At 63.7% G+C, this 54,379-nt stretch carries 65 protein-coding genes (1 of these 65 cut by a window edge); 13 read left to right on the top strand and 52 right to left on the bottom strand.

The genetic code is table 11. The features are described from left to right. The 11 genes from IE116_RS25515 to IE116_RS25465 all read right to left on the bottom strand — a co-directional run. A protein-coding gene (locus IE116_RS25515) for a TonB-dependent receptor (protein WP_189616733.1) crosses the window boundary here: on the bottom strand, positions 1–635 show its beginning. The gene continues 1,591 nt to the left of window position 1, outside the view; the window shows 635 of its 2,226 coding nt (coding positions 1–635); the start codon lies at positions 633–635; the stop codon falls past the left edge of the window. A 90-nt stretch (positions 636–725) separates the two neighbouring features. Beyond that, positions 726–2,501, bottom strand: a complete 1,776-nt coding sequence (locus IE116_RS25510; RefSeq protein ID WP_229828940.1) for an amidohydrolase family protein — start codon at positions 2,499–2,501, stop codon at positions 726–728. Positions 2,502–2,519: 18 nt separating this feature from the next. Beyond that, positions 2,520–3,566, bottom strand: a complete 1,047-nt coding sequence (locus tag IE116_RS25505) for an ABC transporter substrate-binding protein (RefSeq protein WP_229828937.1) — start codon at positions 3,564–3,566, stop codon at positions 2,520–2,522. A gap of 120 nt (positions 3,567–3,686) precedes the next feature. Then, a complete protein-coding gene (locus IE116_RS25500; protein ID WP_189616795.1) occupies positions 3,687–4,097 on the bottom strand; it encodes a DUF3830 family protein in 411 nt (136 codons plus the stop codon). A gap of 50 nt (positions 4,098–4,147) precedes the next feature. Continuing rightward, complete coding sequence (locus IE116_RS25495; protein ID WP_189616731.1) at positions 4,148–4,774, bottom strand: LOG family protein; 627 nt, start codon at positions 4,772–4,774, stop codon at positions 4,148–4,150. A 23-nt stretch (positions 4,775–4,797) separates the two neighbouring features. Beyond that, the gene (locus IE116_RS25490; RefSeq protein WP_229828935.1) at positions 4,798–5,631 is read right to left on the bottom strand and encodes an ABC transporter permease; all 834 of its coding nucleotides are present in this window, start codon (positions 5,629–5,631) and stop codon (positions 4,798–4,800) included. Further along, a complete protein-coding gene (locus IE116_RS25485) occupies positions 5,628–6,566 on the bottom strand; it encodes an ABC transporter ATP-binding protein (protein WP_189616729.1) in 939 nt (312 codons plus the stop codon). Before IE116_RS25485 ends, IE116_RS25490 begins: the two co-directional genes overlap by 4 nt. After that, positions 6,563–8,035, bottom strand: coding sequence for an allantoinase AllB (gene allB / locus IE116_RS25480; RefSeq protein ID WP_189616728.1), 1,473 nt, complete (start codon positions 8,033–8,035; stop codon positions 6,563–6,565). Before allB ends, IE116_RS25485 begins: the two co-directional genes overlap by 4 nt. Before the next feature lie 96 nt (positions 8,036–8,131). Next, positions 8,132–8,911 carry an SDR family NAD(P)-dependent oxidoreductase gene (locus IE116_RS25475; protein ID WP_229828933.1) on the bottom strand — a complete coding sequence of 260 codons (780 nt, stop codon included), beginning with the start codon at positions 8,909–8,911 and terminating at the stop codon, positions 8,132–8,134. Between the two features lie 121 nt (positions 8,912–9,032). After that, positions 9,033–10,076: an ABC transporter substrate-binding protein gene (locus IE116_RS25470; RefSeq protein WP_189616726.1), complete on the bottom strand. Its 1,044-nt coding sequence runs from the start codon at positions 10,074–10,076 to the stop codon at positions 9,033–9,035. An 88-nt stretch (positions 10,077–10,164) separates the two neighbouring features. Next, entirely contained in the window at positions 10,165–10,956 is a 792-nt protein-coding gene (locus IE116_RS25465) for a cysteine hydrolase family protein (RefSeq protein WP_189616725.1), read from the bottom strand. A 434-nt stretch (positions 10,957–11,390) separates the two neighbouring features. On the opposite strand from IE116_RS25465, the gene IE116_RS25460 reads away from it, so the two are divergent. Further along, positions 11,391–12,335, top strand: a complete 945-nt coding sequence (locus IE116_RS25460) for a LysR family transcriptional regulator (RefSeq protein WP_189616724.1) — start codon at positions 11,391–11,393, stop codon at positions 12,333–12,335. On the opposite strand, the gene IE116_RS25455 is transcribed toward IE116_RS25460, so the two are convergent. From IE116_RS25455 to IE116_RS25445, 3 genes are all read right to left on the bottom strand, one after another. Beyond that, positions 12,336–13,505, bottom strand: coding sequence for a deoxyguanosinetriphosphate triphosphohydrolase (locus IE116_RS25455; protein ID WP_189616723.1), 1,170 nt, complete (start codon positions 13,503–13,505; stop codon positions 12,336–12,338). Positions 13,506–13,651: 146 nt separating this feature from the next. Next, positions 13,652–14,761, bottom strand: coding sequence for a 3-dehydroquinate synthase (gene aroB, locus IE116_RS25450; RefSeq protein WP_189616722.1), 1,110 nt, complete (start codon positions 14,759–14,761; stop codon positions 13,652–13,654). Then, complete coding sequence (locus IE116_RS25445) at positions 14,758–15,291, bottom strand: shikimate kinase (protein ID WP_189616791.1); 534 nt, start codon at positions 15,289–15,291, stop codon at positions 14,758–14,760. Before IE116_RS25445 ends, aroB begins: the two co-directional genes overlap by 4 nt. A gap of 358 nt (positions 15,292–15,649) precedes the next feature. On the opposite strand from IE116_RS25445, the gene IE116_RS25440 reads away from it, so the two are divergent. Further along, the gene (locus tag IE116_RS25440; protein ID WP_189616721.1) at positions 15,650–18,010 is read left to right on the top strand and encodes a penicillin-binding protein 1A; all 2,361 of its coding nucleotides are present in this window, start codon (positions 15,650–15,652) and stop codon (positions 18,008–18,010) included. A gap of 4 nt (positions 18,011–18,014) precedes the next feature. Here the strand turns inward: IE116_RS25440 and cyaY are convergent, their stop codons facing one another. Continuing rightward, on the bottom strand, positions 18,015–18,350 hold the full coding sequence (gene cyaY, locus IE116_RS25435; RefSeq protein ID WP_179590922.1) for an iron donor protein CyaY: 336 nt from the start codon (positions 18,348–18,350) through the stop codon (positions 18,015–18,017). Between the two features lie 19 nt (positions 18,351–18,369). Here cyaY and lptM point away from each other — a divergent pair, with 19 nt between their 5' ends. Together lptM and lysA are read left to right on the top strand one after the other, a co-directional pair. Beyond that, on the top strand, positions 18,370–18,681 hold the full coding sequence (gene lptM, locus IE116_RS25430; RefSeq protein ID WP_189616719.1) for an LPS translocon maturation chaperone LptM: 312 nt from the start codon (positions 18,370–18,372) through the stop codon (positions 18,679–18,681). Positions 18,682–18,688: 7 nt separating this feature from the next. Next, positions 18,689–19,996 carry a diaminopimelate decarboxylase gene (lysA, locus tag IE116_RS25425; protein ID WP_189616717.1) on the top strand — a complete coding sequence of 436 codons (1,308 nt, stop codon included), beginning with the start codon at positions 18,689–18,691 and terminating at the stop codon, positions 19,994–19,996. Between the two features lie 119 nt (positions 19,997–20,115). On the opposite strand, the gene msrQ is transcribed toward lysA, so the two are convergent. The 3 genes from msrQ to IE116_RS25410 form a co-directional block, all read right to left on the bottom strand. After that, positions 20,116–20,874 (bottom strand): protein-methionine-sulfoxide reductase heme-binding subunit MsrQ, encoded by a 759-nt coding sequence (gene msrQ, locus IE116_RS25420; protein WP_189616715.1) that lies wholly within the window; start codon positions 20,872–20,874, stop codon positions 20,116–20,118. Between the two features lie 8 nt (positions 20,875–20,882). Then, complete coding sequence (msrP, locus tag IE116_RS25415; protein WP_189616713.1) at positions 20,883–21,851, bottom strand: protein-methionine-sulfoxide reductase catalytic subunit MsrP; 969 nt, start codon at positions 21,849–21,851, stop codon at positions 20,883–20,885. Between the two features lie 186 nt (positions 21,852–22,037). Beyond that, the gene (locus IE116_RS25410) at positions 22,038–22,886 is read right to left on the bottom strand and encodes an SDR family oxidoreductase (protein ID WP_189616711.1); all 849 of its coding nucleotides are present in this window, start codon (positions 22,884–22,886) and stop codon (positions 22,038–22,040) included. Between the two features lie 140 nt (positions 22,887–23,026). Between IE116_RS25410 and IE116_RS25405 the strand changes: the two genes are divergently transcribed. Further along, complete coding sequence (locus tag IE116_RS25405) at positions 23,027–23,485, top strand: winged helix-turn-helix transcriptional regulator (RefSeq protein ID WP_189616709.1); 459 nt, start codon at positions 23,027–23,029, stop codon at positions 23,483–23,485. Positions 23,486–23,574: 89 nt separating this feature from the next. Here the strand turns inward: IE116_RS25405 and ccsB are convergent, their stop codons facing one another. The 3 genes from ccsB to IE116_RS25390 all read right to left on the bottom strand — a co-directional run bounded on the left by ccsB (position 23,575) and on the right by IE116_RS25390 (position 27,974). Further along, positions 23,575–24,903, bottom strand: a complete 1,329-nt coding sequence (ccsB, locus tag IE116_RS25400) for a c-type cytochrome biogenesis protein CcsB (protein WP_189616708.1) — start codon at positions 24,901–24,903, stop codon at positions 23,575–23,577. After that, complete coding sequence (locus tag IE116_RS25395) at positions 24,903–27,092, bottom strand: cytochrome c biogenesis protein ResB (protein ID WP_373303113.1); 2,190 nt, start codon at positions 27,090–27,092, stop codon at positions 24,903–24,905. Before IE116_RS25395 ends, ccsB begins: the two co-directional genes overlap by 1 nt. A 189-nt stretch (positions 27,093–27,281) precedes the next feature. Then, positions 27,282–27,974 carry a c-type cytochrome gene (locus tag IE116_RS25390; RefSeq protein WP_189616707.1) on the bottom strand — a complete coding sequence of 231 codons (693 nt, stop codon included), beginning with the start codon at positions 27,972–27,974 and terminating at the stop codon, positions 27,282–27,284. A gap of 604 nt (positions 27,975–28,578) precedes the next feature. On the opposite strand from IE116_RS25390, the gene IE116_RS25385 reads away from it, so the two are divergent. The 4 genes from IE116_RS25385 to IE116_RS25370 all read left to right on the top strand — a co-directional run bounded on the left by IE116_RS25385 (position 28,579) and on the right by IE116_RS25370 (position 32,159). Next, positions 28,579–29,103 carry a gamma carbonic anhydrase family protein gene (locus tag IE116_RS25385; RefSeq protein WP_189616706.1) on the top strand — a complete coding sequence of 175 codons (525 nt, stop codon included), beginning with the start codon at positions 28,579–28,581 and terminating at the stop codon, positions 29,101–29,103. A 122-nt stretch (positions 29,104–29,225) separates the two neighbouring features. Beyond that, positions 29,226–29,849, top strand: coding sequence for a ribosome biogenesis GTP-binding protein YihA/YsxC (gene yihA, locus IE116_RS25380; RefSeq protein WP_179590902.1), 624 nt, complete (start codon positions 29,226–29,228; stop codon positions 29,847–29,849). 31 nt (positions 29,850–29,880) lie between these two features. After that, on the top strand, positions 29,881–30,894 hold the full coding sequence (hemB, locus tag IE116_RS25375) for a porphobilinogen synthase (protein WP_189616705.1): 1,014 nt from the start codon (positions 29,881–29,883) through the stop codon (positions 30,892–30,894). Next, positions 30,891–32,159: a magnesium transporter CorA family protein gene (locus IE116_RS25370; RefSeq protein ID WP_229828931.1), complete on the top strand. Its 1,269-nt coding sequence runs from the start codon at positions 30,891–30,893 to the stop codon at positions 32,157–32,159. The genes hemB and IE116_RS25370 overlap by 4 nt, the downstream gene beginning before the upstream one ends. 6 nt (positions 32,160–32,165) lie before the next feature. On the opposite strand, the gene dsbD is transcribed toward IE116_RS25370, so the two are convergent. After that, positions 32,166–34,346, bottom strand: a complete 2,181-nt coding sequence (gene dsbD / locus IE116_RS25365; RefSeq protein ID WP_229828929.1) for a protein-disulfide reductase DsbD — start codon at positions 34,344–34,346, stop codon at positions 32,166–32,168. Between the two features lie 116 nt (positions 34,347–34,462). Next, the gene (gene cutA / locus IE116_RS25360; protein ID WP_189616704.1) at positions 34,463–34,789 is read right to left on the bottom strand and encodes a divalent-cation tolerance protein CutA; all 327 of its coding nucleotides are present in this window, start codon (positions 34,787–34,789) and stop codon (positions 34,463–34,465) included. Positions 34,790–35,027: 238 nt separating this feature from the next. Between cutA and IE116_RS25355 the strand changes: the two genes are divergently transcribed. The 4 genes from IE116_RS25355 to IE116_RS25340 all read left to right on the top strand — a co-directional run bounded on the left by IE116_RS25355 (position 35,028) and on the right by IE116_RS25340 (position 38,946). Next, a complete protein-coding gene (locus tag IE116_RS25355) occupies positions 35,028–36,038 on the top strand; it encodes a Bug family tripartite tricarboxylate transporter substrate binding protein (protein ID WP_189616702.1) in 1,011 nt (336 codons plus the stop codon). A 19-nt stretch (positions 36,039–36,057) separates the two neighbouring features. Continuing rightward, a complete protein-coding gene (locus IE116_RS25350; protein ID WP_189616700.1) occupies positions 36,058–37,020 on the top strand; it encodes a LysR substrate-binding domain-containing protein in 963 nt (320 codons plus the stop codon). Between the two features lie 65 nt (positions 37,021–37,085). Continuing rightward, positions 37,086–37,901 carry an aspartate dehydrogenase gene (locus IE116_RS25345; protein WP_189616698.1) on the top strand — a complete coding sequence of 272 codons (816 nt, stop codon included), beginning with the start codon at positions 37,086–37,088 and terminating at the stop codon, positions 37,899–37,901. Positions 37,902–38,031: 130 nt separating this feature from the next. After that, entirely contained in the window at positions 38,032–38,946 is a 915-nt protein-coding gene (locus tag IE116_RS25340; protein WP_373303117.1) for a 2-hydroxyacid dehydrogenase, read from the top strand. 238 nt (positions 38,947–39,184) lie between these two features. Here the strand turns inward: IE116_RS25340 and rplQ are convergent, their stop codons facing one another. The 29 genes from rplQ to IE116_RS25195 all read right to left on the bottom strand — a co-directional run. Further along, complete coding sequence (rplQ, locus tag IE116_RS25335) at positions 39,185–39,571, bottom strand: 50S ribosomal protein L17 (protein WP_189616695.1); 387 nt, start codon at positions 39,569–39,571, stop codon at positions 39,185–39,187. A gap of 195 nt (positions 39,572–39,766) precedes the next feature. Beyond that, complete coding sequence (locus IE116_RS25330; RefSeq protein WP_179590885.1) at positions 39,767–40,753, bottom strand: DNA-directed RNA polymerase subunit alpha; 987 nt, start codon at positions 40,751–40,753, stop codon at positions 39,767–39,769. Between the two features lie 217 nt (positions 40,754–40,970). After that, positions 40,971–41,594 carry a 30S ribosomal protein S4 gene (gene rpsD, locus IE116_RS25325; RefSeq protein ID WP_189616693.1) on the bottom strand — a complete coding sequence of 208 codons (624 nt, stop codon included), beginning with the start codon at positions 41,592–41,594 and terminating at the stop codon, positions 40,971–40,973. Positions 41,595–41,769: 175 nt separating this feature from the next. Next, the gene (rpsK, locus tag IE116_RS25320) at positions 41,770–42,174 is read right to left on the bottom strand and encodes a 30S ribosomal protein S11 (protein WP_179590882.1); all 405 of its coding nucleotides are present in this window, start codon (positions 42,172–42,174) and stop codon (positions 41,770–41,772) included. Positions 42,175–42,247: 73 nt separating this feature from the next. Next, positions 42,248–42,613: a 30S ribosomal protein S13 gene (rpsM, locus tag IE116_RS25315; protein ID WP_189616691.1), complete on the bottom strand. Its 366-nt coding sequence runs from the start codon at positions 42,611–42,613 to the stop codon at positions 42,248–42,250. Positions 42,614–42,658: 45 nt separating this feature from the next. Continuing rightward, positions 42,659–42,772 carry a 50S ribosomal protein L36 gene (gene rpmJ / locus IE116_RS25310; protein WP_179590879.1) on the bottom strand — a complete coding sequence of 38 codons (114 nt, stop codon included), beginning with the start codon at positions 42,770–42,772 and terminating at the stop codon, positions 42,659–42,661. Positions 42,773–42,792: 20 nt separating this feature from the next. Next, a complete protein-coding gene (secY, locus tag IE116_RS25305) occupies positions 42,793–44,115 on the bottom strand; it encodes a preprotein translocase subunit SecY (protein ID WP_189616689.1) in 1,323 nt (440 codons plus the stop codon). A gap of 17 nt (positions 44,116–44,132) precedes the next feature. Further along, positions 44,133–44,564, bottom strand: a complete 432-nt coding sequence (gene rplO / locus IE116_RS25300) for a 50S ribosomal protein L15 (RefSeq protein ID WP_189616687.1) — start codon at positions 44,562–44,564, stop codon at positions 44,133–44,135. A 10-nt stretch (positions 44,565–44,574) separates the two neighbouring features. Next, positions 44,575–44,763 (bottom strand): 50S ribosomal protein L30, encoded by a 189-nt coding sequence (gene rpmD / locus IE116_RS25295; RefSeq protein WP_179590873.1) that lies wholly within the window; start codon positions 44,761–44,763, stop codon positions 44,575–44,577. 3 nt (positions 44,764–44,766) lie between these two features. Next, positions 44,767–45,288 carry a 30S ribosomal protein S5 gene (rpsE, locus tag IE116_RS25290; RefSeq protein ID WP_179590871.1) on the bottom strand — a complete coding sequence of 174 codons (522 nt, stop codon included), beginning with the start codon at positions 45,286–45,288 and terminating at the stop codon, positions 44,767–44,769. Between the two features lie 11 nt (positions 45,289–45,299). Further along, a complete protein-coding gene (rplR, locus tag IE116_RS25285; protein WP_189616685.1) occupies positions 45,300–45,665 on the bottom strand; it encodes a 50S ribosomal protein L18 in 366 nt (121 codons plus the stop codon). 20 nt (positions 45,666–45,685) lie between these two features. Next, on the bottom strand, positions 45,686–46,219 hold the full coding sequence (rplF, locus tag IE116_RS25280) for a 50S ribosomal protein L6 (RefSeq protein ID WP_189616683.1): 534 nt from the start codon (positions 46,217–46,219) through the stop codon (positions 45,686–45,688). A 10-nt stretch (positions 46,220–46,229) separates the two neighbouring features. Then, a complete protein-coding gene (gene rpsH, locus IE116_RS25275) occupies positions 46,230–46,625 on the bottom strand; it encodes a 30S ribosomal protein S8 (RefSeq protein WP_189616681.1) in 396 nt (131 codons plus the stop codon). A 10-nt stretch (positions 46,626–46,635) separates the two neighbouring features. Beyond that, on the bottom strand, positions 46,636–46,941 hold the full coding sequence (rpsN, locus tag IE116_RS25270) for a 30S ribosomal protein S14 (protein WP_189616679.1): 306 nt from the start codon (positions 46,939–46,941) through the stop codon (positions 46,636–46,638). Positions 46,942–46,951: 10 nt separating this feature from the next. Beyond that, the gene (gene rplE / locus IE116_RS25265; RefSeq protein WP_189616677.1) at positions 46,952–47,491 is read right to left on the bottom strand and encodes a 50S ribosomal protein L5; all 540 of its coding nucleotides are present in this window, start codon (positions 47,489–47,491) and stop codon (positions 46,952–46,954) included. Positions 47,492–47,506: 15 nt separating this feature from the next. Then, positions 47,507–47,827, bottom strand: coding sequence for a 50S ribosomal protein L24 (gene rplX, locus IE116_RS25260; protein ID WP_189616675.1), 321 nt, complete (start codon positions 47,825–47,827; stop codon positions 47,507–47,509). A 9-nt stretch (positions 47,828–47,836) separates the two neighbouring features. Further along, positions 47,837–48,205 (bottom strand): 50S ribosomal protein L14, encoded by a 369-nt coding sequence (rplN, locus tag IE116_RS25255; protein ID WP_179590857.1) that lies wholly within the window; start codon positions 48,203–48,205, stop codon positions 47,837–47,839. Positions 48,206–48,768: 563 nt separating this feature from the next. After that, positions 48,769–49,032: a 30S ribosomal protein S17 gene (gene rpsQ, locus IE116_RS25250; RefSeq protein WP_179590849.1), complete on the bottom strand. Its 264-nt coding sequence runs from the start codon at positions 49,030–49,032 to the stop codon at positions 48,769–48,771. A gap of 2 nt (positions 49,033–49,034) precedes the next feature. Further along, positions 49,035–49,226 carry a 50S ribosomal protein L29 gene (gene rpmC, locus IE116_RS25245; RefSeq protein WP_179590847.1) on the bottom strand — a complete coding sequence of 64 codons (192 nt, stop codon included), beginning with the start codon at positions 49,224–49,226 and terminating at the stop codon, positions 49,035–49,037. Between the two features lie 11 nt (positions 49,227–49,237). Further along, entirely contained in the window at positions 49,238–49,654 is a 417-nt protein-coding gene (gene rplP, locus IE116_RS25240; protein ID WP_189616674.1) for a 50S ribosomal protein L16, read from the bottom strand. Positions 49,655–49,656: 2 nt separating this feature from the next. Next, positions 49,657–50,541, bottom strand: a complete 885-nt coding sequence (gene rpsC, locus IE116_RS25235; protein WP_189616672.1) for a 30S ribosomal protein S3 — start codon at positions 50,539–50,541, stop codon at positions 49,657–49,659. Between the two features lie 9 nt (positions 50,542–50,550). Continuing rightward, on the bottom strand, positions 50,551–50,880 hold the full coding sequence (gene rplV, locus IE116_RS25230) for a 50S ribosomal protein L22 (protein ID WP_189616670.1): 330 nt from the start codon (positions 50,878–50,880) through the stop codon (positions 50,551–50,553). An 8-nt stretch (positions 50,881–50,888) separates the two neighbouring features. Continuing rightward, the gene (gene rpsS, locus IE116_RS25225; RefSeq protein WP_179590839.1) at positions 50,889–51,164 is read right to left on the bottom strand and encodes a 30S ribosomal protein S19; all 276 of its coding nucleotides are present in this window, start codon (positions 51,162–51,164) and stop codon (positions 50,889–50,891) included. Positions 51,165–51,175: 11 nt separating this feature from the next. Then, positions 51,176–52,003, bottom strand: coding sequence for a 50S ribosomal protein L2 (gene rplB / locus IE116_RS25220; RefSeq protein ID WP_179590837.1), 828 nt, complete (start codon positions 52,001–52,003; stop codon positions 51,176–51,178). Next, on the bottom strand, positions 52,004–52,306 hold the full coding sequence (rplW, locus tag IE116_RS25215) for a 50S ribosomal protein L23 (protein ID WP_179590835.1): 303 nt from the start codon (positions 52,304–52,306) through the stop codon (positions 52,004–52,006). Continuing rightward, on the bottom strand, positions 52,303–52,923 hold the full coding sequence (gene rplD, locus IE116_RS25210; RefSeq protein WP_189616668.1) for a 50S ribosomal protein L4: 621 nt from the start codon (positions 52,921–52,923) through the stop codon (positions 52,303–52,305). The genes rplW and rplD overlap by 4 nt, the downstream gene beginning before the upstream one ends. 2 nt (positions 52,924–52,925) lie before the next feature. Beyond that, positions 52,926–53,606, bottom strand: a complete 681-nt coding sequence (gene rplC / locus IE116_RS25205) for a 50S ribosomal protein L3 (protein ID WP_179590831.1) — start codon at positions 53,604–53,606, stop codon at positions 52,926–52,928. Positions 53,607–53,869: 263 nt separating this feature from the next. Further along, on the bottom strand, positions 53,870–54,181 hold the full coding sequence (gene rpsJ / locus IE116_RS25200; protein ID WP_179590829.1) for a 30S ribosomal protein S10: 312 nt from the start codon (positions 54,179–54,181) through the stop codon (positions 53,870–53,872). A gap of 91 nt (positions 54,182–54,272) precedes the next feature. Continuing rightward, positions 54,273–54,379: EF-Tu C-terminal domain-related protein (locus IE116_RS25195; protein ID WP_505855318.1), on the bottom strand; the 107-nt coding region annotated here is incomplete at its 5' end.

The raw sequence follows: 54,379 nt of genomic DNA, 5'->3' as shown, positions 1-54,379 counted from the left end.
GCGCGCAGCCCCACGCTGCTGACGGCGTCGAAGCTGGCCTGCCGGCTGATCAGGTTGATGATGCCGCCGCCTGCGCCCCGTCCGTACAGCACGGCGGCCGGCCCCTTCAGCACTTCCACGCGCTCGACGTTGGCAGTGCTGCGGCGGACCTGCCCGCTTTCGCGGATACCGTCGCGGTAAAAGTCGCCATAGCTCGCTTCAAAACCGCGGATCATGATGCCTTCGCCGCGCGTGTCGTAGAAACTTTCGACGCCCGGCACGCCTTGCAGCATGATGCTCAGATCGTTGATGCCATAAGCCTTGAATTTGCTGACTTCGAGCGAATCGATGCTTTGCGGCACGTCTTTGACATCAAGGGCAGTGCGCGTGGCCGTGGATACCGATGCGGGCCGGGCATCATCGGGGTCGAGCGCGTCGGCGTTGACGGTGATGGTGGAAAGTGTCTGCGGCCTGCGGTCCGGAGTGCTCTGTGCCGCGCCGGTATGCGGCAACTTGGTCTGCGCCACGTCGGTATGCGAAACGTCGGTCTGCGCCATGGCGGTACTTCCCACGGCGGCACCCGCCACGGCGACCATCCCGGCCACTCCCAGTCCGATCCGCCGCGCCGCCCGGCGCTGGCTGGATAGATTCTGCATGATCCCCTCCCTGCCGCACGCTGCGGCAAAAAGCAGTTATCGGACCATGCAGGACCACGCCAACCAATTGTGAATGATTCGTATTTACTATCAGCAGCAACCGCTGAACGGGCTGTGTTGGTAGAACGGGCCAAGGTCGTCCGCCAGTTGCCCCACGACCTCTTTCCACCGCGCCGCAGCGGCGTTGCCTTTGAGGCTGGCGCGCACTTGCGCGATGAGTTCGGCGCGCATGCCGGCTTCGTCCACCGTGATGACGCGGCCGCCTTCAACGATCTTGTGGCCGCCGATGTAGACGTCCTGCAGATGGCCGGCGTGGGCGCGGGCGAGCAGGATGTCGAGCGGGTCGACGTCGTCGAACAGGGCGTCGTCGTCGACGGCGTCCCAGTTCAGCACAAGCAAGTCGGCGGGGGCGCCGACGACAAGGCGGCCGCCCAGGTTGGCGACAGTGTCGGTGCGAGTGCCCGTGCCGGTATGGGTACCGATACGGGTGACGCCGTTGGCGTTACCTTTAAAGTCAGACCTTGCGCGATCCGCAACACCGGTCAACGCACCAGCCATGCTGCCATGCAGCCTGCCGGCCTCCCGGGCCTCTCCTTGCATCCCGATCACGCTGCGCCGCCCATTGCGCGCTGCAAAGCGCCACAGATCTGCCGGCGTCATGGCCACGTCGTAGCCCCAGCCGCGGTGCAGGGCGTAGGCCAGGCGCATTTCGCGCAGGGCGTCGTCGTCTTCATCGAGCGCGAGGCCGTCCAGGCCCATGGCCACGCAGCAGCCTTGCCGCAGCATTTCGCCGACCGGGGCAATGCCGGAGCGGATGCCGAGGTTGGAGCTGGTGTTGACGGCGATGGTGACGCCGCGTTCGGCCAGCAGGGCGAGTTCGTCGGGCCGGGCCCAGACGCAGTGCGCCAGGGTCAGGCGTGGGCTGAGGAGGCCTATCGAATCCAGATAGCGGACCATGCCGTCGGGGAACGTGCGGTCGGCCCATTCGCGCTGGTAGCGGGTTTCAAGCAGGTGCATGTGCACGGGCCGGCCGGTGTCGGCGCTGGCCTGCGCGATGGCGGACAGCAGGGGTGTGCTGCACCACTGCACGCCGCCGGGTCCGTATTGCAGGGTGACGTGGTCGGCGTAGCCGCCTTCACGCAGCATGTGGCCGACGTCATCGACACGCGCGAGGTAGTCGGCGGGGGACAAGGGAGATGGCTTTAGTCGCGCAGAGACTTCGTCTCGGATGTCGGCGCGGACGGCGTTGAGGACGGTGGTGTCGTCGGCGTAGCCGATGGCGTGACGGTCGCTGATCGCCACCGCGAAGCCGATGTTGACGCCGACGTCGCGGGCGGCCTTAGCGACCGCTTCGGCTTCTTCCACATACGGCAGGCTGCCCTGCACGCGGGTGTAGTGCACCATGAGGTGCGAGACACCGTGGCGCACGGATCGTGCGAAGGAGGTGGCCGCGCCAAGGTAGGGGTCAGCGGCTGGCGTGACGCCCAGGAACGGCAGCCACCCTTCCAGCGGCCGCGCAAAAGCGCCGAGCGTGGCGCTGCGGAAGGTGCGGGCGTGATCGTGTGCGTTGGACAGCGCGGGGAGGATGAGACGGCGGGAGCCGGACGACGCCCCTGCGGCAGGCGACGCGCCTGTCATCGCAGAAGCAGGCGCAGCACCTGGCGAAGTAGCAGATGCCACATCAAACGAAACCGCGTTTGCATGCGGCCCCGAGGCATCATTGATCGCCGCGATTCTGCCTTCATCGATGGAGACCTGCACGCCCTTGCGCGCAGCCTCGACACCCGGGTCAGCCAGCAACCAGTCGGCGTTGATGACGAAGGCGCTGGCAGCACCCGAGTGTTGTGTCCTGCGTGGGTCCGCCATCGCGCGCTCCTCTTCTGCTTACTTCACCGAAAACTGACGTTCCGCCAAGGGCGGCAGGAAGCTGCGGTCGAACACGTCTTTCGCCGCCGGCTTGGCGGTCAGTTCGAAGGCTTTGGCAAGCTGGTCGATCGACCGGCTGAAACGTTCGTCGTTCACGTCGCCCACGCCATTCTTCATGGCTTCGGGCGTCAGCACGACGTTCTTCAGCGCGTACATGAGCCGGCGCTTTTCCAGATCCTTGTTGATGAGCGGTTCGCGTTTTGCCAGGGCTTCGATCGCGGCGTCGGGATTGTCGATCGCATCACGCACACCCTTGTTGATGGCGCGCACCAGGCCGGCCACGACCTGGGGTTTGTCTTTCACGAGCTGACGGGACACCAGCACGCCGTTGCCGTACAGGTCGATGCCGTTCTCTGAATAGTTGATCCAGCGGATGTCTTTGTCCGGATCGACGTTCTGCGCGACCAGGTTCATGTAGCTGGTGACGGTGAACACGGCGGACGCTTGGACCTGGTCGCGCAGCAGCATCTGCTCTTGCAGGTTCGGCGCCATGTTGGTCCACGTGACTTTGGACGGGTCAATGCCGTTCTTTTCGGCCAGCACCGAGAACATCTTGTAGGCCGCGCCGCCGGCGGGCGACCCGATGGTCTTGCCCTGCAGATCCTTGACCGTGCGGATGTTGCTGCTGGCCTTGGTCATGATGGCGTACGGCGCGGTGTTGTACAGCATGTAGACCATGACGGGCGCCTGGTCCGGGCGGGTGGCGGCGGCTTGCACGATGGCGTTCACGTCGCCGAAGGACGCCTGGTAGGTGCCGGCCATGACCTTGGTCACGGCGTTGGCCGACCCGTCGCCCTGGTCGATGGTGAGGTCTATCTTTTCCTGCGCAAAGTAGCCCTTGTCCATAGCGAGGTAGTACCACGCGTGGATCCCCTGGAGCTTCCAGTCGAGCACGAACTTGATCGGCGTCACAGTAGCGGGCGCTTGCGCCTGGACCATCATCGGTGCGAACACGGAGGCGGCAAGTGCGCCAAGAAGCACACGGCGGAGCGGGACGAAACGCATGGTGAAGATCCTGGTGAGTGGAATGGAAAAGGGAGAGCCCATGTCGAGCCAGCCCGCATGGTGTTTTCCACGTGGTGTTGCCCACGTGGGAAAGCCCGACGGCCGGAAAGCCTGTCTTGGTTAGATCGCTTCGAAAAGCACGTCCTGCGCGCCTTCCCACAACACCTTCTTGCCCAGGGCTTGCAGGTGTTCCTTGCCCTCGACCAGGGTCAGGAAGTGGTTGCCGGCCAGCTGGCCCATGCGGCTGGAGAACGAGCAGGGGCCATAGGCCAGGATGATCTCTGTTTCGCTGTAGCCGCCCGGGTAGAACAAGATGTCGCCCTTGGACGGATGGCTGGTGTGGTTTTCGAAGTCGACGCCCAGGCGGAAGTCGCCCAGCGGAATCCAGCAGCCTTCGCCGCTCCAGCGCACGTGGATCAGCTTCTGCTTATAGGGCAGCAGCTTTTCAAAGGCGGCCACGGTCAGCGGCGCGTCGGGGTGGGTTTCGGCGATGAAGGTGTAGCCGCCGGCTGTCATGCGGATGCGTTTGATGGGGGCGGGGGCAGTGCTGTCCGTGCTGTTATTCATGCTCGTTTCCTGGCTCATGCTTTTTCGATCCACTTGTTCACGGTCGGGGCTTTCCAGTCTGCCAGCGCATCGAGCAAGGAAGCCGGATCGGCATCGATGACGATCATGTCGCGGTGCTCGGTCTTCAAAAAGCCTTCGTCCACGGCGCGCGTCAGCATGGCGCGCATGGGGTCGTAAAAGCCCCGCACATTCAACGCGCCGCAGGCCTTGGTGTGGTCGCCCAGTTGCGTGAGCGTGGCGGCTTCGAACAGTTCTTCGAGCGTGCCCAGGCCGCCGGGCATGGCGATGAAGGCATCGACCAGATCGGCCATGCGCGCCTTGCGGGCCCGCATGTCGGTCACGATTTCATGTTGCGTAAGCAGGGGATGCAGGTGCCCGCGGTCGTGCAGCCGCTGGTTGATGATGCCAACCACCCGGCCACCGGCGGCCAGGGCCGCATCGGCCATCAGACCCATCAGGCCCTTGTGCGTGCCGCCATAGACCAGGGTCAGTCCGCGGCGGGCGATTTCGGTGCCCAGGGCGCGGGCGGCATCGGCGTATTCCGGCGATGCGCCGAAGTTGGAACCGCAGAAAACCGCCACGCTTTTTATAAGGGTGGGCGACGCGGTGATCGCGTCGATGGGAGAGGTAGGTGTCGTCATAGAAAGATGCTGGGTGAAGGGGCTCAGGCCATGGCCATGTCGGTCTTGCGTTGGGTCCAGCCGGTCAACCGGCCTTCGATATACGCAGAGATGGCATATAAGAGCACACCCAGCACGGCCAGGATGAAGAGGCCGGCGAATACCAGCGGCACATCAAAGTTGCCACTCGCAATCATCATGACGTTGCCGATCCCCTTGTTGGCCGCCACGGTTTCGGACAGCACGGTGCCGACGAACGACAGGGTGATGGCGATCTTGAGCGACGCGAACAGGTAGGGCAAGGCACGCGGCAGGCCCACGTTCCAGAGAATGTCGCGCTTGCTGGCGCCCAGCACTTTCAGTACGTCTTCCAGTTCGGGTTCGGTGGTGGCGAGGCCCGTGGCGACGTTCACCACGACCGGGAAGATGCTGATGACGAGCGAGGTCAGGATCGCGGGCACCGTGCCCGAGCCGAACCACACCACGAAGATCGGCACCACGGCCACTTTGGGGATACTGGAAAAGCCGACCAGCAGCGGGTAGGCCACGTCGTACGCGAGCCGCGACGATCCGATGATGACGCCGATCACGACACCGACCAGCACGCCCAATGCAAAGCCGACGACCGTGGTGTACAGGGTCTGCACGGTGTGCGGCCACAGCAGGGGAAACTTCTGCCACAGCACGACCGCGATCTGCGACGGCCGCGGCAGCACCAGGTCGGACACGCCGCTGGCCAGACAGATCACTTCCCACAGCAAAAAGAAGCCGACCAGCGTCAGCGCCGACAGCAGATAGCGTTTGGTCTTGGGATTCATTCGCGCGGCGGGCTTGGGCCCGGCCTTCACAGCAGGAATCGAGGGGGACGCCGCGCTCATGCGACTCTCCTTGGGTTGGGGACGTCGGTAGTGGCGAGACCAGCGGTCGGCACCGTGGCACCGGCAGCCGCATGGACAGCGGCATGGGCAACGGCATCTGCGGCAGCTTCCTGCGCATCGCTGTCGGTGCGCGCATGGGCGATCCGCATGCGCAGTTCCTGCACCAGGGTCGCGAACTCGGGCGCGTAGCTCGATTCCAGGGTGCGCGGCCGGGAAAATTCGACGTCGCGATCTTCAAGAATGCGACCGGGACGCGAGCTCATCACACAGATGCGGTTGGCCAGGTAGGCCGATTCGCGCAGATCGTGCGTCACCAGCAGCACGGTCGGGCGCTTGGTGATCCACAGGTCCTGCATGATCGCCCACAGCTCTTCGCGGGTGAACTGGTCCAGCGCGCCGAAGGGTTCATCCAGCAGCAGCAGTTGCGGGTCGTGCACCAGCGCGCGGCACAGCGATGCACGCTGCAGCATGCCGCCCGACAGCTGCCACGGGCGCTTGTCGCCAAAGCCTTTCAGGCCGACCTGCGCCAGCAGTGCTTCGGCGCGTTCGGCGAACTCGCCCTTTTTCTTGCGGGCGTATTCCGACCGAAAAGGCTCGACGATCTTGAGCGGGATCATGACGTTTTCGCGAATCGTCAGCCACGGCAGCATCGTCGGATTCTGAAAAGCAAGGCCGATCCGCACGCGCGGGGCATGCGGGTTATGGATGCGCGCACCCGGTGACCCGGCTTCGCGGCCGCCCACGATCACGGCGCCCGACGTTGGCGTGAGCAGCCCGCCAACCAGCTTCAGGATCGTGGACTTGCCGCAGCCGCTGGGCCCGACCAGCGCCACGAAGTCGCCCTTGTCGATGCGCAGGTTGGTGTGGTCCAGGGCAATCGTGCCGCCGCCATACTGCAGCGACACGTTGGCCAGATCGATGAACGATTGGGTCATGGCAGGGTTCCTTCGATCACGTCGGCGGACGGCCGCGCGCTGACGGGTGCGCCTTCGGGCCGCGTCAGGATCGCGGTGGTGTACGTCTCGGTATTGCGGGGCTTGGGCGTCGGCATCTTCTGCACGGCCTTGACCGACACGCCCCAGCCGGCGGCATCTTCCACCAGGGCGCCATCGCGCATGACAAAGCGGCCGCGCACCAGCGTGTGGATCGGGTAACCCTTGACCACACGGCCGTTCCACGGCGAGATCTTGCTGACGCTCTGCAGCTTGCCCTGGTTGACCACGCCTTGCTTGTCCATGTCGACGATGGCGATGTCGGCATGCGAGCCGGCGGCAATCACGCCCTTCACGCCATACAGGCCCCAGGCCTTGGCGGGGTTGACCGAGCTCCAGCGCACGTAGTCCATCAACGTGGCGCGTTCCTTGTTGATCTCGGTCAGCATCAGCGGCATTTGCGTTTCGACACCCGGGAAGCCGCAATCGCAATCCCAGATGCTTTCGCGCGTCTTTTCTTCGGGCGTGTGCGGCGCGTGATCGGTCGCGATCATGTCGATGGTGCCGTCCATTAGCGCATCCCATAACGGCTGGTTATGGCGTGCTTCGCGGATGGGCGGGTTCAGGCGCAGGATGCCGCCCAGGCGTGACATGTCGTTCACGTTCATCAGCATGTATTGCGGGCAAGTCTCCGCCGTCACGTCCACACCCCGGCGCTTGGCTTCGCGCAGCAGGTACAACGAGTCAGCCGAGCTGTGATGCGCAATGTGCACGCGGGCGCCGGTCCATTCCGCCAGCGTAACCACGCGGCCAATGGCTTCGATCTCGGCCACGGCCGGACGCGCGGCCAGATGCGCGAAGGGATCGTTGCGGCCGGCGGCCTGCAGCTTGGCCTGGCGGCGCGCCATGATGGACGAGTTCTCGGCATGCACGACGGTACGAATACCGAGCGGCGCCAGTTTTTCGAAGCCTTCGAGCAGGCAGCCGTCGGTCGGCGCCGGCAGGTTGCCGAAAGTATTGCCGACAAAGGCCTTGAAGCTGGTCACGCCGGCGTCCAGCAGTTCTTCAAGGCGATCGACGGTATCGTCACCGAACAGGCCATGAATGCCGAAGTCCACATACGAGGACTCGGCCGCCTTCTGCTTCATGCGCAGCGCTTCGACCGTGCCGGTGGCGGGGTTGGTGTTGGGCATTTCGAACACGGTGGTCACGCCGCCGCAGGCAGCCGCGGCCGATCCGGTCTTCCAGGTTTCCTTGTTCGGGTAGCCGGGATCGCGAAAGTGCACGTGGCTGTCGATGGCGCCGGGCAACAGATACAAGCCGTCGGCGCGGATTTCCTCGCGGGCCGAAGGCATCAGGTCGTCATGACCCACCGCGACGATGATGCCGTTGTCGATGGCGACAGACGCCTCGATGATGTGATCGGGCGACACCACTTTGCCGCCGCGGATGACCAGGTCTACCTGACTCATGACTTCGTTCCTTGCTCAAATGCCGTGCTGATTGCCGTGCTGGAAATGCCGTACCCGATGCGTCGATCACTGCCTCGACGACTGCTTGAAAGATGCTTAGAGCGATGCCCATCCGCCGTCGACCGGCAGGTCGGCGCCGGTGATCTGGCGCGACGCATCGCTGGCCAGGAACAGGCAGGCATTGGCGACGTCGTCGTCGACGGTGACGCGGCGCAGCGCATAGTCCATCGCGTGTTTCGTCATGGCTTCTTCCAGCGTGATGTTCAGGCGCTTGGCCATGTCGGCGCAGACCTTCTCGCGAAACCGAGGGCCATCGACCATGCCCGGGGCAACGTTGTTGACGTTGATGTTGTGCGGACCGGCTTCAAGCGCGAAGCTTTTGGTGATGCCGCGCAGGCCCCACTTGGACGCCGAATACGCCATGCGGCCGGCGCGGCCGCGCATGCCAAAGGTACCGCCCACGTTCACGATCTTGCCGTAGCGGCGCGCGATCATGCCAGGCAGCACGGCATGCATGGTGTTGAAGCAGCCCGACATGTTCAGGCGAACGATCTCGTCGAACTCGGCGGCGGTGGTTTCCCAGCCGGTCTTGCCGATCGGGCCCGACCCGCCGGCCACATTGACCAACACGTCGACACGGCCAAAGGCCTCTTCGGCGGCGCGGCCCAGCGCTTCGGTCTGCGTATCGTCGGTCAGGTCGCACGGCACGACCAGCACCTTGACGCCCAAATCGCGCGCTTCGGCCGCCACGGGTTCGATCGCCGCGACATCACGGCCCGTCAATACCAATGCGCACCCTTCCCTGGCGAACGCCAGGGTGATTGCGCGGCCCATGCCCTTGGCCGGACCGGTGATGACCACAACCTTGTCTTTCAACTGCAAATCCATCATCTTTCTCGCGTCTTTCTTGGGGAGTCGGCGCCTGCGCAGTGCAGGTTCAGGCAGAGGCAGGCGCCGATCGGGGTCAGACCATCCTTGCGGTCGGTCCTTCGTCGTTTCAGAGCTTGGACGGACGGTCCGCGCGTGCCGGCAGGAAGGTGCTGTCGAACACGTCGCCGGTGGCCGGCGTCGTCGTCAATTGGTTAGCTTTCACAACCAGATCGATCGACTTCTTCAGGCGCGCGTCATCGATGGCGCCCAGGCCGATCCTGGCGACTTCCGGATGGCTCATGTCGCGCTTGAGCGTGGCCAGCAGCTTTTCCTTTTCCAGCTCGGGCTTGAGCAGCGGCTCGCGCTTCATGACGGCAGCAATACCTTCGTCGGGATTGGCCACCACTTCCTTGATCGCCTTGTTCAGGGCGCGCAGGAAGCCCTTCACGGCCTCGGGGTTCTCTTTCGTGAACTTGCGCGAGAACATGATGGTGTTGGAGTACAGGTCCAGCCCATAGTCGGCGTAGCGGATAAAGCGCAGGTCTTTTTCCGGATCCATGCCGCTGGCCTTGGCCGCGAACCACACCGTGTTGATGTAGCCGAACACGCCGTCCACCTGGTCACGGATCAACATCTGTTCGCGCAGGTTGGGCGCCATGTTGCTGATCTTGACCTTGTTCAGGTCAAAGCCTGCAGAACCTGCCAGGGTCGGGAAGAGCTTGAGCGCGCCGTCGTTCGCCGGGCCGCCCAGCGTCTTGCCTTCGAAGTCTTTGGGCGTCTTGATCGGGCTGTTGGCCTTCACGACCACCGTGAACGGGGCCGAGTTGTATAGCGTGTAGACACCCACGGGGGCATCGGCCGGGCGCTTGGCCGCGAAGTCGATCAGCGCGTTCATGTCGCCAAAGGCCGCGGTGTAGGTGCCGGCGGCCACCTTGGGCACGCCGGCGGCCGAGCCTTCTCCCTGGTCGATTTCGACATCCAGGCCTTCCGCCTTGAAGTAGCCCTTGTCCTGCGCCAGAAAGAACCAGGCTTGCGGGCCTTCGTACTTCCAGTTCAAGGTCAGCTTGATCTTGGTTTGCGCGCTGGCTGCGGTCGGCAGCACGGCGAAGGTCAGGCCCAGGGCCGTGGTCACGGCGGCCGACACGGCAAACTTCTTGAAACTCGCAATCATGAAATGCTCCTGAGGGGTGGCGGAGGACATGCGGGGGAACGCGGACAATGTGGAAACGGGTGCTGCGAGAAGGGCCGGGGCTGCCGTCTCAGGCCTGCTTGCGCAGCGCGTCGGTCAGCGCGGCCGACGTGGCCACGAAGCCATGCAGCTGGCGCACGATGAAATGGATGGCCTGGGTCACGTAGTCGGGCGACGCGGTGCTGCACGCATCGCTCAACAGAATGTTGTCGTAGCCAATAAAGGCGGCGTCCTGCAGGGTCGAGAACACGCAGCGGTCGGTATTCACGCCGGCGTACAGCAAGGTCGTGATGCCCTGCTGGCGCAGCAGGCTGTCCAGTTCGTTGTCCCAGAAACCGCTCAGGCGATGCTTGTGCACGGTGATGTCGCCCGCGACGACCGGCAGTTCTTCAACCACCTGCGCGCCCCAGCTGCCTTGCACCACGCTCTGGCCGTGGTCCAGCGGCGACGTCTCGGCATACCCCACGCCGTCGGCGGTGCGCTTGCCCTTGAACAGCACGGTGGGCGGCAGGTTCAGGCGGTCGGCGCGGATACCCCAGTTCACCCACACCACCCGGCCCGAGGCCGCGCGCCAGGCGTCGAGCAAAGCGGCGATGGCGGGAATCGGCTGGCGCATGGGCGACACGTCGATGCCCTTCTGGCCGAACCAGCCTTCCGGGTGGCAGAAGTCGTTCTGCATGTCGATGATGATCAGCGCCGTCGCCGCGACGTCGATTTCAATGGGGTGGTCATCGGCGGCGAACTGCACCGGCCGCGGCACGTGGGGCGGCCGCACCAGACTCAGGGCGTCGCCGCGGCGCGTCCAGACGTTGCCGGATGCCGGGCCAAAGGTCGTATCGGAAGTCGAGGTGGTCTGGGACATGGCGGAGTCTGAAGGTCGGGTTGAGGCGGTGGACCCGGCGGCCATGACTGCTGCCGGATTCCATCCAAGGCCGCGGCAGGCACCGATACCGGGCGCGCCGCGTCCCTGGCTCTACCTAATGCAATGCCCGTACCTGTCTGGCCATTTGAGCGATTCAATTCATTGCCGTTTTGGCGTTACTCTGTTGCCGGTGCGGCATCAGTCGCCTGACAGCACGGTAAACAGGGCATCTTGGGATCACGGCGGTGGCTGCGGCGGCTGCCCGCCGCAACCGGGCAGCGCGCACCTTGGACGTGGCGGCCGGCGTCCTTTGTCGTGGCCATGCACCGCGGACCGGCGCGTGCAGACCGACGCACCATTCCCGAGCACCAAGCTGGTGCGCTGCGGAACAGTTGAACGCCACTTGGCACACGCCTGCCTAAGGACACCCCCCAATGAATCACCTGCGCTTTCTGCGTTATGTCGATGAAGTGGCCCGCGTCGGGTCGATCCGGCAGGCGGCCGAGCGGCTTCATGTGGCGCCATCGGCCGTCATCCGGCGCATCCAGGACCTGGAAGAGGAACTGGGCACGGCGATCTTTGAACGGCTGCCGCGCGGCATGCGTCTGACCACGGCCGGAGAACTGTTTGTCGACTACATTCGCAGCCGCAACGCCGAGCTGGACGGCGTGCGTTCACAGATCGAAGAACTGAAGGGACTGCGGCGGGGCAATGTGCGGCTGGTGATCAGCCAGGCGCTGGCGCCCGCCTACCTGCCGCAGGCCGTGGCCACGTTTCGCAAGACGCACCCCTTGGTCGCGTTTGAAGTGGACGTGGGCGACCACGTGCACGCGCTGACGTCGCTGCGCAATTTCGATGTGGACCTGGGATTGGTGTTCAACCTGCCGCCTGAAGCGGACGTGGAAGCCATTGCACAGTTCGACCAGAAGCTGGTGGCCGTGATGCACCGCGACCATCCGCTGGCCGGACAGGAAACCGTGCGGCTGCGCGATTGCGCGGACTACCCGGTGGTGCTGCCCGACCGGGACATTGCCGGCCGGCAGATGCTGGAGCGCTTCATGATGCGGTCATCGATCTCGCTGCGCCCGCTGATCGAGAGCAATTCGTTCGAATTCCTGCGCGGCTGCCTGTATTACGACCACGCCATCTCGTTCCAGATCGACATTGGCGCGGTCACGGACGGTGGCGCGGTGGTGGTCAAGGACATTGCGGATCGGCATTTTCCGCGCGGCAAACTGGTGCTGGCCAGCCTGCGGAACCGGCAGCTGCCGACTATCGCGCATGCGTTTGCGGAACACATCCGGCAGACGCTGCATGGGCGCCAGGATGGCATCGGCAGCGACGATGCGCAGGGCACGCCGGGCGATGCCCAGACTTGATCAGTCGTCCCCCACCTCGAACAGCTTGCGATGTTCGCGGATCGCGTACCGGTCCGTCATGCCCGCAATGTAGTCGGCAATGGCGCGCGCCTTGCCCTTCTCGACCCGTTCCTGGTATTGCGTCGGCAGCATGCGCGGCTCGTCAAAGAACGCGGTGAACAGGTCCCGCACGATGCGTTTGGCCTTGCTGGTCGTGCGCCGCACCTTGTAGTGCATATAGAGCTGTTCGCGCAGGAACACCTTGAGTTCGTCGGCTTCGGTGCGCACGTCCGGGCTGAAGCCCACCAGCGACGGCGACTGGCGCACGTCGTCTATCGTGTTCGGCGCCACGTCGGCAATCCGCGCGGCGCTGGTGTGCGTCAGGTCGATGATGAGCGTGTTGATCATGCGGCGCACGGTCTCCGTGATCATGCGGCGTTCGGCCAGACCGGTGTAACGGGCTTCGACCATGGCGCGGTGGCGCGCAAAGATCCGCACCGACTGCAATTGATCGAGCGTGATCAATCCTGAACGCAAACCGTCGTCGATGTCGTGGTTGTTGTACGCGATCTCGTCGGCCAGATTGGTCAGTTGCGCTTCCAGCGATGGCTGCGTGCGTGCCAGGAAGCGCTCGCCCACGTCGCCCAGGCGCCTGGCGCGTTCCAGCGAGCAATGCTTGAGAATGCCTTCCCGCGTTTCGAACACCAGGTTCAGGCCGTCGAAATCGCCGTAGCGTTCTTCCAGCTCGTCCACCACCCGCAGGCTTTGCAGATTGTGTTCGAAGCCACCCGCTTCCGGTGCGAATTCCCGCATGCAGGCATTGAGCACGTCCTGCCCGGCGTGGCCAAAGGGCGTGTGCCCCAGATCGTGCGCCAGCGAAATGGCTTCGACCAGGTCTTCGTTCAAGCGCAGGTTGCGGGCGATGGACCGGGCGATCTGGGCGACTTCCAGGCTGTGCGTCAGCCGGGTGCGGAACAGGTCGCCCTCATGGTTCACGAACACCTGCGTCTTGTATTCGAGCCGCCGGAAGGCGTTGGAATGGATGATGCGGTCACGGTCGCGCTGGAATTCGGTGCGCCCTTCAGCAAGCGTTTCGGCATGACGCCGGCCGCGGGACTGTTCGGGATGCGCGGCATAGGGCGCGAGCATCGTGGGGACGGACAACGCGGGATTCGGCGGAGTGGCAGACATGGTGTCCTCGGGGGCCTGCGATGCCCCCTGGGGCGTGACGAAAGGCCTTCAGGGGGCGGGAATGCTGCTAACGACGGGGCGATGCAGATGCTGCGATACAGATGATGCCGAATGCGCAAGACACAAGGCGCCCGCCCGACCGCCGGTCAGGCGACGACCGAGGACTGCGCGCCCGCGGTGCGCGCCACGGTCAGGTCCAGCGCCTGGCGCACCTGGTCTTCGGGCGCGGGCGTGCGCACGGCTTCGCCCAGGCGGGGCAGCAGCACAAAGCGGATCTGGCCCGCTTCGGTCTTCTTGTCGCCCTGCATGTAATCCAGCCAGCGGGCGGTGCCCAGGTCCGGGCCGTAAATCGGGCAGCCGATCGCCTGCACCAGTGCGCGGATGCGGTCGGCGTCGCGTTGCGGCAAACCGGTCGCGGTGACCGACAGTTCAGCCGCCTGCACCATGCCGCAGCCCACGGCTTCGCCATGCAGCCAGGTGCCGAACCCCAGTCCGGCTTCGATCGCATGGGCAAAGGTGTGCCCGAAATTCAGGATCGCGCGCAGGCCGGTTTCGCGTTCGTCTTGCGAGACCACGAAGGCCTTCAGTTCGCAGGAACGCGCAATGGCGTGCGCCACGGCGGCGGGTTCCAGCGCACGCAGGGCCGCCACGTTGTCTTCGCACCAGGCAAAGAAGTCGGCGTCCAGGATCGCGCCGTATTTGATGACTTCGGCCAGGCCGGCGGACACTTCACGCGGCGCCAGCGTGTTCAGCACGTCGGTATCGATCTCGACGGCGAGCGGCTGGTAGAAGGCGCCGATCATGTTCTTGCCGATCGGATGGTTGACCGCGGTCTTGCCGCCCACCGACGAGTCGACCTGCGACAGCAAGGTGGTCGGCACCTGGATGAACCGGATGCCGCGCATGTACACGGCGGCCGCAAAGCCGGCAATGTCGCCGATCACGCCGCCGCCCAGGGCCACGATCACCGCCCGGCGGTCGCAGTGCTGCGCCAGCATGCCGTCAAAGATCAGGTTCAGGGTCTGCCAGTCTTTATAGGCTTCGCCGTCGGGCAGTTCGATGCGCAGGACTTTCTTGCCGGACTTGGCCAGGGCGGCTTCGGCACGGTCGGCATACAGGGCGGCCACGGTAGGATTGGTGACCAGGACCAGGGTCGTGGCGTCGGCCGGCACGGCGTCGGCAAGGTGGTCGAGACGGCCGGGAGCGATGCGGATCGGATAGCGTCCGCCCGGCGTATCGACGCGGACTTCTTTCATAAACACTCCAGGGGCGGCAAGTCGGACACCGGCGTGATCGGCTTGTCGCAGCTTAGCAGCAAGGGCAGGATGCGGTGGACCAGGCGGGTCACGGACATCCTGCCGGTATCCACGACCAGGTCTGCGATCTCTTCATAAAGCGGCTCGCGCGCGACCAGCAGTTCGGTGATCCTTGCAAGCGGATCGGCGGTGCGCAGCAGGGGCCGGTTGCGGTCGTAGCGGGTGCGCTGATACAGCTCTTCGGCCCGGGCGCGCAGGTACAGCACGCGGCCCCGTTCGGCCAGGATGCGCCGGTTGGGCTCGGCCATCACCACGCCGCCCCCGGTCGCCAGGACCACGCCCGACTTGCGGCTGTATTCGTCCAGGACATGCGCTTCGCGGGCACGAAAGCCCGCTTCCCCTTCCAATTCGAAGATCGTGGGAATACGTACGCCGCAGCGGGTCTCGATCACCTGATCGATGTCGACGAATTCCCGGCCCATGGCGCGGGCAAGGCCGCGGCCGATCGTTGTCTTGCCGGCGCCCATCATCCCGACCAGGAACAGCGGCGGGATGAAGACGTCGGCGTCAACACGGACGATCTCGACGGAACAGGAGGCAAACGTAGCGGCAATCACGGCAAGGGCGGCTCGGACGCCGTCAGGTTGGTTACGGCCCCATTATCCCGCAAGGACGACCGTCGCGGCAAAATCCGGGGGCAATCCCCTAGGTAACCGGCCCGATCGGGGGTGGGATCCCCGCCTGCGGCCGGTTAGCCACGCCGCAGCCTTGCCTATCGGTCATGTGCAGCTTGTTACAGGAACATGGCTTGCGCCGGATGGTCTATCCGCCTTCGCCGCGCTATGTTCCTATAATGGGTTGGTCTTTGCCCCTCAAGTTGTCCCCCTCATGACCCGAATTTTGCTCAAGGTTGCCGGCGTCCTTGCCGGATTGGCCGTTTGCGTCGCCCTATTGATCGGGCTCGCACTGGCACTCGCCTATCCGAATCTGCCGGACCTGGACGCACTTACCGATTACCACCCGAAGGTGCCGTTGCGCGTCTATACCGCCGACAACGTGCTGATCGGCGAATTTGGCGAAGAACGCCGCAATGTGGTCCGTATCCGCGATGTGCCCGATGTGCTCAAGTCGGCCATTCTGTCGGCCGAAGACGACGGCTTCTACCAGCACGGTGGTATCGACTGGACCGGCGTGTTGCGTGCAGCCTTCACCAACGCCATCAATCTGCAGAAAAGCCAGGGCGCCAGCACGATCACGATGCAGGTGGCCCGCAACTTCTATCTGTCGTCTGAAAAGACCTATACCCGCAAGCTGTACGAAATCCTGCTGACCTTCAAGATCGAGGCCAACCTGACCAAGGACCAGATCCTGGAGCTGTACATCAACCAGATCTACCTGGGCCAGCGCGCCTATGGCTTTGCGTCGGCGGCACGGATCTATTTCGGCAAGCCGGTGGCCGAACTGACGGCGTCGGAAGCGGCCATGCTGGCCGGCATTCCCAAGGCCCCGTCGCGCTACAACCCGGTCGTCAACCCCACCCGCGCCACGTTGCGCCAGCAATACGTGCTGCGCCGCATGCATGAACTGGGCTACCTGACCGATCCGGAATACCGCGCGGCGCTTGACGACAAGCTCAAGATCAAGCCGCTGGGCGGCGAATTTGCGGTACGTGCCGAGTATGTGGCCGAGCTGGCGCGCCAGCTGGTCTATGACATCTACAAGGAAGACACGTACACCCGCGGCCTGAACGTCTACACGACGGTCGACAAGGCGCAGCAGGATGCCGCGTACGAAGCCCTGCGCGATGGCGTGATGGACTACGAACGCCGCCATGGCTATCGTGGTCCGGAAGCGTTCGTGGACCTGCCCGACGGGGTCGACCGCGACGCCGAAAAGCTGAACGAAGCGGTGGACGACGCGCTGACCGACCATCCCGACAACGATGACCTGCTGGCGGCCGTGGTGCTGTCGGCCGACGCCAACAAGGTGCGCGTGGCGCGCAGCGCGGGCGAAATCATCGAGATCACCGGCAAGGGCCTGCGCTTTGCGGCATCGGGCCTGAATGCCAAGGCGCAGCCGACGCAGCGCGTGCGCCGCGGCGCCATCGTGCGGATCATGAAGACGGGCGGCGAATGGGAAATCCTGCAATCGCCCGCCGTGCAAGGTGCGTTCGTGTCGACCGACCCCCGCGACGGCGCGATCCGCGCGATGGTGGGCGGCTTCGACTTCCAGCGCGGCAAGTTCAACCGGGTCACGCAGGCCTGGCGCCAGCCCGGTTCGAGCTTCAAGCCCTTCATTTACGCGGCGTCGCTGGAACGCGGGCTGACGCCGTCGACCATCATTTCCGATGCGCCGTTCGTGCTGGAAGCCGCGGCCACGGGCTCGCAGCGCTGGGAACCCAAGAACTATGACGGCAAGAACGAAGCGCCGATGACCATGCGCCAGGGCCTGGCCAAGTCCAAGAACATGGTGTCGATCCGGATCCTGCAGACCGTGGGCCCGCAGTACGCGCAGGACTACATCACCCGCTTCGGCTTTGAGGCGGCACGCCATCCGGCCTATCTGACGATGGCGCTGGGTGCGGGTGCGGTGACGCCCTTGCAGATGGCGGGCGCTTACTCGGTGTTCGCCAACGGCGGCTACCGGGTCACGCCTTTCCTGATCGACAAGGTCACCGATGGCAGCGGCCGGGTGCTGATGCAGGCCCGCCCGGCCAAGGCCGGGGACGAGTCGGTGCGTGCCATCGACGCCCGCACCGCGTTCATTACCGACACCATGCTGCGTGACGTGGTCCGGATCGGCACGGCGCGCGCGGCGCTGGCGCTCAAGCGCACCGACGTGGGCGGCAAGACCGGCACGACGAACAACTCGGTGGACGGCTGGTTTGCGGGCTACACGCCGCAGTTGGTGGGCATCGCCTGGCTGGGCTACGACCAGCCCAAGTCACTGGGCGTGCGCGAAACCGGCGGCGGCGCGGCCATGCCGATCTGGCTGTCGTATATGCAGAAGGCACTGAAGGGCGTGCCTCAGCAGGAACAGGTCATGCCGCCGGGGATCATCACGGCCAACGGCGACTACTATCTGTCGGAGTTCCCGCCCGGACAGGCGGTGGCCACGGTGGGCGTGTCGGCGCCGAAGGAAGAAGATCCGATGTCGCGCCTGATCGACGGGCTGGGAAATCTGATCGGTGGCAATGGCAGCCCGTCGAACGCGCCGCAACGAGCGACGCAGCCCGACTACCTGCCCTGACGTTTCAGGGAATGGCGACGACCAGGATCCGGCCGGACTGTTCCGAACAGATCCGGCTCAGGGCGGCGCCAAGTTCTTCGCCCGACCGCGTATCGATCCACTGACCGTTTTCCTGATGGCGGTAGTGAAACCCGCCGCTGCGGCCCGCCACCCACATTTCCTTCATGGGTGCCTGGCTGTTCACGACGACCTGGGACCGGTCCTGGAAGGTGAGCGTAAGCACATTGCCGCTGCGCTCGCATTCCAGATCGACGTCCAATTCATCGAACCACACATCGGCCTGGGCTTCGATCGACCCGATGATCGCCTCGGCTGCGGCAACAAACTCGCTTTCGTTCATAATTTCACCTATGCCCGACATGACACCATCACGCACCGCGCGCGCCGCATGCCAGCCATCCTTTGGGTTAGCAGATGCACGCATTGTAGCCAGCGCCGCGCGCCCGGCCTGCAATACCCCTTCTGCCGCCCCTGCTGCCCGCTGGCTGGCGCGCGGCGTGGCGGTGGCGGGTCTGGCCCTGCTGGCCGCCTGCGGTCAGAAAGGACCGCTGTTCATTCCGGATGACGCCGGCAAGCCCATCCCGCCGGCCGCGTCCGCCACATACCCCAGCGCGCCGACCACGACGCGCACGACGTCGCAGAACCGCTCCACCTTCCCTACCCTGCCCTGATTCCGCCATGACCGATACCCGAGTTCCTGCCGCGGGCGCGCAAGCGACCCCTGTCGGCAGCCCCTATTTCGCCTACCGCGATGGTGTCCTGCACGCCGAAAGCGTGTCGGTGGCCGAGCTGGCGGAACGCCTGGGCACGCCGCTGTACATCTATTCGCGCGCCGCGCTGCATGCGGCGTACGGCGCCTATCGCGATGCCATCGGCAGCCACGACGTGCTGGTGTGCTACGGCATGAAGGCCAATTCGAACCTGGCCGTGCTGCGCGAGTTCGCCAAGATGGGCGCGGGCTTCGACATCGTGTCGGCGGGTGAACTGCAGCGCGTGCTGGCCGTGGGCGGCGATCCGTCCAAGGTGGTGTTTTCGGGCGTGGGCAAGCAGGCGTCCGAAATGCGCATGGCGCTGGAAGTGGGCGTCAAGTGCTTCAACGTCGAGTCGATTCCCGAACTGCACCGGCTGTCGGCCGTGGCCGCAGCGATGGGCAAACGCGCGCCGGTGTCCCTGCGCGTGAATCCCGACGTGGACCCCAAGACCCATCCGTACATTTCCACCGGCTTGAAAGAAAACAAGTTCGGCATTGCGATCGACCAGGCGCTGGACGCCTACCGCAATGCCGCCAGCCTGCCGGGCATCAAGGTGGTGGGGCTGGACTGCCACATCGGCTCGCAGATTACCGAAGCGTCGCCCTTCCTGGACGCCCTCGACAAGCTGCTGGACCTGCTGGACCTGCTGGCCGCGCATGACATTCATGTCGAGCACCTGGACCTGGGCGGCGGCCTGGGCATCCGGTATTCGGACGAAACCCTGCTGTCGCCCACGACCCTGCTGAACGCCGTCTTCGAACGCCTGCTGGCGCGCGGCTATGGCGACCGCCAGATCGTGCTGGAACCGGGCCGTTCGCTGGCCGGCAACGCGGGCATTCTGGTGACGCGGGTGGAATACCTGAAGCACACGGATTCCAAGCTGTTCCTGATCGTGGATGCAGCCATGAACGACCTGGTGCGCCCGACCCTGTACGACGCGTATCACGGCGTGCTGCCGGTCGTGCCGCGGTCGGACGTGGTGACCCGCAATTACGATGTGGTCGGCCCGATCTGCGAAAGCGGCGACTGGCTGGCGCGCAATCGCGACCTGGCGGTCGCCGAAGGCGATCTGCTGGCGTTTGAATCGGCCGGCGCCTACGGCATGGTCATGGCCAGCAACTACAACACGCGCCCGCGCGCCGCCGAAGTGATGGTGGACGGCGCCAACTTCCACGTGGTCCGCTCACGCGAAACCGTGGCGCAATTGCTGGCGCTGGAATCCACGCTGGGCTGAAGTTTGGGCTGGGGTGACGCGCAGTAAATGGCATCGCGGCGCCTGGGAAGGCGCCGCGTGCTTGAACCGGGTGGGTAGTCGCTTGCCAGCGTTGCGTACGGCGCGCCGGCCCCAGCCTGCTAGCGGGTGCGCCCCTTCCACCACCGCTGCACGCGCCATGCCATCAGCACGGCAAACACCGCCGTGTAGATGCCCACCGTGGCAAAGTCGTTCTTGCCGGCCTTTTGCCACCAGTAGTGCAGCAACCCCAGCACGACGATCAGGTAGATCAGCTTGTGCAGGGTCTGCCACTTGCGTCCCAGGCGGCGCATCCACCCCTTGGTCGACGTGACCGCCAGCGGGATCAACAACAGAAACGCCGCAAAGCCCACCGTAATGAACGGGCGCTTGATCACGTCCTGCACGATCGCGATCGCATCGAACCACTGGTCCCACCACACATACGTGGTCAGGTGCAGACAGACATAAAAGAACGCGAACAGCCCGCACATGCGCCGCACCTGCAGCAGCATGGGCTGTTTGATCCAGCTTCGCAGCGGCGAAATCAGCAGGGTGATCAGCAGGGACACCAAGGTCCAGGTGCCCGATGACCGGGTCAGGAATTCGACCGGATTGGCCGTCAGGTCGTTGGTGACGCCCAGATAGACCCAGCGCGCCAGCGGATACAGGAACGCGATGAACAGCAGGATCTTGAAGGTCCGCAGCGGCATGCCAAAGACCTTGGGCGTGGCGGCGGTGCGGGGCGCGCCCGCCGCAGCCGCCCCGCGGCGGGCGGCTGCGGCGGGCGCGGCTTTGCCGGCGGCCGGGGCTGCGGTTGCCGTCGATGGCTCAGGCAATGTGCCAGACGGGGTGGCGGTGGACGGCGAGACGGGCAGCATGGCGGCGCTCAGTAGTTCTTCTTCAGGTCCATGCCGGCGTACAGCGAGGCAACCTGATCGGCGTAACCGTTGAAGGGCAAGGTCTTGCGCTTGGGTGAGAACAGCCCGTCTTCGCCAATGCGGCGCTCGGTCGCCTGGCTCCAGCGCGGGTGCGGCACGTCGGGGTTCACGTTGGCGTAAAAGCCGTATTCGGACGACGCCGCCTTGATCCAGCTGGTGACGGGCTGCTTTTCAACGAAACGGATCTTGACCAGCGACTTGCCCGACTTGAAGCCGTACTTCCAGGGCGCCACGATGCGAACCGGCGCGCCGTTCTGGTTGGGCAGGGTTTCGCCATACACACCAAATGTCAGCAGGGCCAGCGGATGCATGGCTTCGTCCATGCGCAAGGCCTCGACATACGGCCATTCAAGCACGCGCGACCGCAGGCCGGGCATGGTTTCGGGCTGCGTGGCCGTGACGAATTCGACGAACTTGGCGTTGCCGGTCGGCTCGACCCGTTTGATCAGCTCGCTCAAGGAAAAGCCCACCCACGGGATCACCATGGACCAGCCTTCGACGCAGCGCAGCCGATACACCCGTTCTTCCATCGGCGCCATCTTGCGTAGGTCGTCCAGGCCGATGGTCATGGGCTTCTTGACTTCGCCCTCGATCGCGACCGTCCAGGGTTTGGTCTTGAAGCGGCCGGCATTGTCCGCAGGATCGCCCTTGTCGGTGCCGAATTCATAGAAGTTGTTGTAGGTCGTGACGTCCTTGACCGGGGTCAGCTTGTCCATCACGACGAATTGGGGATTGCGGGTCGCGACCAGCTTGTCACCCGTCGTGGTCTGGGCAAAGGCCTGGCGATTGGTCCAGCCCGCCAGGCCCATGGCCGCGGCGGCGGCGCCGGCCTGCAGCATGAGGCGGCGGCGATCCTGATAGACCGACTGCGCGGTAATCTCGGAGGGAGCAATGTCCCCGGGTCTACGTATCAGCATGGCAACTCCTGGCGATGGGCGGGGCGTTCCCCGCCCAAGGTGAAGACTCAGAGTACCTGAGGCATGGGAGCTATTGTCGGGCGGCATCGCCCGGCCATGTATCAACTTTTTATAAACACGGGGACGGCATCAACGGAGGATCCGGCGCGGCTGCCGCCGGAACGTCCTGCCCGTCGTTCTGCTTCCTTAGTTCGCCAGCGCTGCCTTGACGGACTGCGCCAGGGGCGTGGTCGGGTGGCCGATCAACGCCGACAGCACGCGGCTGTCGTCGAACAGGGCGCCCTTCGATGCAGCCACGTCCCATGACGCCAAGGCTGCGGCAAAACCTTCAGGCAAACCTGCCTTGACCAGCGCGCCGGCGTAGGCGGCTTCCGGGATGCTCTGATAGCCGACGGTCTTGCCGGACTGCGTGGAGAGCTCGGCAGCCAGTTCGGCCAACGTGTAGGCCGTGTCGCCCGCAAGCTCATAGGTCTTGCCTTCATGCCCCTGCCCCGTCAGCACCGCCACGGCCGCGTCGGCATAGTCGGCACGCGACGCCGAGGCGATGCGCCCGTCGGCGGCGCTGCTGTACAGCGTGCCCAGCCCCAGCGCCGGCGCGACCGCGCCCATGTAATTCTCGGTGTACCAGCCATTGCGCAGAATCGTGTAGGTCAGACCCGAAGCCTTCAGGGCCTTTTCCGTCTCGACATGTTCTGGCGCCAGGCTAAGCGTGGACGTGTCGGCATGCAGCAGGCTGGTGTAGACGACATGCCGCACGCCAGCCCTTTTTGCCGCATTGATGACATGGGTGTGCTGCGCGACGCGTTGTCCGATTTCGCTGCTGGAAATCAGCAACAGGATATCGACGCCGGCCAGCGCCGCTTCCAGCGCATCGGGCTGGGTGTAGTCGGCGGCCCGGGCTTCGACCCCCAGGCTGCTTGCGCGATGGATGTCGCGCACGAGGGCGATGATCTCGTTGGCCGCAACGCGTTGTTTGAGTCGGTCGACGACAAGGCGGCCCAGTTCTCCGGTGGCGCCCGTAACGGCGATGGTCATGATGTGTCCTTGGCTGAAATCGGTGTGGTTGAATCAGAAAACCGACTATAGGCGCTTCACTTATTATTCGTAAGTACGCACGCGGAGGTAAGTGTAGAATTGCTGCTGTGGTTCCCCCTGTCGCTTGGAGTCAGCCTGTCATGACATCGTCGATCGAACTTCCCGATGAAAGTGCGCCTGTCGGGCTTGCGGCCAAGCCTGCCCTGTCGCTGTCCGACCGGATGCAACGCGGCGACGTGATGGCGGCCGACTGCCCGTCGCGCCAGGTGCTGCAACACCTGACCAGCCGGTGGGGGGTGCTGGTGCTGATCACCCTGCTGCAGGGCACGCAGCGCTTCAGTCAGCTGCGACGCAAGATAGGCGGCATCAACGAACGGATGCTGGCCCAGACGCTGCAATGGCTGGAAGCGGACGCGATGGTGCGCCGGCGGTCGTTCAACACCGTGCCGCCCCATGTGGAGTACACGCTGACCCCGCTGGGGGCCGAGGCGGCGGAAAAGGTGCGCGATCTGGTGGATTGGCTGGAAACGCATATGCCGGCGATCGCGGAGGCCGGGCAGGCCGAGCGGCCGGCGGTCACGTCAGACAAGGCGGCTTGACCATCGACGGCTGAAACGAAACACCCCGCCGGGAAGGGCGGGGTGTTTTGTCCGGCCTCGACGCCGTCAGGGGCAGATCGTGGCCGCCCTCACAGCTCGCCGTACGAATGCAGCCCCGACAGGAACATGTTCACGCCCAGGAAGGCAAAGCCCGTGACCAGCAGCCCAACCAGCGCCCAGTAGGCGGCGCCGTCGCCGCGCAGGCCTTTCATCATGCGCATGTGCAGCCAGGCCGCGTAATTGAGCCAGACGATCAGCGCCCACGTTTCCTTCGGGTCCCACTGCCAGTAGGCGCCCCAGGCGTCGGCCGCCCACAAGGCGCCCAGAATGGTCGCCACGGTAAAGAAGGCGAAACCCACCGCGATCGCCTTGTACATGATGTCGTCCAGGATCTCGAGCGGGGGCAGCCGTTCGGCAATCCGGCGGCGGCCCAGCAGAATCCCGCCAACGATCAGCGCCACCACCGCGGCATACACCATCCAGTAGGCCGGCATGCCGCTCTGGCGAAACACCATGGGTTCCAGGCCCAGCAAGACACCCAGCAGGAACAGCGGCGACAGCTTGACCCACGACGTGGTCTGGCCGTGCGATTTGACCAGGTACGCAAAAGCGACCATGGCCGCGAGCGAGAAGGTGCCGTAGCCAATGAAGTTGGCGGGCACGTGCAGCTTCATCCACCAGCTTTGCAGAGCCGGCACCAGGGGCTGGATTTCCTGCGCGCCGCGATCGAAGGTGTACCAGAGCAGAAAGGCCACGGCCGAGGAGATGACCAGCAGCACGAAACCGCCCAGGCTGCGCGTGTCGTACTTCTGCTCGTAGTACAGGTAGAACAGCGCGGTGATCAGCGAGAACAGCACGAACACTTCGTACAGGTTGCTGACCGGAATATGGCCGATATCGGGGCTGAGCAGGTAGCTTTCATGCCAGCGCACCAGCAAGCCCGTCAGTCCGGCAAACACGGCCGACCAGCTGAGCGCAGTGCCCAGCCAGGCCCCCGTGGCGCTGCGGCCGACCAGGCCGATCCAGTAACAGGCGGTGGCCAGCACAAACAGCGTGCACATCCACAAGATGGCCGACTGCGAGGACAGCAGGTATTTCAAGAAAAAGGCCTGGTCACCGCGCGCCAGGTCACCGCCATAGGCCATCACCGCCAGGCCGCCGCTGATCGTGACGGCAACCATGAGCGAGCGCAGTGGCCGCCACAGCCAGCCCAGCCACGCCAGCACGATCACGCCGCCCCCCAGGATCAGCTTGTCGTAGTAGTTCATGATGCCGCCGGTGTGGCGGTAGGCGAACACGGCGCCGGCCACCAGCAGCAGCGCAAAGACGGCGTCCGTCCAGTCGACGCGCCGCGAACCGGCGTCCACGGGCGGCTTGCGCAGGGGGCCGTTGGCCGCGCGGGAAGAAGTCAGTTCCATCAGCTACCACCTTTGGTGTCATGCGCTTGCGGGGCCGGGCTGCCAGTCGCGTCGACAGGCGGCTGCCTGTCCTGCAACACGTCGGCCAGATCTGCTTTGAGCACGTCATATTCCCGGTTGAAATCGAGGGTGCGGCGTTGCGAGGTCATCGCCATCCGCGTGTCCGAACCTGCGGCGCCCGACGGGGCCGGCTTGATCCACAGCCACACCCGCCGCTCGCGGATATAGAACATCGAGAACACGCCCAGCACCAGCAGCAGACACCCGAGGTACACGGCCGTCTTGCCCGGGGTGCGGCTGACCTGGAACACGCTGGCCTGCACATGATTGAAACTGGACAGGCTGAGCAGCACGGGCGCGGGGTACAGGAACATGTCCGACAGGGCCGCCACCGACATCTGCGTCCAGGTCGACGCCTGCTCCACGTCGGGACCGGTGCGGGGCAAGGGCGACAGGCCCAGGCGTTCGCGCGCCACGTTGCGCAGTTCCGCCATCGCACCGCCCAGCAGTTTTACCACCACATCGGCCGCCCGTTGCTGTTCCGCCGCCGGCACGTTGCCTTCCAGAAACCTGGCGATGGCCTGCAGGCCGCCCGTGGCGAAGGTGTCCAGCGCGCGCTGGGCGGATTCGCGCAGTTGCTGCGTCAGCGCTTCGCCCCCCGACCCGGCGGCCAGGCGGTTGCTGTCGGCAAAGCGACGTGCCGCCAGTTCGCGCGCGGCCGGGTCCTGCAGCGCGGCGCGCAGGCCCAGGAATTCTTCCATGGTCGACTTGGCGTCGGCCGGGATGCGCACGTAGCGGAATTCTTCTTCGGGCGTGGCCCGCATGCCGTTCAGGAACACTGGCGTGCCTTCCACATCCACCGGCAGCATGTAGTTGTTGAACTCGTAGGCCTGGCCGCTGGCGTCGCGCAACTTGTACTGCACGCTGGGGCCGACGTTGCGGAAGTCCTTGTCATGCCCGACCTTGGCGGCGCTGCCCGCAACCGACGCCACGTGCTCGCGCAGGGCCTGCGGCGCCGGCGTGCCGACCTGGGACGCGAAGTTTTCGACGTTGATGGGACGAAAGCCGCTGAACTCGACCGTCAGGTCTTTCAAGTCACTGGCGTTGACGTTCGCGCCCGCGGCGGGCACCAGCGACGCCGTGCCGCCGACCTTGCCGTCCACCGGGAAGGAATAGTTGTCCGCCCCGCGCAGGGCGTGTCCGACCAGGCTCAGTGTGCTGCCGCCGTCGTCGAAGCTGGACTGATACACCGTCACGCCCTTGTAGCGCAGCGGCTCGTTCACCTCGATCTTGGCCGGGAAGGTGTCGCCGGTTTCACCGTCGGTGACCTGGACCTCGCTCGCGAACAGGCGCGGCATGCCGGTCGAGTAGTACTCGACAATGAACTTCTTGAGTTCGAGCGTGAAGGGCAGCGGCTGCACCATGGCGCCGTCGCCCACCAGCACGATGGCGTTGCGGCTCTGTCCGCCTTCAGGAATCAGCACGTTGGCGCGAAAGCTGGGATTGTCGATGCTCAGGCGGCCGCTGGGCGGCACGTCGGCAATCGCCATGTTGTCGTGCAGCGGCGCCTTGCTGCCCAGCCATACCTGCAGGCGCACCGGCATCTCGCTGTCGAGCAGCCCGCCAATGCAGATGATGACGATGGCCGCGTGCGCAAAGATATAGCCCAGCCGGTTGCCCGTGCCGGTCTTGGCCGCGATCAGAGTCGCGTCGCCGTCCTGGCGCAGGCGCAGCTTGTAGCCGCGGCGCTTGAGCAGCGCGGCCGATGCCTCGACCGCCTCGGCCACCGGCACGGCGCCGTCCACATGCGCGCGGTGGTGGAAAGAATTGAAGCTCGACTCGCGCATGTACTCACGATACGTGCGCATTTCCTTGATCATCTTGGGCGCATTGCGCACCAGGCACAGGCTGGTCGAGACGACCAGAAAGCCCATGATCAGAAGGAACCACCACGCGTTATAGACGTGATAGAGCGAAAACGTGTCGAACACCTGGTACCAGAAGGGGCCGAACTGGTTCACATAATTGTTCGACGGCTGGTTCTGCACCAGCACGGTGCCCACGACGCTGGCGACACAGATGAAGGACAGCAGGCTGACCGCGAAACGCATGGAGCCCAGCAGTTCCACGACGTCGTCCCGATAGCGGGCGGCTCCCGTGGTGCGTTGGACCGGTGTTGAAGCATTCATGGAATCGAAAACCTTGCCGTGGCGGCACGGATGGGCGAACAACATGCCCGCTGCGGCAGGGTCGCCGCGCTAGAACGATAACAGGCGAGGCCCGGGAAACGTGCGAAGGGGGCAGCCTGGCGTGACAAGGGGCGGATCGCTCCGCCCCTTGTCAAAGACCGATGGTCCGCACGGCAGTCCCGGCCTGGATCAGCGCAGGCCGGCGATGTAGTCGGCCACGGCCTTGATCTCGGCGTCGGACATGCGCGATGCCACCCCGGTCATGGCCACGTTGTTGTGGCGCGCGCCACTGCGGAACGCCACCAGTTGCGCTTCGGTGTATTCGGCGAACTGGCCGGCAATGCGCGGATATTGCGCGGGCATGCCGGCGCCGTTGGCGGCGTGGCAGGATGCGCAGGCAGGAATGTTCTTGGAAGCGACGCCGCCGCGGTAGATGCGCTGGCCCAGTTCGACCGTGTCCTTGTTCTTGGCGGTGGCCGGCTTGAGCGCCTGGGCGCCGATGTAGGCTGACACGTTGCGCATGTCTTCGTCGGTCAGGGGCGCCGCCATCGCAGTCATGACCGCGCTGGGGCGTTCCGGCGTCTTGGCGCCTTCCTTGACCTTGAAGTTGACCAGCTGCTTGTACAGGTAGTCGGGATGCTGCCCCGCCAGCTTGGGGTTGGCCGCGCCGGCGCTGTTGCCGCCCGGCCCGTGACAGCTCGCACAGGCGACGATGTTGCGGGCGGCGTCGCCGTTCGCGTAGAGCTGTTCGCCCTTGGCCGGATCGATCTTGGGACGGGCCGGCGCCGCGGCAGGCGCGTCGGCGGCAACGGACGGCGACAGGGCCGTGGCACCAAACAGCAGACCGCTCGTGACGAGCATCAGGGACAGCACACGCTTCATGGAAAACCTCGACGACCTAAATTCCCGCGACCCAAAATCCCGCGAGTCGATTCCCGCGAGTCAGATTCCTGAATTGCCAGGCCATTCCGCCGCCAGCGTGCAGCGACTCCGTGCCCGGTAGTGCTCAACTCCGGTAGTGCTTACCATCAGTTGTTGAGTATTCGGTGGTGCTTTGTAGTGCTGATTTTGTAGTGCTGATTTTGTGCTGCTGGTGTCTTCTGCTGCCGCCGGATGTCTGGCATCCGGTCGTTGGCACAGATGTCTCACATCCGTTCTTGTAAACCGCCGCCTGGGGTGAGTTCAACCTTGTTGGCTGACCCTGCGGATCCACTGCGATCTCGGGTCCCTTCCCCACGCGAACTTTTATTCGCCTTGCTGATTTGTTCGTACGCAATCTGCTGACAGGCGGATTGCCTACACTGCCCTGTCTGCCGTTGTCGTGCTTCAGTGCCCTGCCCCAGTGCCCTGCCCCATTCCGGATAGTTGGCGCTGTCTTGCGCTATCTTTGCGCGCTCGTCTGGTTCAGCTCAATCTTCAGGAAACCTCTTATTATAGCAAGGAGTCAGGACAGAGATCATCGAACCACGATAAAGGAACAACAACGATGGCGATCTACCAGCTTGGGGAAAATACCCCTTCCGTGCCCGATTCGGCGTATGTAGCCGAAGAAGCGGTCCTGATCGGCAAGGTTGTGCTCGGCGAACACGCCAGCGTCTGGCCCGGCGCCGTGCTGCGCGCCGACAACGACACCATCCGCATCGGCAATTCCAGCAACGTGCAGGAAGGCGCGGTGCTGCATACGGACCCGGGCCTGGAGCTGAACATCGGCGACTTCGTGACCGTGGGCCACCAGGCCATGCTGCACGGCTGCACCATTGGCGACGGGTCGCTGGTAGGGATCCAGGCCGTGATCCTGAACCGCGCGGTGATCGGCAAGGACTGTCTGGTGGGCGCGGGCGCCATCGTCACCGAAGGCAAGACCTTTCCGGACCGGTCGCTGATCCTGGGCGCGCCCGCCAAGGTGGTGCGTGAACTGAGCGATGAAGACATCGCCCGGATCCGCACCGGCGTGCAAAGTTATGTCACGCGCCAGGAAACCTTCAAGAAGACGCTCAAGCGCGTCGGCTGACAGGGCTGGTCGGCGAGGCCTCTGGGCAATCCGGGACATTGCTGTCCTGGTCCATAGCCCGGCCGCGGCGCCCAGGCTTTACAATGGGCGTCCTTGTCCTTCGGCGCTCTCTGCCCACTACTGTGTCCATCCTTCATCGCGCCCACTTCACGACCTCCGCTGCCCGGCTGGATCAACTGCCGCCGCCCAGCGCCCCCGAGGTCTGCTTCGTCGGGCGCTCCAACTCGGGCAAGTCGTCGGCTATCAACGTCCTGACCCAGCAACGCCGCCTCGCGTTTTCCAGCAAGACGCCCGGCCGCACGCGGCTGATCAACATGTTCGGCATGCCCGACAAGCTCGAGCCCGAGCGCGACATCGGCTACCTGGTCGACCTGCCGGGTTACGGCTACGCCTCGGTTGCGCGTGAAGACCGCTCGGCCTGGGCCCACGTGCTGGGCGGCTACCTGCGTGACCGGCCGTCGCTGGTCGGCATCGTGCTGCTGGTGGACATCCGCCGCGGCGTGACTGACCTGGACCGCAACCTGATCGAATGGATCGCGCCTTCGGGCAAGCCGGTCCTGGCGCTGCTGACCAAGGCCGACAAGTTCGCCTACGGCCAGCGCATCAAGATGCAGTTTGCGGTCAAGCAGGAACTGGCGGCCATCGGCATGCTGCACACCGTGCCCTTCTCTTCGACTCATCGTATCGGGCTGGAAGACGCGACCACGCACATCGAGAACTGGATCTCGCCGCAAGTCGCCGCCTGACCCCCGCTGCGTCCATTGACGGAAAGCCATCATGAGCCAACACGCCGTATTTGCCGATTTCCCCGCCGGCCGTCCGCGCCGACTGCGCCGCGACGATTTCACGCGCCGCCTGGTGCGCGAACATGCGCTAAGCGTCGATGACCTGATCTACCCGGTCTTTGTTGCCGAAGGCAATGGCTTGCGCCAGCCCGTGCCGTCCATGCCGGGCGTGGAGCGCTACAGCCTGGACACCTTGCTGCCGGTTGCGAAGCAATGCGTGGAATTGGGCATTCCGGTGCTGGCGCTGTTCCCGGTGATCGACGCATCGCTCAAGACGCCCGACGGCGTCGAGGCGACCAATCCCGACGGGCTGATCCCGCGCGTGGTGGCTGAACTCAAGCAACGGTTTCCTGAACTGGGCGTGATGACCGACGTGGCGCTCGACCCGTACACCAGCCACGGCCAGGACGGAGTTATCGACGACGAAGGCTACGTGATCAACGAGATCACGACCGAAATCCTGGTGCGCCAGGCGCTGGTGCAGGCCCGGGCCGGCGTCGATATCGTGGCGCCCAGCGACATGATGGACGGCCGTATCGGCGCCATCCGTCAGGCGCTCGAAGCCAACGACCTGATCCACACCAAGATCATGGCCTATTCCGCCAAGTACGCCAGCGCGTTCTATGGCCCGTTCCGCGACGCTGTCGGGTCGGCCACGAACCTGGGCAAATCGAACAAGGCGGCCTACCAGATGGACGCCAGCAATATCGACGAAGCCCTGCGCGAAGTCGCCATGGACCTGCGCGAAGGCGCCGACATGGTCATGGTCAAGCCCGGCATGCCCTACCTCGATGTGCTGCGCCGCGTGAAAGACACCTTTCACGTGCCGACCTTCGTCTACCAGGTCAGTGGCGAATACGCGATGCTGAAGGCGGCCGCCGCCAACGGCTGGCTCGACCACGACAAGGTGATGATGGAATCGCTGCTGGCGTTCAAGCGCGCTGGCGCAAACGGCATCCTGACCTACTTCGCCATCGACGCGGCGAAGCTTCTGCGACGCTCGTGAGTCCCGGCCTGCTCGCCGGCGCCACCACGGTGCACGGCATGGACGTTCTGTGGATCGCCGACCATGGCACCGCCCAGGCGGCGCACAGCGGCGTCATCCCGTCGTTGAAGACGGCGCAGCAGGGCTTTCTGTGGATCGACACCACGGTCGAAGACCTGGTGGCCGACCCCGAAGGTTGGCGGTCCCGGATCGAAGAGCTGACCGGCGTGCGGCTGCACGACCTGCATCTGCAGGACGCCGCGAACCCGGCCCACCCTTCGTACTTCGACAACACCGCCAGCTACGAAATGGTGATCTTTCGCCGTCTGGCCACCAACGAATCCACCGAGCAAAACGGCACCGCCATCGGCGAGCCGGGCAGCATTCCGCTGCTGACGAATCTGCAGACGCACCCGATTGCCTTCTTTGTGCTGCCCCGCGCGCTGATCACCGTGCGCCATGGCGACAGCACCAGTTGCACGCAGATGAAGCGCCGTCTGAACGAACTGCGCGACCCGGCGCCTGCCCTGACGATCCACAACGATGGCAGCCGGGTGCTGGGCAGCGTCGGCACCCTGGCGCGGGCGCCTGCCGGGCCGGCCGAACTGATGTTGCGCTTGCTCAATGCGATGGTGGACCGTTACCTGGCCATGCGCCAGCCGCTGACCAACCAGCTGGACCGGTGGCAGCGCGAACTGCTGAACCCGAGCGGACGCTTTCGCAACTGGCTCGCCCTGCTGGACGCGCGCATCGTGCTGCGGCGGCTGGAAAACCTGTGCGAAGAACAGTACGACGCCATGGGCGAATTGCGCGACGCCGCCATGGACCGCAGCGATGACGCCGCAGGCTCGGGTGCCTTCGACGCGCGTCGCGACGCGCTGCTGGTGCGCATCAACGACGTGATGGAACACATCGGCCGCGTGTTGAATCACGCGCGCAGGATGGAATCGTCTGTCGAAAACGCCGTGCAGCTGCACTTTTCGGCCACCGCGCACCGCACGAATGAAATCATGCGGATCCTGACCGTGGTGACCGTGCTGTTCATGCCGCTGACGCTGATCACCGGCATCTTCGGCATGAACGTCGACCAGATGCCGCTGGTGCATCATCCCGAAGCGTTCTGGTGGATCATGACCGGCATGCTGACGGTCGCAACCGGGCTGTGGATCTGGTTTTCGGCGCGGCGCTTTCTTGAGTCGCGCCCCTATCGGATCGCCGAGGCGCTGGCGCGCAAGGCAGGGCTGCGCAACGGGCGCGGACCGCATTCCGGAGATAGCCGGATCTGACGGCGCCTACCGTGACGCGGCGCTGATCGCCAGGACCTTGTCGAGCGCGCCGGCAAAACGTTCGGCGTTCTGAAAGCCGATCACCCGCACGTCGCGAATGACCTCGCCCCCCGGGCGGAAGAACACGATGCCCGGCGGTCCGAACAGCGAAAAACGCTTCAGCAGCGCCTTGTCGTCCGCATTGTTGGCGGTCACGTCCACCTGCACCATACGGATGTTGGCGAGCCGCTTCACCACCTCGGGCTTGGGGAAGGTGAAGGCTTCCATTTCCTTGCAGGACACGCACCAGTCCGCGTAGAAATCGAGCATGACCGGACGGTCGGATGCGGCGACGAGCGGATCCAGCTCGGCCAGGGTACGAATCTGCTCGAAATGCTCGGCGCCTTTACGCGCCACCGGTTTGAGCACGGGCGCACCCGGCAGGGCACGGGATGCCGCACCGCTCGCGTCGTTGGCCGAGCTGCCGCCGGTGATGCTGCCTGCGGTATTGCCTGTGATGCCGTTTGTCGTGCCGTTCATCGCCGGGCTGCCGGGCGGAACGTCCATGCCGGGTGTGCTGCCGTCCACGGCACCTTGCCAGCCGCCCGAGGGCGACGCGCCAGGCGCCACGCTCATGGACGGAGCTTGCACGGCGGCGCCCAGCGCGGCCTGCGCCGAGGACGCGGCGCCTGCAAGCTCATCGTCTAACCCTTCCTTGCCCGTTGCCACGCCAGCGCCACTTTCACGACCAGCGCCGGCATCCCCGGCCGCATACTGCCCGCCCGCCAGATGCGCGAGCGGTGTCCAGGGATCGCGCCCGCCGCTTGCGACGCCCACCCACTGCAGCACGCCCAGCAGCGCGAACAGGACACCCACGCCCTTGACCATGCGCTGGCCCACACCCACCGGGGCCGGCAAGGCGTCAAAGGCATGCAGCAGGGCTGCCGTCAGCACCGCCAGCACGCCCCAGCCCGCCATCTGCACCGGGCCGGACAGGACCGGGGTCAGCATCCACCACGCCACCGCCAGCAGCAGCATGCCAAAGAAACGTTTCACGCCGTCCATCCAGGCCCCGGCGCGCGGCACCAGCGCCCCGGCCGACGCCCCCGCCAGCAGCAGCGGCACCCCCATCCCCCAGGCGAGCGCAAACAGTGCCAGGCCGCCCAGCACCACGTCGCGCGTCTGCGAGATATACAGCAGGGCCCCGGCCAGTGGCGCGGCCACGCAGGGCCCGACGATCAATGCCGAAATGGCGCCCATGGCCAGCGCGCCCGTTGCCCGGCCCGCCGGCAGGCGCGCCATGCGGGCCGAGAGCCGTGTCTGCACGCCCACCGGCAACTGCAGGGTGAAGACATCGAACATGGCCAATGCCAGCACGGCCAGCAGCAAGGCAAACGCGCCCAGCACCCACGGCCCCTGCAGCGCCGCGGCCAGGCTCTCGCCGCTCAACCCGGCCGCCACCCCCACGGCCGTGTAGACCACCGACATGCCTGCCACGTACACCGCCGCCAGTCCCAGGCCGCGCAGCCGCGGCCGGGCGCTGCGCACGTTGTCGCCCACCAGGATCGAGGACAGAATCGGCACCATCGGCAGCACGCAGGGAGTCAGCGACAGCAGCACGCCTAGCACAAAGAACACCAGCACCGTCTGCAGCAACCCGCCTCCCGCCAGCAGGTCGGCCAGGCCGACATCGTCACTGTGCATCATGCGGGTCAGGCGCGAGGCCAGGGCGTCATCCATGGCGTAACCGCCCGCGATCGACGCCAGCTTGACGGTGTATTGCGTGGGGGGATAACACAGGCCCGCGTCGGCGCAGCCCTGCGCGGTCGCGACCAGGGTGAGCGGCTGGGCGGCGGCACCGGACACCCCAACAGCACTCCCCGATCCGACTGGCACCCGCACTGTCACGCTGTCCCGGTAGGTCTCGACGTCCTTGTTGAACGTCAGGTCGAACTTGATCTTGCCGGGCGGAATCTGCGGCTCACCCAGCACCGTGCTGGCCGGCACGGTCTCGAACCGGAACTGCTCGCGGTACATGTAGTAGCCGGGCGCAATGCCCCAGCGCAGTTCAATCAGATCGGGCGATGTCATCACCGCCGAAAACGTGAACGCTTTTTCGGGCGGCAGGAACTCAGGATCGGCGGCGCGCGCCGCGGCGGACGCACACACCAGCACCGCGGCCACCAGCATCACCCAAGCCAGCGCCATAGCGTGACGGTACGCGCGACGAAAGGCACGCGCGGCGGGGTCGGCGCCCGGTCTCGCACCACGCAGCGCATTCGTAGCCACCACCGCGCCACGACAGTCGGTCGTCAAGGCAGGCATCACGCTTGGGTGTCTTCCCGTATCCAGTCCAGGTAGGCCGGCAGGCCGTCCTGGACAGGGACAACCAGCACTTCCGGCACGTCGTAAGGGTGCAATTCGTTCAGGGCCGCGATCAGCGCGTCGCGCCGCGTGGCGGTGGTCTTGATCCACAGCGGCAGTTCCGTGGCCCGCTCGACCTTCCCCTGCCACCGATAGACAGACCGCATGGGCGCGCCGACGTTCACGCACGCCGCCAGCTTGCGGTCGACCAGGCTGGTGGCGATCCGGTCGGCGGTGTCGGCGTCGGGGGCGTTCGAGATCACGAGAAGGACGGTATCGGTCGGCATAAGTCGCACGGAACGGCTCAAGGGCAATGAAGCAGGATGGCCTCATCTTACCGCGACGCCCAGCTGCCACCGCGACACCCCGTGCGCCCTTGCCGCGCCCCACCCCCGTGCCATGCATTAGCTGAGCTAATGCATCACCGAAAAATGATCGTTTGCGGCGTGCCGGATGCGCGCCCTAGTATGCATGCGACCCGACCCCTGCGTTCCGATCCCGCCGACCTCTTTTTTTCGACTCCGCATGCATCCCATCTTCTCGAACGCCCCTGCTTTCCGTTCCGGCCGCCTGACCGCTGCCGCGCTGTGCGCCGTCGCCGCCGTGTGCGCCACACCTGCCGCCTACGCCCAGGACGTCTTCCCGTCCAGGGCGATCACCGTCGTCATCCCGTTCCCGCCCGGCGGCATCAATGACAACGTCGCGCGTCCAGCGCTCAAGAAGATGGGCGACCTGCTGAACGTGTCGTTCGTGGCCGAAAACCGCGCCGGCGCCAGCGGCACCATCGGCACCGGCGCCGTGGCGCGGGCCAAGCCCGACGGCTACACGCTGCTGCTGGGCGCAGCCAGCACCATGGCCGTTGTCCCGAACATGATGAAGGCGGCGCCCTACGCGCCCATGAAAGACTTCGTGGCGGTGGGCGGCCTGGCCTCGGTGCCCAGCGTGCTGATCTCGGCTCGCAAGGACCTGTACCCGAACTACGCTGCCGTGCTGGCCGCCGCCAAACAGACGCCCGATCGCCTGACCTTCGGCTCCGCCGGCGCCGGCACCTCGCACCACGTGCAGATGACGTTCCTGAACCAGCAATCGCATGTGTCGATGCTGCACGTTCCGTACAAAGGCAGCGGCCCGGCCATGGCCGACCTGCTGGGCGGACAGATCGACTTCCTGATGGACCCGCTGCCCACCACGCTGCCCCAGGTGCAGGGCGGCAAGGTGGTGCCGATCGCCATCACCAGCGCCAAGCGCTCGCCGCTGCTGCCCAACGTGCCGACCTTTGTCGAACTGGGCGTGAAGGACTTTGTGGTGACCACCTGGTTCGGTTTCTTTGCGCCGGCCGGCACCCCGCCCGAGATCGTGGCCAAGCTGTCGAGCACGCTGAAAGAAGCCCTGGCCGACCCGGAAGTGGTCAAGAACATGGAGCAGCGCGGCCTGGATCCGATGTACAAACCGTCGGCTGACATGGGCGAGTACCTGGCCAAAGAAAATACGTTGTGGAAGCGCGTGATTGCAGAGACGAAAATGGCGCTTGAATAAGCCCTGATATCGTTGCTTCATGCGCAGAACCCTGCCCCCGCTGACCACCCTGCGACCGTTCGAATCCGCCGCCCGCCTTGGCTCGTTTTCGGCGGCGGCGGAAGAACTCGCGTTGACGCAGGGGGCGGTAAGCCTCCAGATCCGCAATCTGGAAGATTTTCTGGGCAGGAAGCTGTTCGAGCGCAAGGTGCGCAAGGTCGTGTTGACCGACGACGGCAGGGAATACTACGAGACCTGCCGCCGCGCACTTGAAGAACTCGAACGCGTCACGCGGCGCATGCAGGGGCAGGACGGTCACACCATCGTGACCGTGTCTGCCCTGCCGACCATCGCCACCATGTGGCTCATGCCCAAGCTGTCCGATTTTTCGTCCACCTATCCGGATATCGAGGTGCGTGTGGTGACCTCGATCGCGCCGGTGGACCTGCGCGGCAGCGATGCGGACATCGCCTTGCGGGTCGGGCGCCTGCCCGGCAAGCACTATCCGCGCGGGCTGCCGGGCATCGACCTGGTCATGACGGAACACTGGGAAGGCGTGGTGGCCGACTACCTGTTCGACGATGTGCTGGTGCCCGTGATCTCGCGCAAGCTGCTGGACCAGGGGGCGCGCATCGAACAGCCGCGCGACGTGCTGAAGTATTCGCTGATCCATACGGCCAGCCGCCGCAACGCCTGGCGCGACTGGCTGCGCGCGCATGACGTGCCCGAAGAAAAGCATCGCAGCCCGGTCGAGTACGGGCATTTCTTCATGGCGGCCAAGGCCGCGCTCGACTGCAAGGGCATCGCCATCATTCCGCACAAACTGTTCGAGACCTACCGCCACCGATCGAACGATCTGCTCGCCCCGTTGGCGCCCGACGTTCCGAGCGCCGGCGAGTATTACATGCTGACCCACGAATCGCGGATCGATTCACCCGCCATCCGGATCCTGCGCAAATGGATCCTGCTGATGGCGGACGCCGAGCGGCCGCTGACCCCGTAATCGATATTCCCCTGACTTTCCCTGAACCCGACTTCGTCAAAACAGCCTTCAAAAAGGAGACATCCATGTCCACCCCCCGCACCGCGCTACGCGTCGGTATCGCCGGCCTCGGCGCCGTTGGCCGCCAGCTCGCCACCGTGCTCGACGCCGGCATTCCCGGCCTGACCCTGGCCGCCATTGCCGTGCGCGACGAAGCCAAAGCCCGCGCCAGCGTCACGCTGACCGGTTCGCCCGTGTTCACCGACATTGCCAGCCTGGCGTCGCATTGCGACATCGTGGTCGAATGCGCGCCGGCCGCGCTGATGCGCGACATTGCAGTCCCCACGCTGACCGCCGGCAAGATCCTCGTTGCCCTGAGCTCGGGCGCGCTGCTGTCCAACATGGACCTGGTCGACCTGGCCCGCGAACACCATGGCCAGATCATCATCCCGACCGGCGCGCTGCTGGGCCTGGACGCTGTCAGCGCCGCCGCCGAAGGCGTGATCCATTCGGTCACGATGACCACCCGCAAGCCCGTCAAGGGGCTGCTGGGCGCCAAGTACCTGGTCGACAACAACATCGACATCGCCGGCATTACGGAACCCATGCGCATTTTCAGCGGCACCCCGCGTGAAGCCGCCGTGGGCTTTGCCGCCAACCTGAACGTGGCGGTGGCGCTGTCGCTGGCAGGCATCGGCCCCGACCGCACCAAGCTCGAAGTCTGGGCCGACCCCAATGTGGAACGCAACATCCACCGCATCGAAGTCGATGCCGACTCGGCGTCGTTCTCGATGGAAATCCAGAACATTCCGACCGAAAACCCCAAGACCGGCCGGATCACCGCGCTGAGCGTGATCGCTGCCCTGCGCAAGCTGACCGCGCCGATGCGCGTGGGTACGTAAGATGGCGGCAATGGACCCGGCGGCAGCCGGCGTTGCTGCCCCAGCGTCCGCGGCCACAGGGTCTGCGGCTCCGGCGACCTCGGCGCACGGTCTGCCGGCAAGTAGGCGTGTTCCTTCGGACGGCTCGCCCATCGACGTTGCGCTGTGCTGCGAGCATCCCGAAGCCGCTACGTGGCAAGCCATGCTGGCCGGCCTGCTGCCCGGCGTGCGCCTGCACGCCTGGCCCACGGCCTGCCCCGACGCCCGCGCCGCCATCGTGTGGTCGCCCAGCCAGGCCTTTTTCGATGCGCATCCGCGCCTCGAAGTGGTCTTCAATATGGGCGCCGGGGTCGACGCGATCCTGAAGCTCAAGCTGCCTGCGGGCGCGCGCATCGTGCGGATCGAAGACGGCGGCATGGCCGTGCAGATGGCCGAATACGCTTGCCACGCCCTGTTCCGCCACGTGCGCGAATTCGACGTGTACGACGCCGAACGGGCCGCCGGCAATTGGGCGCCCCGCCCCGCCCGCATGCGCCAGGACTTTCCGGTCGGCGTGATGGGCCTGGGCGCGCTGGGCAGCGTCGTGGCGCGCAGCGTGGCCGGGTTCGGGTACCCAGTGCTGGGCTGGAGCCATTCCCAAAAGCACATCGACGGCGTGACCTGCTACGCCGGGGATGCGCTGGACGACTTCCTGGCAGGCACCCGCGTGCTGATCTGCGTGTTGCCGCTCACACCGGCCACACGCGGCATCCTGCGGCGCGAGACGCTGTCCAGACTGCGTCCGCAAGGCTACGTCATCAACATGGCGCGCGGCGCGCACCTCGTCGAAGACGATCTGCTGGCCCTGCTGGACCAAGGCGCGCTGGCCGGCGCCGCCCTGGACGTGATGCAGACCGAACCGTTGCCCGCCGGGCATCCGTTCTGGACGCACCCGCGCATCCGCTTCACGCCGCACATCTCGGCGCAGACCATCGTGGCGGAGGCCATCGCGCAGATGGCGCCGCGTATCGCTGCGTGGCAGCGGGGCGAGGATGTCGGAGGGGTGGACGCCGCCAAAGGGTACTGAAGCGGCGGCCGCATATCCGGCGGGCCGGCTTCCTGACAGCGGCGGCCGCAAAGGCGGGCGGGTCGGCATGGTAGCAGCGGCAGCCAGCCGGCAGGCAGGCAGGCAGGCAGGCAGGCAGGCAGGCAGGCAAGCCCACCCTGCCCCCCCGCGCCGTACCATCCTCAGCATCGCACGGACGAAAAAAAAGGCCGGGATCTCCCGGCCTTTCGATTTCGGCACTGCAAAAGCCGTGGCGCGATTACTCGACGTCGACGGCTTCCAATTCTTCAGCGCGGTCAACCAGTTCCATATAGGCCATCGGAGCGTTGTCGCCCTGACGGAAACCCATCTTCAGGATACGGGTGTAGCCGCCGTTACGTTCCTTGAAACGCGGGCCGATTTCGGCGAACAGCTTCACGACCAGATCGCGGTCGCGCAGGCGGGCAAACGCCAGACGCTTGTTGGCCAGCGTGTCTTCCTTGGCGAGCGTGATCAGCGGCTCGACGACACGGCGCAATTCTTTCGCTTTGGGCAGCGTGGTTTTGATGGCTTCGTGCGTCAGCAGCGACACGCACATGTTGCGGAACATGGCTTGGCGGTGGCTGCTGGTGCGGTTGAGCTTACGAAGACCGTGACGATGACGCATGGTAGTTCCTTGTAGATGAATCTATGGTGCGGACATTGCCGCAGGATCCAGCTCTTCTATCAGCTTGCTTGCGCGCGCTGCGGGCCGGGATAGTGCCCTGGTCGTTGCCAACCAGGGCGCGCAATTGTAGTACGCATCGGGCCTGGGCGGGCGCTGAATTGTCCGCCCGGGCCCGATGTTGCAGCGATCGAACGCTTATGGGCGCTCGAGGCCCAGCGGGGGCCAGTTTTCCAGCTTCATGCCGAGCGTCAGACCGCGCGCTGCCAGCACTTCCTTGATTTCATTGAGCGACTTGCGACCCAGGTTCGGGGTCTTGAGCAGCTCGTTTTCGGTACGCTGGATCAGGTCGCCGATGTAATAGATGTTTTCGGCCTTCAGGCAGTTGGCCGAACGCACCGTCAGTTCCAGGTCGTCGACCGGACGCAGCAGGATCGGATCGATCTGCGGCGTGCCACGGGCAGGCGCTTCGATCGTTTCGGTCGAGCCTTCCAGCGCCGCGAACACCGACAGCTGATCCATCAGGATACGAGCCGACTGGCGAACCGCTTCTTCAGGCGAGATCACGCCGTTGGTTTCGATGTCCAGAACCAGCTTGTCCAGGTCAGTACGCTGTTCCACACGGGCGCTTTCGACCGTGTAGCTCACGCGGCGGATCGGGCTGTACGACGCGTCAAGAACAATGCGGCCCACGGCGCGCGAATGGTCTTCGGCAAAGCCGCGCAGGTTGCCCGGCACGTAGCCACGGCCCTTCTCGACCTTCAGCTGCATCTCGAGGCGACCGTTGTCGGTCAAGTTCGCGATGACGTGGTTCGGGTTGATGATCTCGACGTCATGTGACAGTTCGATATCGGCCGCGGTGACCACGCCGGGGCCTTGCTTGCGCAGGGTCAGCGCGACTTCATCGCGGTTGTGCAGCTTGAACACCACGCCCTTCAGGTTCAGCAGGATGTCGACCACGTCTTCACGGACGCCGTCGATCGCCGAGTATTCGTGCACGACACCGGTAATCTGCACTTCGGTTGGCGCATAGCCCGCCATCGACGACAGCAGGATGCGGCGCAGCGCATTGCCCAGGGTATGACCATAGCCGCGTTCGAACGGCTCCATGATCACCTTGGCGTGATTCGGACCGACGCCTTCAACGTCGATATTGCGTGGCTTCAGAAATGCGGCATTCGCCATGAACGATTCCTTATCAATACCCTCGGCTCGTTACACCGATAAGGCTGGGGAAATACGCGTTAGCGCGGGCCCGAAGTGGGCGTGCAAGCGAACTTGCAGAGACGTGCGGTGAATCTTTTCAGGACTGAGGCCCCGTGCGGCAGCAGGTGCCGGACGGAGCCTTTCAGAAAGCCAAAACCGCGCCACAAAGGGCGCGGCTGTCTGGCACTGTCTCGAATTAACGCGAGTACAGTTCGACGACCATCGATTCGTTGATGTCGCGGGCGACGTCAGCGCGGTCAGGAACCTGCTTGAAGGTACCTTCGAGCTTGTTGGCGTCGACGCTGACCCACTGCGGCATGCCTTGCGAGGCGGCCAGGGTCAGGGCTTCTTGAATACGGGCTTGCTTCTTCGCCTTTTCGCGGACAACGACGAGGTCGCCGGCCTTGATCTGGATCGACGGCACGTTGGCGGTCACACCGTTCAGTGCGAAAGCCTTGTGGCTGACCAACTGGCGCGCTTCAGCGCGGGTCGAGCCGAAACCCATGCGGTACACCACGTTGTCAAAACGCGATTCCAGCAACTGGATCAGGTTTTCGCCGGTGTTGCCCTTGCGGCGGTCGGCTTCTTCGAAGTACTTGCGGAACTGCTTTTCCATGATGCCGTACATGCGCTTCAGCTTTTGCTTTTCACGCAGTTGCAGGCCGTAGTCCGAGGTACGCGAACCGGAGGTGCGACCATGTTGACCAGGCTTGCTTTCCAGCTTGCACTTGGAGTCCAGCGAACGGCGCGCGCTCTTCAGGAAGAGGTCGGTGCCTTCACGACGGGACAGCTTACATTTGGGGCCAATATAACGTGCCACGGTATTCCTTTTCTCTGTCAGGCCAGGCGGCTTACATGCGCCAGGCGAGGAGTTTGCCTGTATGGGGTACGGTCGTTTTCACGAACGCGGCAAACAGTGGTCTTGCAATCAGGCGATCTCGGCAACTGGGCCAAGGCGCCCCCAACAACTTTCGTAAAGCTTGGCCAGGCCAGGCTTAGATACGACGACGCTTCGGCGGACGGCAGCCGTTGTGCGGCACGGGCGTGATATCGGCGATGCTCGAAATCTTGATGCCCAATGCGTTCAACGCGCGGACGGACGATTCGCGACCTGGGCCTGGACCCTTGATACGCACTTCGAGCGTCTTGATACCGTATTCCAGCGCAACGCGGCCGGCGGCTTCAGCAGCAACCTGCGCTGCGAACGGGGTCGATTTACGCGAGCCCTTGAAGCCAGCACCACCCGACGTCGCCCACGACAGAGCATTGCCCTGGCGATCGGTGATCGTGATGATGGTGTTGTTGAAGGACGCGTGGACGTGCGCGATACCGTCCGAAACGCTCTTCTTGATTTTCTTGCGAACACGCTGCGAAGCATTGTTGTTCGGTGATTTCGCCATTTTTCAATCCTTGACTGGGTGACAGCCGTCTCAGCTCCAGGTATGCCGTCTGCACGGCGACCCGGATCAGAAATTACTTTTTGAGCGATGCGGCTGCGCGACGCGGACCCTTGCGGGTACGAGCGTTGGTGCGAGTACGCTGACCGCGCACTGGCAGACCGCGCTTGTGACGCAGACCACGGTAAGAGCCGAGGTCGATCAAACGCTTGATCGACAGTTGGATCTCGCGACGCAAGTCACCTTCGACGGTGAATACGTTCACGTGTTCACGAATCCGCTCGAGTTCAGCGTCGTTCAGATCCTTGACCTTCTTCGAGCCAGGCACGTTTGCCGAGACGCAGATTTCGCGAGCGCGGGTGCGGCCAATGCCGAAGATTGCCGTCAGACCGATTTCGGTGTGCTGATGCGGCGGAATGTTGATGCCAGCGATACGGGCCATAACGTTTCCTTGAATACCTAAACCGTAGGGCGGAACCTGAGGTTCTTAGCCCTGACGTTGCTTGTGGCGCGGGTCGGTGCAGATGATCCGCACTACGCCCTTACGCTTGATGACCTTGCAGTTACGGCAGATCCGCTTAACTGATGCCATTACTTTCATGATTGACTCCTAGTCTTTCTTCAGCGCACCGGCAAGTTCCCGCCCTTGAAGTTTGCCTTCTTGAGCAAGGAATCGTACTGGTGCGACATCACGTATGCCTGTACCTGGGCCATGAAATCCATGGTGACCACGACGATGATCAGCAGGGACGTTCCGCCAAAATAGAACGGGACGTTCCAGCGCAAAACCAGAAACTCTGGCAGCAGGCACACCAACGTGATGTAGATGGCGCCAGAAAATGTCAGGCGCATCAGGATCTTGTCGATATACCGCGCTGTCTGCTCACCGGGACGAATCCCTGGAACGAACGCGCCACTCTTCTTCAGGTTATCGGCAGTCTCGCGGCTGTTGAACACGAGGGCCGTATAAAAGAAGCAGAAGAACACGATCGCGATGGCATACAGCGAGATGTACAGAGGTTGTCCGGGAGACAGCGCGCCGGCCAGGTCTTTCAACCACCGCATGCCCTCACCACTGGAAAACCAGCTGGCCACCGTTGCCGGGAACAGGATGATCGACGATGCGAAGATCGGCGGAATCACCCCGGCCATATTCAACTTCAGAGGCAGATGCGAGCTCTGGCCGCCGTACACACGATTGCCCACCTGGCGCTTGGCATAGTTGACGACGATCTTGCGTTGTCCGCGTTCCACGAACACTACGAAAGCCGTAACCAACACCACCAGCACGATGATGAACAGCGCGGACAGGACTGCCATGGCGCCGGTGTTGACCAACTCGAACAATCCGGCAAGCGCGTGCGGGAGACCCGCTGCGATACCCGAAAAGATCAGGATGGAAATACCGTTGCCCAGACCACGTTCCGTGATCTGCTCACCCAACCACATCAGGAACATCGTTCCCGTGACCAACGAAATCATCGTCGTGACGCGGAAGACCATGCCCGGATCAATGACCAATCCAGCTTGCGACTCCAGGGCGACAGAGATACCTACCGCCTGAACCATCGCCAACGCCAACGTACCGTAGCGTGTGTACTGCGTGATCTTGCGTCGCCCGGCCTCGCCTTCTTTCTTGATCGCTTCCAACGACGGCACGATGACCGACATCAGCTGCATGATGATCGATGCCGAAATGTACGGCATGATCCCCAGTGCAAAGATCGAGAAACGCGAAAGCGCACCGCCCGAGAACATATTGAACAGGCCCAGAATGCCGCCCGAGTTCTGATTGAACAAGGAAGACAACTGGACCGGATCAATCCCCGGAACGGGGATGTGTGTACCGATCCGGTACACCACCAGGGCGAGCAACAGGAAAACCAGCCGACGTTTCAGATCGCCGTACTTGCCTGGTTTACCCAGTGCGTTCGCATTAGCCAAAGCTTAGCCCTCGAGTGTCAGACCAACGATCCGCCGGCGGCTTCGATCGCTGCCTTGGCGCCGACCGTTGCCGTCAGACCATTGAGCGCAACCTTGCGGGAGAGCTCGCCGGACTTGATGACCTTGACGTACCGTACTGCCTGGCCAACCACGCCGGCCTGCTTCAGCGCCTGCAGGTCGATGTCATCGACAGGCAGGCCTTGCAGATCGGACAGGCGGACCTGCGCGTACAGGTGCTGACCCAGCGAGGTGAAACCCCGCTTGGGCAGACGGCGGTACATAGGCATCTGACCGCCTTCGAAACCGACCTTGTGGAAGCCGCCCGAACGGGACTTCTGTCCCTTGTGGCCGCGACCTGCCGTCTTGCCGAGACCGGAACCGATACCACGGCCGACCCGACGCTTGGCGTGCTTGCTGCCGATAGCCGGCTTGAGCGTATTCAATTGCATGCTAGACCTCTCAGGCTTCCGACACGGTGACCAGATAGGCCACCTTGCGGATCATCCCGCGGACTTCGGGCGTGTCTTGCAGGACGCGCGTGGTGTTGATGCCACGCAGTCCCAGGCCACGCACAGTAGCGCGGTGCGACTCGGGCGTCCCGATAGGGGAACGCACGAGCGTCACTTTGACGTTCTTGGTGTCTGCCATGGTTTACCCCAGGATCTCTTCGACGGACTTGCCACGCTTGGCGGCGATGTCCGACGGGGTCGAGCACAGGCCCAAACCATTGAGCGTGGCGCGAACCAGGTTGTACGGGTTGGTCGAGCCGAGGCTCTTCGCAACCACGTTCCGCACGCCCAGGACGTCGAAGATCGCGCGCATCGGGCCGCCGGCGATAACGCCAGTACCTTCCGCAGCGGGCGACATCAACACCGTGGAGGCGCCGTGCTTGCCGACAACCGTATGGTGCAACGTACCGTTCTTGAGCGGCACCTTGATCATGCGGCGGCGGGCTTCTTCCATTGCTTTCTGGACAGCGACCGGCACTTCACGCGCCTTGCCCTTGCCCATGCCAACGCGTCCGTCCCCGTCGCCGACAACCGTCAGCGCCGCGAAACCGAGGATACGACCACCCTTCACGACCTTCGTCACGCGGTTGACCGCGATCATCTTTTCGCGAAGACCGTCGTCACGCTCTTCCGACGCGGAATTCTTGCCTTGCATCTTGGCCATGTAATCCTCGCTTAAAACTTCAGGCCGGCTTCACGCGCGGCATCGGCCAGGGCTTTGACGCGGCCGTGGTAACGGAAACCCGAGCGATCGAACGCCACGTTTTCGATACCAGCTGCCTTGGCCTTCTCGGCCACGCGTTTGCCTACCAGGGTTGCTGCGGCAACATTGCCACCCTTGCCGGTATCGCCCGAGATCTGTTGGCGAACTTCCGGTTCGACGGTAGAGGCGCTGATCAGCACCGTATCGCCTTCGGGGGAGATAATGTTTGCGTAGATATGCAGGTTCGTGCGGAACACCGACAGGCGATGCACGCGCAACTCGGCGATCTTTTTGCGGGTTGGAACCGCACGACGCAAACGAGCTTGCTTTTTGTCCATGATTCGTCCTTGCCAGCGCTTTATTTCTTCTTGGTCTCTTTAATGACGACCTTTTCGCCGACATAACGTACGCCCTTGCCCTTGTAGGGTTCGGGTTCACGGTATGCGCGGATCTCGGCTGCCACCTGACCAACTCGTTGTTTGTCGGCGCCCTTCAAGACCACTTCGGTCTGCGTCGGGCATTCGACCTTCACACCAACTGGCATCGGGTGCACGATGTCGTGCGAGTAACCGAGTTGCAGTTTGATGGAGTCGCCTTGTGCCTGGGCACGGTAACCCACGCCAACCAGGCTCAGGCGACGCTCGAAACCCTTGCTGACGCCAGTGACCATGTTGGCCACCAGTGCGCGTACGGTTCCGGACATGGCCTTCGCTTCGCGCGAGTCATCGGCTGCGGCAAACGTCATCTTGTTCGAATCGAGGTCGATCTTGACCTGGCCGGTCAGCGCCTGGGTCAGCGAACCCAGAGGACCTTTGACGGTGATCTCTTGGGCATTGATGCTGGCCTCGACGCCTTTCGGCAATTCGACGGGGTATTTAGCAATACGTGACATATCGAACTCCTTAAGCCACGTAGCAGAGGACTTCGCCGCCCACGCCGGTAGCGCGAGCCTTGCGATCTGTCATCACGCCACGCGAGGTGGAGACGATGGCCACGCCCAGGCCGTTCAGGACCTGAGGAATGGCGTCATGGCCTTTGTAGATACGCAGGCCCGGCTTCGAGACGCGGTCGATGCGCTCGATAACGGGACGGCCTGCATAGTACTTCAGGGTAATTTCGAGTACCGGCTTGCCACCGTTCGGGTTCACCTGGAAACCGTCGATGTAGCCCTCGTCCTTCAGCACAGCGGCAATGGCCGCCTTCAGCTTCGAGGAGGGCATCGTCACGGAAGCCTTGTCTACGCGTTGCGCATTACGGATGCGCGTCAGCATATCGGCGATCGGATCGCTCATGCTCATAAATGCTCTCCTACCAGCTTGCCTTGGTCATGCCCGGAACTTCACCGCGCATAGCCATCTCGCGCAGCTTGTTACGAGCAAGACCAAACTTGCGGAATGTGCCACGGGGGCGACCGGTCACCGCGCAGCGATTACGCTGGCGGGTGGGGTTGGCGTTACGGGGCAGCTGTTGAATCTTCAGGCGTGCCTGGTAACGTTCTTCGTCTGTCTTCGACGAGTCGTCGACAATTGCTTGCAGAGCAGCACGCTTCGGAGCGTACTTTGCTGCGAGCTTCACGCGCTTTGCATCGCGATTGATGAGTGAGAGCTTAGCCACTACACACCCCTTAATTACGGAACGGGAAGCGGAAGGCTGTGAGCAGCGCTTTTGCTTCGTCGTCAGTCTTTGCCGTGGTCGTGATGCTGATGTTCAGCCCACGAAGCGTGTCAATCTTGTCGTAGTCGATCTCTGGGAAGATGATCTGTTCTTTCACACCGACGTTGTAGTTACCGCGGCCGTCGAATGCACGACCCGAAATACCGCGGAAGTCCCGAACGCGGGGAAGAGCAACCGTCACCAGACGATCGAGGAATTCATACATGCGCTGACCGCGCAGGGTCACCATGCAACCGATCGGGTAATCCTCGCGGATCTTGAACCCGGCAATTGCCTTGCGCGACTTGGTGATGACCGGCTTCTGGCCGGCGATCTTGGTCAGATCGCCAACAGCGTGCTCGATGACCTTCTTGTCGGCAACCGCTTCCGAGACACCCATGTTCAGGGTGATCTTGGTGATGCGGGGCACCTGCATCGTGCTTTTGTATTCGAACTTGGCAAGCAGATCAGGAACGATCTTCTCGCGGTAGTAGTCTTGGAGACGAGCCATTTCTATGTTCTCCGTTTACGCTTTCGAACCAACGGACTCGCCGCTGGAACGGAAGACGCGCACGCTCTTGCCGTCGACTTCCTTGATCGCCACGCGGTCGGCTTTGCCGGTCGCAGCGTTGAAAATCGCCACATTCGAGATGTGGATAGGCATGGTCTTGTCCACGATGCCGCCCGGCTGGTTCTGCATCGGGTTCGGCTTCACGCTTTTCTTGACGACATTGATGCCTTCGACCAACACATGGTTTTCGTCGACACGAGAAAGCACGACACCGCGCTTGGTCTTGTCTTTACCAGTGAGGACGATGACTTCGTCGCCTGTACGGATCTTGTTCATCTTGACCCCTTACAGCACTTCGGGCGCCAGCGACACGATCTTCATGAACTTCTCGGTACGCAGTTCACGCGTAACGGGTCCGAAGATACGAGTACCGATGGGCTCGAGCTTGGCGTTGAGCAACACGGCGGCATTGCCGCCAAAACGGATAAGCGAACCGTCTTTACGACGAACGCCCTTGGCGGTGCGAACCACCACGGCGTTATAGATTTCGCCCTTCTTAACGCGCCCACGCGGAGCCGCATCCTTGACGCTGACTTTGATCACGTCGCCGATGCCGGCATAGCGGCGCTTGGAGCCGCCGAGCACCTTGATGCACATAACTGAGCGCGCACCGGTGTTGTCGGCCACATCCAACTTGGTCTGCATTTGAATCATGGTTTACCCTATTCCAACTTAACCCGAAGCATCCTGGGACCCCGTGCGCAACCGCGATGGTTGCAACCAAGTCCCACAACACAGCCGATCAGTTTTGGTCCCGTAAGGCGGCCAGCAAGCGCTGACTACCCTGGGTTGAAATTCCTGATGCGAAGGTTTGCACCTACCGCTGCCTGCTTGTGGACCCCCGACTGCGCCATGAACCAACGTCATGAACGAAACCGCGGATCTGAAGACCTGGCAGTAGACACTGGCCCCTGCTTTTCTGCCCTGATGTGTTCCCGCCCGGGCCGGCTATGAGCCTGACCAGAAGGAAGCCAACGATAATATCGCGGATGGACGGGGGTTGCAATACCTGTGGGCAAATAGTTTGTTCTGGGGCAACACTGCACCAGCGCACTTTTACGGCGCCACCGAATATCGCGCGCCCCCCTTACGCCCCCACGCGATACGACGCACCCAATAAAAAACGCGGAAGCACTTGCCGCAGTTGCCTGCAGGTCGTACTTCCGCGTTCGTCATGCTATCGACCAGGCGGCTTGCGCTGCCCGGTCACCGCAGGATCAGACGATCCGTGCAGCTTCCAACAGGCGAACCACAGTCCATGCCTTGGTCTTCGAGATCGGACGTGTTTCCGAAATCTCGACCAGGTCACCGGTCTTGTACTGGTTCGTTTCGTCGTGTGCGTGGTACTTGTTCGAACGCACGATGATCTTGCCGTACAGCGGGTGCTTGACGCGCCGCTCGACCAGCACGGTCACCGTCTTGTTCATCTTGTCGCTCGTCACACGGCCCGTCAGAGCACGCTTCAGTTTTGCTTCGCTCATGATTACTTCCCGGCCTTTTCGCGCTGCACGGTCCGTACACGCGCGATGTCGCGCCGTACTTTGCGTAGCTGGCTGCTATTGGAAAGCTGCTGGGTAGCCATCTGCATACGCAGACTGAACTGGGCCCGGAGCAGACCTTCGAGCTCTTTCGTGAGCTCTGCTTCGTCTTTCGAACGGAATTCGCTTGCTTTCATTGCTTATCTCCTTACGTGCCAATGTGGCGCGTAACGAAGGTGGTCGAGATCGGAAGCTTGGCGGCTGCCAGGCGGAAAGCCTCGCGCGCCAATTCTTCGTTCACACCGTCCATCTCGTAGAGCACTTTGCCCGGCTGGATCTCGGCAACCCAGTACTCAGGGTTACCTTTACCGTTACCCATCCGAACTTCAGCAGGTTTCTGCGAAATCGGCTTGTCTGGGAAAATCCGGATCCAGATCCGACCGCCGCGCTTGATGTGACGCGAGATCGCGCGGCGAGCCGCTTCGATCTGACGCGCCGTCAAGCGACCGCGGCCCGTGGCCTTGAGACCGAATTCGCCGAACGACACGTTAGCGCCGCGCGTGGCCAATCCGGTATTACGGCCCTTTTGTTCCTTGCGGTATTTTCTGCGTGAAGGCTGCAGCATCTTTATTCTCCGTCTTTGGCAGGCGCAGCTGCTGCAGGCGCGGCTGCATCAGCCGGCTTGCGCGGCGCGCGCTTGGCAGCAGCGCCGGCCTCGGGCGCAGCTGCAGCAACCGCTGCACCTTCGCCTTCAGGCTTGCGACCACCGCGACCACGCGGGGCGCCAGGACGATTGCCCGGACGCTCGTTGCGGTCATTGCGGGGGCCGCGACGCGGCTTGCGCTCATCGTCCTTCGTTTCCGGAACGGCATTCTGTTCGGCTGTACCAAGGGTATCGCCCTTGTACACCCAAACCTTGATGCCGATCAGGCCGTAGGTCGTGCCGGCTTCCGACGTACCGTAGTCGATGTTCGCGCGCAGGGTGTGCAACGGCACACGGCCTTCGCGATACCACTCGGTACGTGCGATTTCGATACCGTTCAGACGACCGGCGCTCATGATCTTGATGCCCTGGGCACCCAGACGCATCGCGTTCTGCATCGCACGTTTCATCGCGCGGCGGAACATGATGCGCTTCTCGAGCTGTTGCGAGATCGAGTCGGCGATCAGCTGGGCGTCGATTTCCGGCTTGCGGATTTCTTCGATGTTGACGTGCACAGGCACGCCCATCAGACGCTGCAGATCAGCCTTCAGGTTTTCGATATCCTCGCCCTTCTTGCCGATCACCACGCCCGGACGAGCCGAGTAAATGGTGACGCGGGCATTCTTGGCGGGACGCTCGATGATCACGCGACCGACCGAAGCGCCTTTCAGCTTCTTCTTCAGGTATTCGCGAACCTTGATGTCTTCCGCGAGCATGACGGCGTAGTTGCTGCCGTTGGCAAACCAACGGGAGGACCAATTACGGCTGACCGCGAGTCGGAACCCGGTTGGATGAATCTTCTGTCCCATCGTGGCTCCTTAGTTGCCGACCGTGACCACGATGTGGCAGGTCTGCTTCTCGATCTTGACGCCGCGGCCCTTCGCACGAGCGTCGAAACGCTTGAGCGAAGTACCCTTGTCGACGATGATGGCCTTGACCTTCAGCTCGTCGATGTCGGCGCCGTCATTGTGCTCGGCATTCGCGATTGCGGATTCGACCACTTTCTTGATGATGCCGGCGGACTTCTTGGGCGTGAACGTCAGGATGTTGATGGCCTGAGCGACCGACTTGCCGCGGACCAGGTCCGCAACCAGCCGAGCCTTCTGGGCCGAGACGCGGACGCCGCGCAGTTTTGCTGTGGTTTCCATTGCGCCGATTACCTCTTGGCCTTTTTGTCCGCAGCGTGGCCCTTGAACGTACGGGTCAGCGCGAACTCACCGAGCTTGTGACCAACCATGTTCTCGTTGACGTACACGGGAACGTGCTGACGGCCATTGTGCACAGCGATCGTGAGCCCGATGAAATCGGGCAGGATCGTGGAACGGCGCGACCAGGTCTTGATTGGGCGTTTGTCTTTTCCGGCCGTGGCGGTCTCGACCTTCTTGAGAAGGTGAAGATCGACAAACGGTCCTTTCTTGATAGAACGTGACATGCTTGCCTCGCTTACTTCTTCTTGCGCCGCTGGACGATCATATTGCTCGTCCGCTTATTGCGGCGGGTCTTGAAACCCTTGGACGGAGTGCCCCAGGGGCTGACCGGTTCGCGTGCTTCGCCGGTGCGACCTTCACCACCACCGTGGGGATGATCGACAGGGTTCATTGCAACGCCACGAACGGTAGGACGAATACCACGCCAACGCGTTGCACCGGCTTTGCCGATCTGGCGCAGGCCATGCTCTTCGTTGGAAACTTCGCCGATGGTAGCGCGGCACTCGATGTGCACCTTCCGGACTTCGCCGGAGCGCAGGCGAACCTGAGCGTAGGTACCTTCACGAGCCAGCAGCACTGCCGAAGCACCGGCCGAACGCACCATCTGTGCGCCCTTGCCAGGCAGCATCTCGACGCAGTGAATCGTCGAACCGACTGGAATATTGCGGATAGGCAGGGTGTTGCCGGCGCGGATAGGCGCTTCGACACCCGACAACAGCGTTGCACCGACTTCCAGACCGCGTGGCGCAATGATGTAGCGACGCTCGCCGTCGGCGTAGCAGATCAGAGCGATGTGCGCCGTGCGGTTAGGATCGTATTCAATACGCTCGACCTTGGCCGGAATTCCGTCCTTGGTCCGCTTGAAGTCGATGAGACGATAGTGTTGCTTGTGACCACCGCCGCGGTGACGCGTGGTGATATGGCCGTTGTTGTTACGACCGGCGTTCTGGATCTGCTTTTCGAGCAGTGCGTCGAGCGGGCGGCCCTTGAACAGGTGGGGATGAACCACCTTGACCATGCCACGACGGCCGGCGGAAGTCGGCTTTAGCTTAACGAGGGGCATTTACTTCACCTCCTGCGCAAAGTCGATTTCCTGACCTGGCTTCAACGACACGTACGCCTTTCTTTCGTTCCGGCGACGACCCATGAAACGGCCAAAGCGCTTGACTTTGCCCTTGGTATTGAGCACCTGCACGGACTCGACCTGCACCTTGAAGAGCAGTTCGACGGCAGCCTTGATTTCTGGCTTGGTGGCATCCTGGATGACACGGAAAGCCACTTGCTCGTTCTTGTCGGCGATGAACGTGCTCTTTTCAGAGACGATCGGGGCCAACAGGACTTGCATCAGACGTTCATTCTTGCTCATCCCAGCATCTCCTCGAGCTGAGCGATCGCTGGCTTGGTGATCAACACTTTGTTGTAGTGGATCAGCGACAGCGGATCGGCGTAACGGGACTCGACCACGGCGACGTGCGGCAGATTGCGCGTGGCCAGGTAGAGGTTTTCGTCAACCGTATCGGTAATGATCAGCACCGACGTCAGGCCGAGCGTCTTGAGCTTGTCAGCGGCCAATTTGGTCTTGGGCGACTCGAGCACAAATGCATCGACGATGGCGATACGGTCTTCGCGGGCCAACTGGGAGAGGATCGAGCGCATACCGGCGCGATACATCTTCTTGTTGACCTTCTGGCTGAAGTTCTCGTCAGGCGAGTTCGGGAAAATCCGACCACCACCACGCCACAGCGGCGACGACGACATACCGGCACGAGCGCGGCCCGTACCCTTCTGGCGCCACGGCTTCTTGGTCGTGTGCTTGACTTGCTCGCGATCCTTCTGGGCGCGGTTACCACTGCGGGCATTGGCTTGATACGCCACGACCACCTGGTGAACCAGTGCTTCGTTGAATTCGCGGCCGAAAATGGTATCGGGGGCGTTGACGGTTGCGGACGACTCGCCCTGATCATTCAGAAGCTTGAGTTCCATTATCAGGCTCCTTTGATCGCGGGACGCACGACGACATTCGCGTTCGCGTGGCCGGGGACGGCGCCACGGACCAGCAGCAGACCGCGTTCAGCGTCCACACGAATGACTTCGAGGTTTTGCACAGTGCGTTGCACGTCACCAAGGTGACCTGCCATCTTCTTGCCTGGGAACACGCGACCCGGATCCTGCGCCATACCGATGGAGCCTGCCGAGTTGTGCGATACCGAGTTACCGTGCGATGCACGGTTCGACGAGAAGTGGTGACGCTTGATCGCGCCCGAGAAGCCCTTGCCGATCGTGGTACCGGTCACGTCGACTTTCTGGCCGACGGTGAACACGGACTCGACAGCGACAACGGCGCCTGGAGCGAATTCGGCTGCTTTAGCCGGATCAAGACGGAATTCTTTGAGCACGCTGCCTGCTTCGACACCCGCTTTCGCGAAGTGACCGGTAAGCGGGCTGGTGACGCGCGATGCACGGCGCGTACCAAACGTGACCTGGACGGCTGCGTAGCCGTCGGCTTGCGGGGACTTGACCTGGGTCACACGGTTGTTCGACACGTCCAGTACCGTCACGGGGATGGATTCACCATCGTCCGTGAAGATACGGGTCATGCCAACCTTGCGACCCACCAAGCCTAGCCGGAATGCGGCTGGCGTGGAGGTCGTCGATTGGGTCGACATCGTTTTCTCCGTTCCCGACTGCGATTGGCCGGGGCTAAAAATGGCATTACGCCAGAATGTGGTAAGTACTGCAGGTAGAGCTTTGATGCGTTGCCAGCTGAAACACATCCGCCGCGTCGAGCTTCAACCCCCGAGCTTAAGTCGCTCATTGAGGCAAGGCCTCAGGGCAAATCCCATTGACTCGGCGAAAAATTACTGGCAAGCCGGCAAGTATAGCGCGCACCCCGCCCCTTATACAAGGGCGGGGTGCAAATACGAGACGATTAGTTCAGAGCGATTTCGACGTCGACACCTGCAGGCAGGTCCAGGCGCATGAGCGCGTCAACCGTCTTGTCCGTAGGATCCACGATGTCCATCAGGCGTTGATGGGTGCGGATCTCGAACTGATCGCGCGACGTCTTGTTGACGTGCGGCGAACGCAGCAGATCGTACCGGCGGATACGGGTCGGCAGCGGCACGGGGCCACGGACGACTGCGCCGGTCCGCTTCGCGGTTTCAACGATTTCAGCGGCCGATTGGTCGATGAGCTTGTAGTCGAAAGCCTTGAGGCGGATGCGAATCTTTTGCTTTTTCATGGGATATTCCTAAAGAGCGAGGGTGGAAGACGGCGAACCGCCTTCCGAAGCATGAGGTGGAAAGTGCCGAAGCACTTTCCGGACTGGAATCTTACTTCAGGATCGTGGCAACGACACCGGCGCCGACGGTACGACCGCCTTCACGAATGGCGAAACGCAGACCTTCTTCCATGGCGATGGGGGCCAGCAGCTTGACCG

It is taken from the genome of Pigmentiphaga litoralis (assembly GCF_014651835.1).
GTDB lineage: Bacteria > Pseudomonadota > Gammaproteobacteria > Burkholderiales > Burkholderiaceae_B > Pigmentiphaga > Pigmentiphaga litoralis.
Note: the sequence above shows the minus strand (reverse complement) of the source record. Positions and strands in the feature narration are given on the sequence as shown.

Coding starts and splice junctions, on each gene's coding strand:
- IE116_RS25510 (WP_229828940.1), bottom strand. CDS start 2,501: ATGGCGGACCCACGCAGGACACAACACTCGGGTGCTGCCAGCGCCTTC.
- IE116_RS25505 (WP_229828937.1), bottom strand. CDS start 3,566: ATGCGTTTCGTCCCGCTCCGCCGTGTGCTTCTTGGCGCACTTGCCGCC.
- IE116_RS25495 (WP_189616731.1), bottom strand. CDS start 4,774: ATGACGACACCTACCTCTCCCATCGACGCGATCACCGCGTCGCCCACC.
- IE116_RS25490 (WP_229828935.1), bottom strand. CDS start 5,631: ATGAGCGCGGCGTCCCCCTCGATTCCTGCTGTGAAGGCCGGGCCCAAG.
- IE116_RS25485 (WP_189616729.1), bottom strand. CDS start 6,566: ATGACCCAATCGTTCATCGATCTGGCCAACGTGTCGCTGCAGTATGGC.
- allB (WP_189616728.1), bottom strand. CDS start 8,035: ATGAGTCAGGTAGACCTGGTCATCCGCGGCGGCAAAGTGGTGTCGCCC.
- IE116_RS25470 (WP_189616726.1), bottom strand. CDS start 10,076: ATGATTGCGAGTTTCAAGAAGTTTGCCGTGTCGGCCGCCGTGACCACG.
- IE116_RS25465 (WP_189616725.1), bottom strand. CDS start 10,956: ATGTCCCAGACCACCTCGACTTCCGATACGACCTTTGGCCCGGCATCC.
- IE116_RS25460 (WP_189616724.1), top strand. CDS start 11,391: ATGAATCACCTGCGCTTTCTGCGTTATGTCGATGAAGTGGCCCGCGTC.
- IE116_RS25455 (WP_189616723.1), bottom strand. CDS start 13,505: ATGTCTGCCACTCCGCCGAATCCCGCGTTGTCCGTCCCCACGATGCTC.
- aroB (WP_189616722.1), bottom strand. CDS start 14,761: ATGAAAGAAGTCCGCGTCGATACGCCGGGCGGACGCTATCCGATCCGC.
- IE116_RS25445 (WP_189616791.1), bottom strand. CDS start 15,291: ATGATGGGCGCCGGCAAGACAACGATCGGCCGCGGCCTTGCCCGCGCC.
- IE116_RS25440 (WP_189616721.1), top strand. CDS start 15,650: ATGACCCGAATTTTGCTCAAGGTTGCCGGCGTCCTTGCCGGATTGGCC.
- cyaY (WP_179590922.1), bottom strand. CDS start 18,350: ATGAACGAAAGCGAGTTTGTTGCCGCAGCCGAGGCGATCATCGGGTCG.
- lptM (WP_189616719.1), top strand. CDS start 18,370: ATGACACCATCACGCACCGCGCGCGCCGCATGCCAGCCATCCTTTGGG.
- lysA (WP_189616717.1), top strand. CDS start 18,689: ATGACCGATACCCGAGTTCCTGCCGCGGGCGCGCAAGCGACCCCTGTC.
- msrQ (WP_189616715.1), bottom strand. CDS start 20,874: ATGCTGCCCGTCTCGCCGTCCACCGCCACCCCGTCTGGCACATTGCCT.
- msrP (WP_189616713.1), bottom strand. CDS start 21,851: ATGCTGATACGTAGACCCGGGGACATTGCTCCCTCCGAGATTACCGCG.
- IE116_RS25410 (WP_189616711.1), bottom strand. CDS start 22,886: ATGACCATCGCCGTTACGGGCGCCACCGGAGAACTGGGCCGCCTTGTC.
- IE116_RS25405 (WP_189616709.1), top strand. CDS start 23,027: ATGACATCGTCGATCGAACTTCCCGATGAAAGTGCGCCTGTCGGGCTT.
- ccsB (WP_189616708.1), bottom strand. CDS start 24,903: ATGGAACTGACTTCTTCCCGCGCGGCCAACGGCCCCCTGCGCAAGCCG.
- IE116_RS25395 (WP_373303113.1), bottom strand. CDS start 27,092: ATGAATGCTTCAACACCGGTCCAACGCACCACGGGAGCCGCCCGCTAT.
- IE116_RS25390 (WP_189616707.1), bottom strand. CDS start 27,974: ATGAAGCGTGTGCTGTCCCTGATGCTCGTCACGAGCGGTCTGCTGTTT.
- IE116_RS25385 (WP_189616706.1), top strand. CDS start 28,579: ATGGCGATCTACCAGCTTGGGGAAAATACCCCTTCCGTGCCCGATTCG.
- hemB (WP_189616705.1), top strand. CDS start 29,881: ATGAGCCAACACGCCGTATTTGCCGATTTCCCCGCCGGCCGTCCGCGC.
- dsbD (WP_229828929.1), bottom strand. CDS start 34,346: ATGGCGCTGGCTTGGGTGATGCTGGTGGCCGCGGTGCTGGTGTGTGCG.
- cutA (WP_189616704.1), bottom strand. CDS start 34,789: ATGCCGACCGATACCGTCCTTCTCGTGATCTCGAACGCCCCCGACGCC.
- IE116_RS25355 (WP_189616702.1), top strand. CDS start 35,028: ATGCATCCCATCTTCTCGAACGCCCCTGCTTTCCGTTCCGGCCGCCTG.
- IE116_RS25350 (WP_189616700.1), top strand. CDS start 36,058: ATGCGCAGAACCCTGCCCCCGCTGACCACCCTGCGACCGTTCGAATCC.
- IE116_RS25345 (WP_189616698.1), top strand. CDS start 37,086: ATGTCCACCCCCCGCACCGCGCTACGCGTCGGTATCGCCGGCCTCGGC.
- rplQ (WP_189616695.1), bottom strand. CDS start 39,571: ATGCGTCATCGTCACGGTCTTCGTAAGCTCAACCGCACCAGCAGCCAC.
- IE116_RS25330 (WP_179590885.1), bottom strand. CDS start 40,753: ATGGCGAATGCCGCATTTCTGAAGCCACGCAATATCGACGTTGAAGGC.
- rpsK (WP_179590882.1), bottom strand. CDS start 42,174: ATGGCGAAATCACCGAACAACAATGCTTCGCAGCGTGTTCGCAAGAAA.
- rpsM (WP_189616691.1), bottom strand. CDS start 42,613: ATGGCCCGTATCGCTGGCATCAACATTCCGCCGCATCAGCACACCGAA.
- rpmJ (WP_179590879.1), bottom strand. CDS start 42,772: ATGAAAGTAATGGCATCAGTTAAGCGGATCTGCCGTAACTGCAAGGTC.
- rplO (WP_189616687.1), bottom strand. CDS start 44,564: ATGCAATTGAATACGCTCAAGCCGGCTATCGGCAGCAAGCACGCCAAG.
- rpmD (WP_179590873.1), bottom strand. CDS start 44,763: ATGGCAGACACCAAGAACGTCAAAGTGACGCTCGTGCGTTCCCCTATC.
- rpsE (WP_179590871.1), bottom strand. CDS start 45,288: ATGGCCAAGATGCAAGGCAAGAATTCCGCGTCGGAAGAGCGTGACGAC.
- rplR (WP_189616685.1), bottom strand. CDS start 45,665: ATGGACAAAAAGCAAGCTCGTTTGCGTCGTGCGGTTCCAACCCGCAAA.
- rplF (WP_189616683.1), bottom strand. CDS start 46,219: ATGTCACGTATTGCTAAATACCCCGTCGAATTGCCGAAAGGCGTCGAG.
- rpsH (WP_189616681.1), bottom strand. CDS start 46,625: ATGAGCATGAGCGATCCGATCGCCGATATGCTGACGCGCATCCGTAAT.
- rplE (WP_189616677.1), bottom strand. CDS start 47,491: ATGGCTCGTCTCCAAGACTACTACCGCGAGAAGATCGTTCCTGATCTG.
- rplX (WP_189616675.1), bottom strand. CDS start 47,827: ATGAACAAGATCCGTACAGGCGACGAAGTCATCGTCCTCACTGGTAAA.
- rplN (WP_179590857.1), bottom strand. CDS start 48,205: ATGATTCAAATGCAGACCAAGTTGGATGTGGCCGACAACACCGGTGCG.
- rpsQ (WP_179590849.1), bottom strand. CDS start 49,032: ATGAGCGAAGCAAAACTGAAGCGTGCTCTGACGGGCCGTGTGACGAGC.
- rpmC (WP_179590847.1), bottom strand. CDS start 49,226: ATGAAAGCAAGCGAATTCCGTTCGAAAGACGAAGCAGAGCTCACGAAA.
- rplP (WP_189616674.1), bottom strand. CDS start 49,654: ATGCTGCAGCCTTCACGCAGAAAATACCGCAAGGAACAAAAGGGCCGT.
- rpsC (WP_189616672.1), bottom strand. CDS start 50,541: ATGGGACAGAAGATTCATCCAACCGGGTTCCGACTCGCGGTCAGCCGT.
- rplV (WP_189616670.1), bottom strand. CDS start 50,880: ATGGAAACCACAGCAAAACTGCGCGGCGTCCGCGTCTCGGCCCAGAAG.
- rpsS (WP_179590839.1), bottom strand. CDS start 51,164: ATGTCACGTTCTATCAAGAAAGGACCGTTTGTCGATCTTCACCTTCTC.
- rplB (WP_179590837.1), bottom strand. CDS start 52,003: ATGCCCCTCGTTAAGCTAAAGCCGACTTCCGCCGGCCGTCGTGGCATG.
- rplW (WP_179590835.1), bottom strand. CDS start 52,306: ATGAGCAAGAATGAACGTCTGATGCAAGTCCTGTTGGCCCCGATCGTC.
- rplD (WP_189616668.1), bottom strand. CDS start 52,923: ATGGAACTCAAGCTTCTGAATGATCAGGGCGAGTCGTCCGCAACCGTC.
- rplC (WP_179590831.1), bottom strand. CDS start 53,606: ATGTCGACCCAATCGACGACCTCCACGCCAGCCGCATTCCGGCTAGGC.
- rpsJ (WP_179590829.1), bottom strand. CDS start 54,181: ATGAAAAAGCAAAAGATTCGCATCCGCCTCAAGGCTTTCGACTACAAG.